This window comes from Leisingera sp. ANG49 (genome assembly GCF_059694505.1).
This window is the reverse complement of the sequence record NZ_JCATZN010000001.1, coordinates 1-56,160: the sequence shown is the minus strand read 5'-3', so window position 1 is coordinate 56,160 and position 56,160 is coordinate 1. Positions and strand designations below refer to the sequence as shown.

The following is a 56,160-nucleotide window of genomic DNA, read 5'->3' as shown; positions in this document are numbered from 1 at the left end:
AGGCCAGATCATCCGCCAGCCCCAGCGCCTTCAGCACCTGAACGCCGTTGGGGGTGATCTGCAGCCCCGCGCCGACCTCCGAGATCGCCTGGGCCTGCTCCAGCACGGTGACGGATGCCCCGAAGCGGCGCAGCGCCAGCGCTGCGGCCAGGCCGCCGATGCCGGCGCCGATGACGGTTATTTTCAGGCCTTTGAGGTCCATGGGGCTCCTGCAGATTCTCCGCCTGCCCCCAATGAAACAAAAAACGCCGGAGCAAAAGGCCCCGGCGTTAATGTTTCTTGCGTTTTTACCGCCAAAATCAGCGGTTAATCGTCACGGTGGACTTTTTCACGGCGCTCGTGGCGTTCCTGCGCTTCCAGGCTCATGGTCGCGATCGGACGCGCATCCAGGCGCTTCAGCGAGATCGGGTCGCCGGTCACTTCGCAGTAGCCGTATTCACCCTCGTCGATGCGGCGCAGCGCCGAGTCGATCTTGGCGACCAGCTTGCGCTGGCGGTCGCGGGTGCGCAGCTCCAGCGCGCGGTCGGTCTCTTCGCTGGCACGGTCGGCGACATCGGGAATATTGCGGGTGCTGTCCTGCAGCCCCTCAATGGTGTCGCGGCTGTCTGCCAGCAGGTCCTGCTTCCATTCCAATAGTTTGCGTCGGAAATACTCAAGCTGCCGTTCGTTCATGAACGGCTCATCTTCGGCCGGTCGGTAGTCGTCCGGCAGAAACACTTCTTGCTTCATTTCGGCTCCTTCGGTCTGGCCCATCATGCTGGTCATAAACAATACCTCAACACTTTGGATCCCCCTCTGCCGCAGCGTTTATCCCTATCGGACAGGAATGTCACTACACAATAGTGGCGCTGTTTGGTTAAAAGCGTGATAACAAGACGGCAACCACGGCTGAAACGGGAAAGATATGCGATTTCAGGGCACTAAGGAATATGTTGCAACCGATGACCTGAAGGTTGCGGTGAACGCGGCGGTGACGCTGGAGCGGCCGCTGCTGGTCAAGGGCGAACCCGGCACCGGCAAGACCGAGCTGGCAAAGCAGGTTGCCAGCTCGCTGGGGCTGCGGATGATCGAGTGGAACGTGAAATCCACCACCCGCGCCCAGCAGGGCCTTTATGAATATGACGCCGTGAGCCGCCTGCGCGACAGCCAGCTGGGCGAGGAGCGCGTGCATGATGTGAAGAACTACATCCGCAAGGGCAAGCTGTGGGAAGCGTTCGAGGCGGACGAGAAGGTCGTGCTGCTGATCGACGAGATCGACAAGGCCGACATCGAGTTCCCCAACGACCTCTTGCAGGAGCTCGACAAGATGGAGTTCCACGTCTACGAGACCGGCGAGACCATCAAGGCGAAGCACCGCCCGGTGATGATCATCACCTCCAACAACGAAAAGGAACTGCCGGACGCTTTCCTGCGCCGCTGCTTCTTCCACTACATCCGCTTCCCGGACGCGGAGACGATGAAGAAGATCGTCGAGGTGCATCACCCGGGAATCAAGGAGGCGCTGCTGACCGCCGCGCTGACCCAGTTCTACGAGATCCGCGACACGCAGGGGCTGAAGAAAAAGCCTTCGACCTCGGAGGTGATCGACTGGCTGAAACTGCTGCTGGCCGAGGATCTGAGCCCGGAGGATCTTGCCCGCGACGGCGCCAATGCGCTGCCCAAGCTGCACGGGGCGCTGCTGAAGAACGAGCAGGACGTGCATCTGTTCGAACGCCTGGCCTTCATGGCGCGCGGGCGGCGCTGACCGCGCGGGCAGAGGACACAGGCGGCAGGCGCTTTCCCGCCGCCTGACTGTTTCGCTTCAAATTGCTGCCGCATTCCCCTATCAGAGGAAACAGGGCCGGGCTGAGGCAGCCGGGCCGCTAGGGAGACACCTGAGTGCCCGCGGACGCAGCAATGGACCCGGAAATGACACCCCGCCGCAGCGGGAAGCGCCTGCTGAAGGCTGCCGCCGGCGTTCTGGCGGCGCTGGCGCTGGCCGCCTGCGCGGCCCCGGCGGCCCGTGTCGAGGCGCCGACCCGCGCCGCCGCCGCGCCGCTGGCGCTGCCGCCGGTCAAGGTGTTCACCACGCCCCGGCCGCAAGCCCCCCAGCGCTCCAACGCCGATATTGCCCGCGACTTCCTGGATTTGCATTTCCAGCTTGAGGGCGGCAGCACCCTGCCCCAGTTCACCCGTTTTGAGACGCCGATCACCCTGCGGGTCACCGGCGCCCCCGCCCCCGGCTTCAGCCGCGAGCTGAACGCGCTGCTGGCACGGCTGCGCGCGGAGGCCGGGATTTCCATCCGCCGGGTCACCGGCGGCGAGGCCAGCATCACCGTCCAGATGGTCTCCCGCAACGAGATCCGCCGGGCGCTGCCAAAGGCGGCCTGTTTCGTGGTGCCCAATGTCTCCTCGCTGGCGGAATACCGGCGCAACCGGCGCAGCCCGCGCACCAACTGGGCGCTGCTGCGCGAGCGGGACCGGCTGGCGGTCTTCCTGCCCAACGACACCAGCCCGCAGGAGGTGCGCGACTGCCTGCACGAAGAGCTGGCGCAGGCGATCGGTCCGCTGAATGACCTCTACCGGCTGCCGGATTCGGTCTTCAACGACGACAACATGCATGCGGTGCTGACCGGGTTCGACATGCTGATCCTGCGCGCGACCTACGCGCCGGAGCTGAGGACCGGCATGAGCCGCGATCAGGTCGCCGCCCGCCTGCCCGCCATCCTCGCCCGGCTGAACCCGCGCGGTGCAGGCGCCGCAGCCCCGGGGCTCCCGGACACGCCGCGGGCCTGGGCGGCGGCCTACGAACAGGCGCTGGGGCCGCAGGCCTCGCTGCGGGAGCGGCTGCGCGCCGCCAACAGGGCGGCAGAGATTGCCCGCGACCTGGGCTGGATCGACCACCGCCGGGCGCTGAGCCACTATACGCTGGGGCGGATGCTGCACATCCGCGAGCCGGAGCTGGCACTGCAGCATTTCCTGACCGCGCAGGACTTCCTGCAGGGGCTGCCCGGCACCGGCATCCATCAGGCCAAGGTCGCGGTGCAGCTGGCCGCCTATGACATTGCCACCGGCAACGGCGCATCGGCCCTGGCCCGGCTGAAGCCGGCGGCTGATGCCGCTGCGGCCCATGAGAATGCCGCCCTGCTGTCCACCCTGCTGATGCTGCAGGCGGAGGCGCTGGAGCTGGAGGGCCGCATGGTGGAGGCGCGCCGCGTCAGGCTGGACAGCCTGGGATGGGCGCGTTACGGCTTTGGCCCGGATTGGGTGGTGGAGGCCCGGCTGGAGGAAGTCGCCGCGCTGCGCCCCTCCGGCTCCTGATACGGCCCACAAGAGACAAATCCTGAAAGACAAGAGACGGATAGAACCATGATCGTAATCATCGGCGTTCTGCTGGGCGGCCTGATCGGCGCCCTGAAGGCCCGCAAACGTGGCGGCAACACCCTGGACATGCTGCAATACGGGGCTGTCTATGCCATCATCTTTGGTATTGTCGGACTGCTGGCAACCATCCTGACCCACCGGGTGCTGGCGTAACTGCTGACAGAGGCCCGCGATGTTCCAGCCCTTCTTTGAAAACCTGCGCAAGGCGGCGGTTCCGGTCTCGTTGCGCGAATACCTCACCTTCCTTGAAGGGATGAAGGCGGGGCTGGCGACCTATGACATCGAGGCGTTCTATTTCCTCGCCCGTGCCGCGATGGTGAAGGATGAGCGCAACATCGATAAGTTCGACCGCGCCTTTGCCACCACCTTCGAGGGGCTGGAGGCGATTCCGGCGGACGCGGTGATGGAGGCCGTCGACATTCCCGAGGAATGGCTGCGCAAGATGGCGGAAAAGCACCTGAGCGCAGAAGAAAAGGCCGAGATCGAGGCGCTTGGCGGCTTCGACAAGCTGATGGAAACCCTGAAGGAGCGGCTGAAGGAACAGCAGGGCCGCCACCAGGGCGGCAACAAGTGGATCGGGACAGCGGGCACCTCGCCCTTTGGCGCCTATGGCTACAATCCCGAGGGCGTGCGCATCGGCCAGGACAAGAGCCGCCACCAGCGCGCGGTCAAGGTCTGGGACAAGCGCGAATTCAAGAACTTCGACGGTGATGTCGAGCTCGGCACCCGCAACATCAAGGTGGCGCTGAAGCGCCTGCGCCGCTGGGTCCGCGAGGGCGCGCAGGAGGAGCTGGATCTGGATGGCACCATCCGCTCCACCGCCGAGCACGGCTATCTGGACGTGAAGACGCGGCCGGAGCGGCACAACGCGGTGAAGGTGCTGCTGTTCCTGGATGTGGGCGGCTCGATGGATCCGCATATCCAGGTGGTGGAGGAACTGTTCTCTGCCGCCCGCGCCGAGTTCAAGCATCTGGAATATTACTACTTCCACAATTGCCTCTATGAGGGCGTGTGGCGCGACAACCGGCGGCGCTGGAACGAGAAGACCCCGACCCATGAGGTGCTGCGCACCTACGGGCCGGATTACAAGTGCATCTTTGTCGGCGATGCCTCGATGTCGCCTTACGAGATCGCTTATCCGGGCGGCGCCAATGAGCACTGGAACGAGGAAGCGGGCCAGGTCTGGCTGCAGCGCGCGCGCGAAGCCTGGGCCTCGAACCTGTGGATCAACCCGGTGCCGGAGAAATACTGGGACTATACCCATTCGATCGGCATGATCCGGGAGATCTTCGAAAACCGGATGGTGCCGATGACGCTGGACGGGCTGGAACGCGGCATGCGGGAGCTGAGCCGTTAATCCACTGTAAATTCGGGAAATTTTCCTCATGACTATGATCCATGTGGTCGATGCTTTCACCCGAACGCCCGGGCAGGGCAACCGCGCCGGTGTCGTGCTGGAGGCGGAAGGCCTCAGCAGCGGCGACATGCAGGCGATTGCGGCCTTTGCGGGCTTTTCCGAGACCGCCTTTGTGCTGCCTGCGCAGGCCGCGGATCACGACCTGCAGGTCCGCTACTTCACCCCCAGCGCCGAGGTTCCGATCTGCGGCCATGCAACCGTGGCCACCCATTTTCTGCGGGCGCGGATGCTGGGGCAGGCGGACTATCGCGTGCGCGCGCTGACCGGTGCCGGGGTGCTGCCTGTGCGGACCTGCGGCAGCGGCGCGGAAGCGCGGGTGGAGATGACCCAGGGCGAAGTGGCCCATGGCCATGTTCTGGATGCCGAAGAGCGCGCGGAGCTGCTGGCGGCGCTGGAGATATCTGAGGCGGATCTGGCAGAGGGGCTGCCGGTGCAGGTGGTCTCCACCGGCCATTCCAAGGTGATGGTGCCGCTGCGGCGCCGGGAAACGGTGGACCGGCTGCAGCCGTCCCTGCCCCGGCTGGCGGCACTGAGCAAGCGGATCGGCTGCAACGGTTATTTTCCCTTTGCCGCGGAACCGGCGGACGGCGGGCTGGAAACCCACGGCCGCATGTTCGCCCCGGCCATCGGCATTGCCGAGGACCCGGTGACCGGCAACGCCAACGGCCCGGCCGGCGCCTATCTGCTGGCTCAGGGGCTGCTGCCGGATATGCCGCTGCAGACCTACGCCGGGCACCAGGGCCGCGCCCTGGGCCGGCCTGGCACGGTCTTTGTGACGCTGGACCAGACCGGCGGCGGCCTAACGGTCAGGATTTCGGGCCACGCGGTGGAGGCCGGCACGCTCACCTTCACGCCGGGCCGGCCGGACAGCCGCTAGCCCCGGCCGGCGGTGCGCGTCCGGACGGACGGCATTTGCAATGCAGGCCGGACGGGCGGGAGGTCTGCCGCCGGCGCTTTGCCCCGGCTTCAGCCGCCCCACAGCCCCCACGCGCCCAGTGCCGCCACGGGCACAAACAGCCAGCCCTGCGGCAGCAGCCCGTACCCCGCCCGGCGCAGCGGCGGCAGCAGCAGGCCAACCGCCGCCGTCACCGCGGCCATTGCGGTCCCCGCCAGCGCCATCCCTTCCGTTCCGCGGGCGCCGAGAAACAGGAACAGTGCCATCAGCCCCAGAAAGCCGGTCACCATGTGCCAGCACAACAGCGTGGTTTCGCGCACCGCATCCGGCAGCTGCCGGTCCCGCGCCAGGGGCCGGGCGCACTCGCGGCCTCCCGCCAAGGCGTGCACCAGCATCCACAGGGCCGCCAGCGCCGCAGCGGCCAGAAAACTCCATTGCATCTCAAATCTCCTGAACTGTGAAATCCGCGCCTGCGGGCAAACCGGAGGCGGAAAAGGCAATATGCGGGCGCAGTCTGACCACGCCCGCCGCCGCGGCGCCACCGGTAATTCTGCCGCAGCACCGCAGACGCTGCGCAGCACCGCTGCCAGCGGTTGATTGCGCCGCTGCCCGCACCTAGGTGATGAGGCGGTATGAGCAGCAGCACCCGGACAACAGGCCCCGTCAGCGGACCAGCCGCAGACCCCGTCACCGGCCCCATCCTGATCCTTGATGATCTGCGGGATGGCCGGATGCATCTGGCTGCCCTGTTCATTGCACCGAAGGGCACCGCGGTGCCGCCGGTGCGGCTGGAGAGCGGCACGGTGCAGCCCGAACCGCTGGCAGAGTATGAAACCCGCCAGGTGCTGCGGGCGCGGTTCGCGCTGCCCGCGGACCGTCCCTCCGCCTATCAATGGAACGGCACGCGCTATGACCTGGCGGGCGGCTTCGGCGGCGACATGCGGATCGCCTATGCCTCCTGCAACGGCGAGGAGCACGGCGACCTGGACCGCGACGGCGGCGAGCGCAACGCGATGTGGGCGCGGATGGGCGCGGAGCACCGCGCGCACCCGTTCTCGCTGCTTTTGCATGGCGGCGACCAGGTCTATGCGGATGAGGTGACGGACGGCCATCGCTTGAGCCAGGACTGGCCGGACCGCATCCCCCGCGATCCCGCGCGCGAGGATCTGGCCGGTCTGCGCCGCCATCTGCGCGAGCGGTTCCTGCAGCGCTACCTGGCGGTCTACAGCGCGCCGGAGCTTGCCTGGATCGCCGCCCGGGTGCCCTCGCTGATGCAATGGGACGATCATGATATCTGCGACGGCTGGGGCAGTTTGCGCCGCTCGCGCACCTATTCCCCGGTCGGCCAGACCCTGTTTGCCGCCGCGCGGGAGGCGGCGCTGCTGTTCCAGCACGGCTGCTGCGACAGCGGCCTGCCTGCGCGGTTCACCGATCCCGAAGGCACCCATCTGGGCTGGCGCATCGAGGCACCGGGGCTGCGGCTGCTGGCACCTGATCTGCGGTCCGAGCGCAGCCGGCGGCGGGTGATGGCGCGGGGCGGCTGGCGGATGATGAAGGCAGCAGCGGAGCAGCGCTTTGCCGGGCGCAGCCTGATCCTGTCCAGCGTGCCCCTGCTGGGGCCGCGGCTGTCGCTGCTGGAAGTCCTGATGGTGCTGACGCCCCGGATGCAGAAATACGAGGATGACCTGCGCGACCAGTGGCAAAGCCGGGCGCACCGGGCCTCCTGGCGGCGGATGTTGCGGCTGCTGCGGGACATGGCGGCGCAGGACGGCCAGCAGGTCACCGCCATCTCGGGTGAGATCCACCTGGCCGCGCGCGGCGAGATGGCGCTTGGCGGCAGCAAGGTGCTGCATCAGCTGGTCGCCTCCGGCATTTCCCACCGGGCGCCGCCCCGGGCCTGGGCCAAGGTGCTGGGGATGCTCTCGTGGCTGGGCGATGCGCCCCTGCCCGGCCACCCGATCCGCATCCGCCGGATCCCCGGCCAGGCCGGGCGCTACGCGGCGGAGCGGAATTATCTGGTCCTGGAGCGGCAAGGCGCGGACTGGTCCGCCAGCTGGGAGCTGGAAACCTCGGGCCGGTCGGCGCCGCTGGCGCTGTAGCCGCGGGCGGGCGGCGGAAACGGCAACCTTTTTCTGCTCAACCGCAGGCGGATCATCTGCGGAAATCCGCCGCCGGGCAAAGCCGCCGGCGCTTGTCCGCCGAAGCCCTGCCAGCGCGGTTGAACCATCGCCCTTCAGACGGCTACGCAAGGGGAAAAGACGCGGCGGAACAAACCCGCCACCCCCGAGCAGGAGCATCGCGTGAGCGTGCCGCATCAAGACATAAAACCCCGTGGCAGTGCGCCTGCCGCCAGCGTGAAGCCGTTCCAGATCCGGGGGCGCTACTTCACCGCAGTTGCCCTGCGGCCCGAGGACGGTCCGCTGGACCAGGCGTTTTACGCCGCCCTGGACGCGCAGCTGCGCTGGAGCCCGCAGTTCTTTGACGGCGCGCCGCTGATTCTGGATCTGGCGCAGGCGCCGGGGTTGAACCGGCCTGCCGAGATCCGCGCCCTGACGGACAGCCTGCGAAGCCGGGACCTGGCGGTCTTCGGGGTGCAGAACGCCACCCCCGAACAGGCCGCCGCGGCAGAGGACGCCGGGCTGATCAACCTGTCCAGCGGCAAGGACGCGCCGCTGAACACGGGCCCCGGCACCCGCCGGGAAATCCCCAAGAAACTGCGGCCGCCGGAGAATGTGCTGATCACCCGGCCGGTGCGCTCCGGCCAGACGGTGGTTGCCGAGGGCGGCGACCTGGTGGTGGTCGGGCCGGTCAGCTCCGGCGCCGAGCTGATCGCGCGGGGCAGCATCCATGTCTACGGGCGCCTGCGCGGCCGGGCAATGGCCGGGGCCGAGGGCGACGAGAGCGCGCGCATCTTCTGCAACAGCCTGGATGCGGAGCTGCTGGCGGTGGCGGGCCTCTACCGGACCAGCGAGAATTTGGAGCCGGAGCTTTTGAACCGCCCGGTGCAGGTGTTCCTGCAGGACGGGCGGCTGTGCGTGGAAGCGCTGGGATAGGGCCGCAACACGGCCTGGGATAGGGAAGGCAGGACAATGAGCAAGGACCTGAAACTGGAAGAGCCGCTGGGCCGGGTGATCGTGGTCACCTCGGGCAAGGGCGGCGTCGGCAAGACCACAACCTCTGCCGCCGTCGGCGCCGAACTGGCGCGGCGCGGCCACAAGACGGTGGTGATCGATTTCGACGTGGGCCTGCGCAACCTGGACATGATCATGGGCTGCGAGCGCCGGGTGGTGTTCGACTTCATCAACGTCATTCAGGGCGACGCCAAGCTGAAGCAGGCGCTGATCCGCGACCGGCGGCTGGAGAAACTGGCGGTGCTGCCGACCTCGCAGACCCGCGACAAGGATGCGCTGACCAAGGACGGCGTCGAGAAGGTGCTTGACGAGCTGCGCCAGGAGTTCGATTACATCATCTGCGACAGCCCGGCCGGGATCGAGCGCGGCGCCCAGATGGCGATGCATTTTGCCGATGAGGCCATCGTTGTGACCAATCCCGAGGTGTCCTCGGTCCGTGACAGCGACCGGGTGCTGGGACTCTTGAACAGCATCACCGAACGGGCCAGCAAGGCCGGTGCGGAGCCGGTCAAGGCGCAGGTGCTGATCACCCGCCACGACAAGGCCCGCATCGACAGCGGCGAGATGATGACGGTGGAGGACGTGCTGGAGGTTCTGGCGGTGCCGCTGCTGGGCATCATTCCGGAAAGCGCCGCGGTGCTGCGCGCCTCCAACCTCGGCGTGCCGGTGGTGCTGGATGACCCGTCGGCCGCGGCGGCGGCCTATGAGGACGCGGTGGGGCGGCTGATCGGCGAGCAGATCGAGATGCGGATTGCCGCGGATCCCCGCCGCGGACTGCTGCAGCGGCTGTTCCGGCGGGCGGTGTAAGGGATGTTCGGCTTTTCCCTCCGCCCCCGCAAGGCCTCTGCCAGCACCGCCAAGGAGCGGCTGCAGATCCTGCTGGCGCATGAGCGCAGCGGCAATGGCAGCGCCCGTCCCGACTGCCTGCCGCAGCTGCAGCGCGAGATCCTGGACGTGATCCGCCGCCATATGCAGATCGGCGACGAGGCGATCGACATCCGCATGGAGCGCGGCGACGAGCTGTCGAGCCTGGAGATCAATATAGAGTTCCCGGAAAAACTGGGTGTGAACTAGGGCCGGGGCCCGCGGGGCGGCCCTGCCGCCCCGGAAGTTTTGGCATGGGGCGGCTCTGCCGGCCTCGAACATTTTAAGAAAACCCGGCGCGGAATCCCCACCCCTACCCTGCGCCGGGTCAGGGCAGGTTCATCCTGCCCGTGTTGTCATGGGCCTTCCGCACTTGCCCTGCAGAAGGCCCATGACACATTCCGATTCCCCTTCAATCCCGGGCAGCCCGGCGGCGGCGCACCGCAGGACACCCTGCGGACGGGCGGCCTGCCGGGCGCGCTCAGCCGTGCGCTGGACCTGACGGAGGGCCAGCCCGAGGGACACAGTGTGCGCTGCTGCCGGAGCGGCATGCAGGCAGCGGTGTGCCTAGCTGGCGAGGTTGCGGTTCTTCTGCGAATAGAGCGCCAGCGCCGTCACCTGCCCCGCCACGATGGCCGAGAACATCAAGAGCGCCGACAGGCCGATGCTGGCATCCGCCATCAGGGTCTCGTTGAACAGCGACTGGGTGGCGCTCATCAGCACCCGGCTGCCGGGGACCAGGATCAGGATACCCTGCACGATATAGATGGCGCCGGTGAGGTTCAGCGTCTTGGCGAGCCAGGTGCCGTAAAGGGTGATGCACATGGCAGTGACCCAGGTGCCGACGATCCAGCCGCCGCCGAAGCCCAGGTAAAGCGGCCCCCACATGCCCAACACGGTGACCGGCAGCGCCCGCAGGATGTCGACCATGCGGGCGTTGAAGATCACCCCGATCGAGAATGACAGCGCCGGCAGCGCCAGATAGGGCATCCACCACAAGACGCCGTTCACATTCTCCACCTGCGGCGTTGCCCCCCACAGCGCGGCACCGATGCTGACACCGATGTAAATGCCGATGAACAGTTTCATCAGCACGAAGATCGACTGGGCAAACAGGCTGGAGCCGGAAATCACGTCATTGAAAGCGAGGCATTCCAGCGAGTTGGCAATCGACAGCCCCGGCACGAACAGCACGATTGCGGCAATGCAGGTGCCCCAGACCGGCACCTCCACGCCCATGCTGCTGACCAGCGAGACCGCCAGCCCCGCGACCAGCGCCGACAGGAACTCAACCAGAATCACCCGGTCGCCGCGGCAGAACAGCTGGCAGAGCCAGACCAGGAACCCCAGCACCGCCGACAGCGCAATGGTGGTCAGGGCGCTGCCAATGAGGGTCAGGAAGGCGGGCGGGATGGCGATATTGGCCAGCATGATCAGCCAGCCAGGATAGCGGCCTGGTTCCTCGATCCCCGGATCCTCCACCGCGTTGATGCGGATGATGGTGCGGGCCAGCAGGCTGAGGTTGATCTGCGCGGGCTCCAGCCTGCGGATGATGAACTGGTTGTCCTCGTCCGGGAACTGGCAGGAGATCGACGTGGGGGTGGCCTGCACGATCACGTTGATGCCCTGCTTGCGGGCATAGAACTGCAAGTATTTCTCGATCTTGTAGGGCGCACAGCCGCTGCGGTGCAGGGTCTCGCCGGTGTCGGCGATATTGCGGAGCTGTGAGAGCGGAGCCATGTGCCGGAAGCCGTTGTTATCTGGTGCCTTTGGGAACGCTCCCCATACTGGATGCGGCGCGGTGCGGCGAGTGCGGTTTTTGCATGGCCGCTATCACTGGCCGTCAGGGCTGGCGGCGGGGTCTGCCTCCCGTATGTTCAGGCCGAAGCCGCGCGCCACATCCAGCAGCGCGGCGCTGACAAAGGCGGTGCCGGTCTGGCTCTCCTCCCCGGCCCGCTGCAGCAGCGCGATGTCGCGGCTGGCGCCCTCGGCCGCGAGCGGGCGGAAGATCACCTCGCTGTGGCCCTGCGGCTGGCGCAGGGTGTAGAGCTCCGGCAGAACCGCGACGCCTGCGCCCGAGGCTGCCATCAGGCGGATCGAATCGAGGCTGGTGCCCTCGTAGTCATCTGCCACCACACCGCCGAACCCCGACGCCAGCGCATAGACGATGCGCGACAGCCGGTGGCCGCTGTCCAGGGTCAGGAAATTGCGGCCGCGCAACGACGCGCCGTCCACCGGACCGCTCTCTGCCGCCAGCGGATCGTCCAGCGCCGCGGCGATCCACAGCCGTTCGCTGAACAGCCGCACCTGGTGAGTGTTCGGGTGGTCCTCGGGCGTGGAGATGATCATGTCGAACCGCCCGGCCTTCAGCCCCTGCTCCAGGTCGCGGGTGTTTTCCTCGCGAACGATGACGCGCAGGCTGGGCTGGGTGCGGTGGATGGCGCTGACCGCCTTGGGCAAGAGGTAAGGCCCGATCGAGGGCAAGACCCCCAGCCGCAGCCGCCCGCCGAAGGGCACGCCGCCGGTGACGGCAGCGCGCAGGTCATCGACCTCCCCCAGTATCCGCTGGGCGCGGCGGATCACCTCGGCCCCCATGGCGGTGGGCTGGGCGCCGGCGCGGCCGCGTTTGAACAGGCGGGTGCCAAGGTCCTCCTCCACCGCGGAAATCTGCGCCGACAGGCTGGGCTGGCTGACATTCAGCGCGTCGGCTGCCAGGCCGAACTGGCCCAGCCGGGCCACGGCGACGATGTATTCGAGCTGACGCAGGGTTGGACGCATTTCATAACCTGAAACTATGTGAAGATTAGATACAATATATTGGAACTATGCTGCAGTGCAATTCATGAGGGCAAAAACCGGAATGGAGAGACAGATGCCTACCGCCCTCGAAACCCTGGCCAGCAGTTTGCTGGTGCCCACGATCCTGTTCTTTGCCCTTGGCCTGATTGCCGCCTTTGCCCGCAGCGACCTGTCGATCCCGGAAGGCGCGGCCAAGTTCATGTCGCTGTATCTGCTGCTGGCGATCGGCTTCAAGGGTGGTGCCAGCCTGGCGGAGCACGGGCTGAGCCCGGATCTGTTTGCCACTATCCTGGCGGGGGTGGCGCTGTCGTTCCTGCTGCCCTTCATCGCCTTTGCGCTGCTTAAGGTCTTGACGCGGCTTGATCCCCTGAACGCGGCGGCGGTGGCCGGCCATTACGGCTCGATCTCCATCGTGACCTTTGTCACCGCGACCAGCCTCTTGGAGCTGACCGGGGTGGTCTATGACGGCTACATGGTGGCGGTGGCCGCGGCGATGGAGGTGCCTGCGATCCTGTCGGCGCTGTGGCTGGCGCACAGCACCGGCAGCAACGGCGAACGGCCGGAAGGGTTCTGGCGCGAGCTGCTGGCCAACGGCTCGGTTGTGCTGCTCTTGGGCGCCTTTGCAATCGGTGCGATCACCGGCGGCAAGGGGATGGAGCTGATCGCCCCCTTCATCGTCACCCCCTTTACCGGCATCTTGTGCCTGTTCCTGTTGGACATGGGCCTGTCGGCGGGCCGCAGCCTGATCAAGAACCGGGAGATGCTGTCGCCGGGGCTGTTTGTCTTCGGCGCCGCGATGCCGGTGATCGGCGCGCTGCTGGCCTATGGCGCGGGCTGGGCCGTCGGGCTGGGCAGCGGCAGCCTGTTCCTGTTGATGGTGCTGGCGGCCTCGGCCTCCTACATCGCGGTACCGGCGGCGATGAAGATCGCCCTGCCCAAGGCGGAATCGGGCATTTACCTGACGCTGTCGCTGGGGGTGACCTTCCCGTTCAACATCACCGTCGGGCTGCCGCTCTACTACTGGCTGGCATCCTGAAGCTTCGGGCGGGCGGCACGCCTTGCGCTGCCGCCCGTTCCGGCCCATATCTGAGGCATGCTGCGCCTCTTGCCCATTCTGCTGGCCGTTGCCTATGGCCTTGTGATGTACCGGATTTCGATCTGGCGCACCCACCGGGAACTTGACCAGCGCTCGACCGAGCTGGCCGACCCCAGGCTGAAGCAGCTGACCGACCGGCTGGCGGCAGCGCTGAACGTGGCCCGCATCCCGGTGCATATCTACGAAGTCGACCCGGTGAACGGGCTGGCGGCGCCGGACGGGCGGATCTTCATCACCCGCGGGTTTTACCGCAAATACCAGAACGGCGAGGTCAGCGCCGAGGAGATGGCCTCCGTCATCGCCCATGAGCTGGGCCATGTGGCGCTGGGGCACGCGCGGAAACGGATGATCGATTTTTCCGGCCAGAACGCGCTGCGCACCGCGCTGATGATGATCCTGGGCCGCTATATCCCCTTTATCGGGCCGTGGATTGCCGGGGTTCTGACCTCGCTGCTGGCGGCACGGCTGTCGCGCGGCGATGAATACGAAGCCGACGAATATGCCGCCGCGCTGCTGACCAAGGCAGGGATCGGCCTGGCACCGCAGAAAAGCCTGTTTGCCAAGCTTGAGGAACTGACCCAGGCGCGCGCGGGCATGGCGCCGGCCTGGCTGATGAGCCATCCAAAAACCGAAGAGCGCATCGCCGCGCTGGAGCGGCTGGAAGACAAATGGGCCAAGGGCTGAAGCCGCGGCAAAGGCGCAATTGAGGGGCCGGCCCCTCAAACTCCCCGGAGTATTTTCACAAAGAAGAAGAGAGGGCCTTGGCGAGCCGCGGCAGGCGGGCTTTCTTCAGCAGCGGGCGGATTTCCCAGCTGCCGCCCGACAGGCGGTTGGCTTCGGCCAGAACCTCTGCCCCCAGCGCCTCCATGCCGGTGCTGTCCTGCAGCCAGATCCCGTAGAGCAGCTCATCCGGGCCCACGCGATCCAGACCTTCCTCGGCCAGGGTGTGGCGCGGAAAGTCCTTGTTGTTGACGGTGACGATGGCATCGGCGTGGCCTGCGATGGCGGCGGCCAGCACATGGGTGTCGGCGCTGTCGGGCAGCCAGAGGCGCGCCTCGACCCCTGGTGCCGGGGCGACCTCCGCCTTGGGCCAGCCCGCGCGGATCAGGGCGATCTCGGCTTTGGCCTGCGCCGCGCCTGCGGGGCCGAGTTTCAGCGCCGCACGCTCCCATTCGCCAAGGATCCGCGTCGACCACAGCGGGGTGAAATGGCCAAGGCGCGCTGCACCCAGCAGCATCTCCCGCATCACCGTCGGGTAGAGGACGCAAGTGTCGAGGAGCAGCTTCACCCGCGTCAGTCCAGCCGGAAGAACACGGCCTTGAGATAGCCGCTTTCGGCCAGCTGCGGCAGTTGCGGGTGGTCGGGGCCTGCGTATCCGGTGTGGATCAGCGCGCCGCGGCGGCCCGCTTTGCCGATGCCGCGGGCCGAAGCGTTGCGGAACCTGGCGAGGTCGGCAGCATGCGAGCAGGAGCAGAGGCCCAGGTAGCCGCCGGGTTTCACCAGCGGGGCGGCCAGTTTGGCAACGCGTTCATAGGCGCGCAGGCCGGCCTCCAGCGCCTGTTTCGAGGGCGCAAAGGCAGGCGGGTCGCAGATCACGACATCGAAGCTTTCGCCTTCCTCCCCCAGGGCGGTCAGCACATCGAAGGCGTCGCCCTGACGGGCGGTGAACTTATCCTGGTGGCCGCTGGCTGCCGCGCCCTGGGCGGCCAGGTCCAGCGCCGCAGCGGAGCCGTCGACGCAGGTGGCGTGCCCTGCCCCGCCTGCCAGCATCGCCAGGCCAAAGCCGCCAACGTGCGAAAACACGTCCAGCACCTTGGCGCCGGGCGCGGTCAGGCGCGCGGCAAAGGTATGGTTTTCGCGCTGGTCGAAGAACAGCCCTGTTTTCTGGCCGCCGGTGAGGTCGGCCATATAGGTGGCGCCGTTCATCTGCACCGGCACCGGCGCAGCGGGGGCCGCGCCCAGCAGGGTCTGGTTCACGTCATCCAGACCTTCCAGCCCGCGGGTGCGGCCTGAGGCGTTTTTCAGGATCACTTCGGCGCCGGTTACCTCGGCCAAAGCGGCGGCGAGCATGTCCAGATGCGCCTCGGCCCAGGCGGCGTTAGGCTGCACCACGCAAGTACCGCCGAAGCGGTCGATCACCACGCCGGGCAGACCGTCGGATTCGGCATGGACCAGCCGGTAGAAAGGCGCGTCATACAAGCGTTCGCGCATTTCCAGCGCGCGCGAAAGGCGGGCCGCGAACCAGGTCTGATCGATCTGTGCCTCCGGGTCGCGGTCCAGCATCCGGGCGATGATCTTGCTGTCCGGGTTGACCGAGACCAGCCCCAGCGGGCGCTGTGCCTCGTCCTCCAGCACCGCCAGGGTGCCGGGTGCCAGCTTGCGGGTGCGGCGGTCAGTCACCAGTTCGTTGGCATAAACCCAGGGAAACCCGTGCCGGATGGCGCGGGCGTTGGACTTGGGTTTCATTTTCACGCGGGGGCGCTGGAGCGCATCTGGGGAGGCTGTCATGGAGTTCTCTTAGCGGTAAGCCCGGGACAGGAAAAGGGGCCGTTTGGCCCGGCCCGCACAACCTTGGTGCCTGGCAGCCTCCTGCTGACTGCCCCCTGCCGATGCGACATTGGCAAGAACCTGTGGTAACCTTACGGCTGGAGGATCCGCCATGAGCACAACCGCAAGAGTTCTTCTTGGCACCACCAAAGGCGCCTTTGTCCTGACCCCGGACGGCGGCAGCTGGTCGGTCTCAGGCCCGCACTGCGGCGGCTGGTGCATCAACCATGTGATCGGTGATCCGGACAGCGGCATGATGTGGGCCGGCGGCGGCGGCGACTGGCCCGGCGCCGGGGTCTGGCGTTCTGCCGATGGCGAGACCTGGGAGCTTTGCAAGCTGTCAAACGGGCAGATCGATGAATGGGCGGCCGCGGACCCGGAAACGGCGGCGTTCTTCGATTGGGAGCCCACCGAGGTCCCCTTCGAGGATCTCAAGGCCGTGTGGTCGCTGCACAGCGCCCATGGTGTTCTTTTTGCGGGCACCAATCCTGCAGCGCTTTTGTCCAGCAGGGATGGCGGCAGGACGTGGGAGAGGAATGCCGCGCTCGACAGCCATCCATCGCGCGAAAGCTGGAACCCCGGCGCGGCCGGGCTGGTTCTGCACACGATGCTGAGCGACCCGGAAAACGCGGACAAACTGTGGCTGGGCATATCCGCGGCGGGGGTTTTTGCCTCGGAGGATGGCGGGAAAAGCTGGGAGCGCCGCAACCGCCTGTCCAATGACACGATCTGCACCGAGCACCATCACCCCGCGGCGCCGCGCAACGGCGAAACCGGCCACTGCGTGCACAACATGCAGCGCGGCCCCGGTGATCTGCTCTATCAGCAGAACCACCACGGCACCTACCGCAGCACCGACGGCGGGCGCACCTGGAGCGATATCACCGCCGGGCTGCCCTCCACCTTCGGCTTTCCGATTGCCGTGCATCCCCGGGATCCGGATACGATCTGGGTGCTGCCGCTGAACGGCGATGCGGCCGGGCGGTTTCCGCCGGACGCCTCGGCGGCGGTCTGGAAGTCCGCCGATGGCGGCGGGACCTGGCAGGCCAAACGCGACGGGCTGCCGCAGGGCGCGTGTTTCTTCACCGTGCTGCGCCAGGCCATGGCCACAGATGCTGCGGCGGGTGTCTATTTCGGCACCAACTCGGGCTCAGTCTTCGCAAGCTTCGACGAAGGCGAAAGCTGGAGCGAAATCGCCCGGCACCTGCCGACGATCCTTTCTGTTGAGACCCTGAGCCGCTGAAATCCGAAAGGGCGCCCGGGGCCGGCCCCGGTGCGGTTTCAGCGCTCGCGCGAGCGCCAGCCGCCGCGGCGGCGGGGTTTTTCCGCGCCCTGCAGCCCGTCACGCAGCACCGCAGTCATCGGATGCTCCGGCTGGCCGTTGCCGTACAATTCCAGCAGCGTCTGGATATCGGTGCGGCTGTCGCGGGCCGCATCCATGCCCAGGGCCCAGTCAAAAAAGATGCTTCGGCACTGGGCATCGGTGATGCCTTCGATCCGGTAGGCCTCGTAGATCAGACCGCGCGGGTCCTGTTCAGTGCTGCCCTTCTTCATCCGCCGCTTCCCTTTCCAAGGTTTCGCTAATCAGCGCTGCGCAGCGGCTGTAGCGGTCCTGCAGCTCCTGCTCCAGCGTTTCCAGCCGGGCATAGCCGGTGGTGCGGCAAAGGAACTGCGCTCCGCCCTCGCCCATGGTTTCGGCCTCGATGGCCTTGGCGGAGAGCAGCCGTGCTGCGCATTGCACGGACCAGAATAGCCGGTATCCGGCGGCGAGGTATTCTGCATCCGCGTCATTCAGCCACCCGGCAGCGACAGCGCCCGCAAGTCCGGAGGCCACATCGCGGGAAGCTGAGCCGGAGGTGAGCGCGCCGGCCTGCGACAGCAGCTCGATGTCCATCATCCGGCCCGCGCCGTTCTTGGCGTCCCAGACGCCCGCCGGCGTCTTGGCGGCGGCCAGCCGCTCGCGCATCTGGGCCACCTCGCGCAGAACCTTGCCGCGCTCGCGCGGCTCCGACAGGAAGCCTGCACGGAAATCCTCGATCTCGGCGGTCAGGCTGGCATCGCCTGCAATGGTGCGGGCGCGGGTCAGGGCCAGGTGCTCCCACACCCAGGCCTCGTTCTGCTGGTAGAGCGTGAAGCCGGCCAGGCTGACCGCCACCGGGCCCTGGGTGCCCGACGGGCGCAGCCGCATGTCGACCTCATAAAGGCGGCCCTGTGCCATCGGTGCCGACAGCGCGGTAACAAAGGCCTGCGTCAGGCGCGCGAAATAGGGGCGTGTGGCCAGCGGGCGCTTGCCCTCCGACATTTCCACCCCTTCGGGGTCGTAGATCACGATCAGGTCGAGGTCGGACTGCGAGTTGATCTGCCCCGCCCCCATCGAGCCCATGGCCAGCACCGCGGCGCCGCGGCCCGGCGGGGGCCCGTGTTTCCCGGAGAAATGCGCCACCACCTCCGGCGCGATGCCGGCGATCACCACCTCTGCCAGCTCGGCATACTGGGCACCGGCCTGGTGGCCGTCGATCAGCCCGCGCAGATGGTGCACGCCGATGCGGAAATGCCATTCCTTGCACCAGCGGCGGGTGGCGTCGAGCCGGGTTTCATAGTCGCCCTCCTGCTGCAGCCGCGCCTTCAGCTCAGCCCGCAGCTTTGCCGCGCCCGGCCAGGGGTCGAAGAAGGACCCGCCGATCACCGCATCAAAGACGCCGGAGTTGCGTGACAAGAAGGCGGCCAGATCGCTGGAGGTGCCGGCGATGTCGATCAGCAGGTCGATCAGCTGCGGGTTGGCGCCGAACAGCGAGAACAGCTGCACGCCCGCGGGCAGCCCGGCCAGGAAGCCATCCAGCGCCAGCAGGGTTTCCGCCGGCTTGGCGGTTTTGGCAACGCGGGACAGCAGCTCCGGCTTCAGCCCTTCGAAGATCCGCGCCCCGCGCGACGAGCGCAGCGCCGGATAGGTGGGCCAGCGGGCGATGATGGCGCCGTCCAGCTCCGCGGTCTCCTCCGGCAGGTCTGCCGGGGGCGGCGACGCGCCGGGTGCGAAAAATCCCTCGGTCAGCTCGTGCACCTCTTCCAGGCGGGTTCTGATTTCGGCCTGCAGCTCTGCCGGGCCGCGGTCCATCAGGCAGGCGATACGGGCGATGCCATCCTCGGACTTGGGCATCTTGTGGGTCTGGGCGTCATGCACCATCTGGATGCGGTGCTCGACCTCGCGGTGGGCACGGTAATGGGCGCTGAGCGTACCGGCGACCTCCGCCGGCACCCAGCCCTTGCCGGCCAGCGCCGCCAGCCCCTCAACCGTGCCGCGCAGGCGCAAGTCCTCGTCGCGCCCGCCGGCGATCAGCTGGCGGGTCTGGGTGAAGAACTCGATCTCGCGTATGCCGCCGCGGCCCAGTTTCATGTCGTGGCCCGGCACGTTGAGCGCGCCGCCGGTGCCCTTGTTCTCGCGGATCCGCAAGCGGATGTCGTGGGCGTCCTGGATCGCGGCAAAGTCCAGATGCCGCCGCCAGACGAAGGGGCGCAGGGTGTTGAGGAACCGCTCCCCCGCGGCAATGTCGCCGGCGCAGGCGCGCGCCTTGATATAGGCGGCGCGTTCCCAGGTGCGGCCCAGGCTTTCGTAATACCGCTCCGCCGCTTCCATCGCCAGGCAAACGGGGGTCACTGCCGGGTCCGGGCGCAGCCGCAGATCGGTGCGGAACACATAGCCGTCGCCGGTGCGGTCGCTGAGCGCGGCGCACATGTTCTTGGTCGCGCGCACCATGCCCTGACGCGCCTCGTAGAAGTCATCCGGGTCGAAACGGGTTTCGTCGAACAGGCAGATGAGGTCGATGTCGGAGCTGTAGTTCAGCTCATGCGCGCCCATCTTGCCCATCGCCAGGATGGTCAGGCCGCCCGCCGTCTCCGCGTCGTCCTCTGTCAGGCCGGGCAGCTTCTTGCGGCGGATCAGGTTGGCGATTTCCGCCTTGGCCGCCACATCCGCGCAAAGCGCCCCGAAATCCGTCAGCGCACCGGTCACCTGCTCCAGGCTCCAGCCGCCGCTGAGGTCGCACAGCGCGGTCAGGAGCGCCAGCCGCCGCTTGGCCTGGCGCAACCCGGGCTTCAACTGCGCCGCCTCCAGCGCGCGGCAGTCCGCAAAAACCTGCTGCAGCGCGCCATCCGGATCATGCAGCGCCTCCGGCAGCCAGTCCGCCTCGCGGTCTGTCAGCTCTTTCAGATAGGGGCTGGACCCGCAGGCCCCCGCCACCAGTTCCGCCAGATCGCCGGACAAGGCCGGCACCAGCGCACGCGCCTCGGCGCCAAGCTCCGGGTCGTAGGGGCGGGGAATGCGGGAAATCGTCAGTCCAGATGTCATGACCCCGAGACTGTGCCGCAGGCCGGGGCGCGTCAATGGCAGAATTGCCGCGCTGCCGCATAGGTTTACCCCGGGTCAGGAATACCCGAATAGGTAAAGATCCAATTTTAAAGTATCTTTAACGTTACGGTTATGCTCCCGTTTCGGAGCCGTTTCGAAGTAAAGAGTGTTTTTGTTACCAGGGCCTGCCTGGATCGGCCTGTGCTTTGCTGGCCGGGTCCAAGCGGCGGCGATGTTGCTGCCACAGCCCCTCATCCGGCTACGCAACCGGAGCATAACCGACCATCCTCCCCTGCTGATTTCCCGGCGCAACACAGCGTGAAGACCGTTGTTTACTGCCGGTTTCCGCGCCTTTCTCCCTCAGCCGCCGTAAAAATGTGAAAAAGATTTACATGAGGGCTTGAAAGCCCCCGGGCGGCTTCCGATATGCAGTCATGTGAAAGAGATTTACATTCACCCGCAACCTGGAGGACCCCGATGACGAGTTTCACCCCGACCGCCCCTGCCGCCCCGGTGCAGGGCTGGTTTTCCCGCAGCGAAGCCTGGCTGGACAGCAAGGGCAAGGGCGCCTGGATCGCCGTCATGGTGCTGGGCTTCGTGTTTTTCTGGCCGGTTGGCCTCGCCCTTCTCTTCTACATGATCTGGAGCAAACGCATGTTCAGCAAATCCTCCTGCCGCCACCGCAAGTCCTGGGCCCGGCATGGCTACTCGGCGATGAAACCCTCCGGCAACAGCGCCTTTGACGCCTACAAGGCCGACACCCTGCGCCGCCTGGAACAGGAACAGAACGATTTCGAGGCCTTCCTGAACCGCCTGCGCGAAGCCAAGGACAAGGCCGAGTTCGACCAGTTCATGGATGAGCGCGCCCATGCGGCCGCCAGCGAAGACCTGGAGGGCGAAGACGGGGACCAGGACGAACCCAAGCGCCACTGACCCCTGCCCCTCCGGCTGCCCCGCCTGCCCGTCCGGGCGGGGCAACCCCCATGCCTCTCGCAGCAAAGGACCCCTTGATGACTGCCCTGCCCGATCCCGACTACCAGGCAGAATTCTATGCGTCTGTCCCCGCCAAGCGGCTGATCGCCTGGATCATCGACAGCATCCTGATCTTCGGCCTCAGCGCCGGCGCGGTGGTGCTGACCGCCTTCACCGGCCTGTTGATCTGGCCGCTGCTGTATCTGGCGGTCGGCTTTGCCTACCGCACCGTGACCATCGCCAACGGCTCCGCCACCTGGGGCATGCGCTTTGCGGGTATCGAGCTGCGCGACGGATCCGGCCAGCGGCTCGACAGCGGCATGGCTGCGCTGCACACCGCAGGCTACACCCTGTCGCTGGTGCTGCCGGTCTTGCAGGTGATCTCGGTGATCCTGATGCTGACCTCCTCGCGCGGACAGGGGCTGACCGACCATTTCCTGGGCACGGTGATGCTGAACCGTCGGGTTTGAATGAAACCGGCAAGACAGCGTTAAACCATTTTCCACAAGACCGCTTGGCGCACCGGAACCGCGTTGCTATCATCCTCGGGACCGCAGGCGATCTGTTCCGCCTGTTCCGCGAAACTGCCGACGGGTTCCGATGCGCCATACTCTTCCGATTGCCCCGCAGTTTTATGTGACTGCGCCGCAGCCCTGCCCCTATCTGGAGGGCCGGATGGAGCGCAAGCTGTTCACCGCGCTGCAGGGTGACGGGGTCGATCAGCTCAACAACAGCCTCAGCCAGCAGGGCTTCCGGCGCTCGCAAAACGTGCTCTACCGCCCCTCCTGCTCGGAATGTTCCGCCTGCCTGTCGGCGCGGATCGACGTGGCGGCCTTCCGCCCCAGCCGCAGCCAGAAACGCACCCTGAAGCGCAACGCGCATCTGGAGCGGCGGGCCACCTCGCCCTGGGCGACCGAGGATCAGTTTTCCCTGTTCCGCAGCTATCTGGACAGCCGCCACGCCGACGGCGGCATGGCCGATATGGACGTGTTCGAATACGCCGCGATGATCGAGGAAACCCCGGTGCGCAGCCGGGTGGTGGAATATGCGTTGCCGGGCAGCAGCGAGCTGACCGCGGTGTCGCTGACCGATGTGCTGGAGGACGGGCTGAGCATGGTCTACTCCTTCTATGCCCCGGACCGGCCGCAGGACTCGCTCGGCACCTTCATGATCCTAGATCACATCAAGATCGCGCAGGAGGCAGGCCTGCCGTATGTCTACCTCGGCTACTGGGTGCCCGGCAGCCAGAAGATGGGCTATAAGGCCAAGTTTTCCGGCCTGGAGATCTATCACCAGAGCGAATGGAAGAAGATGACCGACCCGTCGCAGTTCGAGGCCGCCAGCCACCCGCTGTCGACCGATCCGATTGCCGAGCAGGTCGCCAATATCCAGCTGCCCGAGCAGCCGATTCACAAGAAACGCTGATGCAATACATCCATGCCGTCTCGCTGGTGGTGCCGGACTACGACGCCGCCATCGCCTTTTACTGCGGCCAGCTGGGCTGGCAGCTGGCCGAGGACGTGGACCAGGGCCGCAAGCGCTGGGTCCGCATCCTGCCGCCCGGCGCGCAACAGGGCAGCCTGATTCTGGCCCGCGCTGAAGGGGCTGAACAGGAGGCCGTGATCGGCAACCAGTTCGGCGGCCGCGTCGGGCTGTTCCTGGCGACCGATGATTTTGCCCGCGACCATGCCGCGATGCTGGCCACAGGGGTGATCTTCGAGGAAGAGCCGCGGCATGAGCCCTATGGCACCGTCGCCGTGTGGCGCGATCCCTTCGGCAACCGCTGGGACCTGCTGCAGTTCACCTGAGGCCTGCGCCGCTTCGCTTCATCTTTCTGAAAATACTCCGGGGTGAATGCGCGCGCCGCGCGCAGAGGGGCAGCGCCCCTCCTTCATCGCGACCTGCGGGGCAGAACCCCTGCCAGGTTCAGACATGCAAAGGGGCCCGCTCGGGGCCCCTCTTCGTTTCTTATCCTGCTGTCCAGATCAGTTCGGGATCAGCGCCGGCACGATGGTCACGATCGACGGGAACGCCCAGAGGATGCCGATGCCTACCACCTGGATCAGCACGAAAGGCACGATCCCGCGGTAGATATGGGCCGTCGTGACCTCCTTCGGCGCCACCCCGCGCAGGTAGAACAGCGCGAAGCCGAAGGGCGGCGTCAGGAACGAGGTCTGCAGGTTCACCGCCACCATGATGGTCACCCACTTGGGGTCGAACGACCCGCCGTAGATCACCGGGCCGACAATCGGGATCACGATGTAGATGATCTCCAGGAAGTCGAGGACAAAGCCCAGGAAGAACAGCACCAGCATCACGATCAGGAAGACCGTCATCTCGTTGTCGAAGCTCTTCAGGAACTGCTGGATGTAGTGCTCGCCGCCGAAGGAGATCACCACCAGATTGAGCAGCTGCGAGCCGATCAGGATGGTGAAGACCATCGAGGTCACCTTGGCGGTTTCCCGCACCACCGGGGTCAGCACGCCGGAGCGGAACAGCACCCAGCAGCCATAGAGCAGCCCGAACAGCGCATAGAGGTACATCGTATAGGCGGCAAAGAAGGCGATCCAGCTTTCCACCGACACGCCACCCTGGTTCACCCGCAGGTCGAAGTTCATGCCGATCAGGATGCAGATCATCACCGCGAAGGTGGACCAGATGATGATCCTGCCCGACTTGCCCTCGTCCTGCAGCTTGCGGTAGGCCGCCAGCATGATGGCGCCGCCTGCCCCCAGCGCCGCAGCCGGCGTCGGGTTGGTGATGCCGCCCAGGATCGAGCCGAGCACCGCAACGATCAGCACCAGCGGCGGGAACACCACCCGGATCAGATCGTTTTTGGCGCAGCGGGCGGCGGCCTCGCGGCAGCCCCAGAGCGCCAGCAGGAGCGGCAAGGCAATCCACAGCACGGTGACACCGGCGGAGGTGGTCGGCGTAATCGCCACCAGATCCACCAGCGCGATCAGCAGGATGCCGATGGCGCCCAGGATCAGCGGCTTGGCATCGCGCGAAGGCGCCACGCCGCGGCCGAAGGCCAGCACCAGGCCCAGCAGCACCATGATCACGGTGATGCCGGTGCCGATCGGCGCGGCGGAAGCGATCTTGGCCTCGCGGGCGGCGGTGATTTCCTCATCGCTCAGCCGCTTGGCCAGGGTCACACCGCCTGCCTCGTTGATGGCCTTCTGCTCTTCCACCGCGGCATCCCAGGCTTCCTGCCCGTGCAGCTCGATCATCGAAGCCTTGCATTCTGCGCCGACACTGGTGCGCAGGGATGCGGTCTCACCGGCGTCCGAGAAGGTGGAGACGGTGATGTTCTGGCTGCCGATCACGTTGAAGCTGTTCAGCAGGATCGCGCCGCCGATCAGCGCCGCCGGCACGCCCAGGAACCAGATCAGCCCTTCGTTGCGGGTGATCACCTCGCCGGTGCCGCCGTCCAGCGTCACGGCAGGCGCCTTGTGCGGGTTCAAGAGCGCATAGCCGAAGGCATAGGTGGCATAGAGCAGCGCCAGCAGGATGCCCGGCAGCAGCGCCGCCTGGAACAGTGTGCCGACCGAGACCACCGCCGGTTCGCCCAGGTAGGTGAGCGCATCGGAGCAGCCGGCCTCCATCGCGCGGGTTTCCTGCGCGGTGGAATAAAGGTCGCCCGCCAGGGTGCCGAGAAGAACGATCACGATGGAGGGCGGGATGATCTGACCCAGGGTGCCCGAAGCCGCGATCACGCCGGTCGCCAGCTCCGGCGAGTAGTTGTTGCGAAGCATGGTGGGCAGGGCCAAGAGGCCCATGGTCACCACGGTGGCGCCAACAATGCCGGTGGAGGCCGCCAGGAACGCGCCCACAACCACAATCGACACCGCCAGGCCGCCGGGCAGCGGCCCGAAGACGCGCGCCATGGTGGTCAGCAGGTCGTTGGCGATCTTGGAGCGCTCCAGGGTGATGCCCATCAGCACGAACATCAGCACCGCCAGCAGGGTCTCGATCGACGCCCCCGCCAGCACCCGCTCGTTCATCCGGTTGACGATGAAGGAGACGTTGCGGTCCAGCGCCACTTCCCAGCCCTGGGTGAACACCGGTTCGGCCAGCCTGGGCAAATCCGGGTAGCGGAAAACGGATATCTTATCGGGCCTGATGCCCGATCCCACCAGATCCCGGTAGGCCTGCGACGAGGTGTCGATGGCCTGGTGGATCAGGATGCCCGCGCTGTCCAGCGCGGCGATGATCCCGAAGGAGATGATCCCGGCGCCGCCGATGGCAAAGGCCACCGGAAAGCCCGAGAGAATGCCCCCGAAGAGGCAGAAGAATACGATGAGCAGGCCGATCTCGACGCCATCAAGTCCAAATAGCATTTTCCGACGTCCCCTTAGTGCGTGCCTTCGTAGGCTTCTTCACCCTCTCCAAGGCTGTCCTTGTCGAGGTATTTGTTTTCACTGCCCTGGCCTTCGACGAACTCCAGGAAGGAGCGGTAGAAGAAGGCGATGGCGTGCAGGAACACCAGGCCTGCAAAGGCAATCAGCAAGATCTTGAACAGGAAATAGGCGTTGAACCCGTTGGGACTGAAGCCGATGGTTTCCACGTTCCAGCGCAGGGCGCGGGATTTCATCACCAGCCGGTCGAGCGTGTCCGAGGCCGAGGGTTTCGGCACGATCAGGTGCCGCCACAGGAAGAACCAGCCGTACATCCAGGTCAGCACCGCGGCGGGCATCATGAACAGCAAGGAGCCGAGCATGTCGACGACCTTCTTGGCCCGGAAGCTGATGCCGGAATAGATCAGGTCCACCCGCACATGGCCGCCCTGCACGAAGGTGTAGGTCACGCAAAGGCAGACCACCAAGGCATTGTAGAACTTCAGTTCTTCGGCAAACCAGCTGATGTCCTGGCTGAACGGAATGCCAAAGCCGAAACTGATGTCTGGCCGCGCGAACACCCGCTGCATGAAGACGATGATGATCTGCTGCAAAACCATCAGCAGGCCCGCCCAGGCAAAGAAGCGGCCGACGGTGTTGGCCATTCCCTCCAGCCCGCGGACCATGCCCCACATGAAGCCGCGGAAGTAGATGCCGATGGCGGTCAGCACCAGGAAGGCGGTGAAGACGACGAAGAAGAACTCGACCGAGCCGCCATAGTAGACAAAGCGCATGATCGAGGTCTTGTCGGACCAGTCGAGCCAGAGCTGCGGGTGGGTGACGGCATAGCCGAAGTTATAGAAGGCGCCGGCGATGTTCTGGACCAGCCAGAGCAATCCGCCCGCTATGGCGCCGAAGAAGGTGAGGCCACTCTCTTCCTGCATGTTTCCCCCGGGGGTCTTTGCTGCGGCGGGTCCGGAACGCGGCCCGGTGGCCGTCCGTTGCCCGCGTCATGCAACTGGAAAAGGATCCCCCGCCCGCTGGCGGAGGATCCGGTTGATGCCGGTCAGGCGGATCAGCCCAGGACGCGGTCGCGCTGAACGCGGTAGGCGCCTTCGGATTTGGTGATCCAGCCGGAGGAGGCTTTCATCGAGGATTCGACGCTGTTGCGGATTTTCGCGAACAGCTCGTCGCCCATGAACTCGTCCAGGGTTTCCTTGGTGGCCTGGCCGAAGGCGCTCCAGACGCTTTCCGGGAATTCCAGGGTCTTCACGCCGCCGGACTGCAGGCGCTGCAGCGCTGCACCGTTGTTGTTCATGAACTGCGCCAGGCTCCACTGGTGGCCGGCGGCCGATGCCATCTCAATGATCTTCTGATGCGCAGGCGACAGGCCTTCGAAGACCTCGCGGTTGGTGGCAACCGACAGCGCCGCGCCCGGCTCGTGGAAGCCCGCGGTGTAGTAGGTCTTGGTGATTTCCTGGAATCCGGCCTTCTCGTCCGCCCAGGGGCCGATCCACTCGGTGCCGTCGATCGCGCCGGAGGACAGCGCCTGATACACTTCGGAGCCCGGGATGTTCTGCACCGAGGCGCCCAGCTTGCCCAGCGCCTTGCCGCCCAGGCCCGGCATCCGGAACTTGAGGCCGTTGAAGTCCTCGGGGCCTTTGATTTCCTTGTTGAACCAGCCGCCGGCCTGCGGGCCGGTGTTGCCGCCGATGAAGGATTTCAGGCCGAAGATCTGGCCCAGCTCGTCATGCAGCGCGTGGCCTTCGCCGTGGTAGTACCAGTTCACCAGTTCCTGCGGCGTCATGCCGAAGGGCACGGCGGTGAAATAGGCATAGCCCGGGTGCTGGCTGACGAAATAATAGTCAGCGGCGTGGTACATGTCGGCCTGGCCTGCGGTCACGGCGTCGAACACTTCGAACGCGCCGACCAGCTCGCCTGCGGCCTTGACGTCGATGGTCAGGGTGCCGTCGGACATGGCGGTGATGGCGTCGGCGACATACTGTGCGGAGTCATGCACGCCAGCCAGACCGCGGCCCCAGGTGGTGACCATGGTCAGGGTGCGGTTGCCCTGGGCATAGGCCGGCGCCGCCAGGGTGCTGGCTGCTGCTGCGGTCCCGCCCAGCGCGGATGTTTTCAAGAAAGAACGGCGATCCATTAATTATTCCTCCCATTATCAATTGGATTGCCCCAGGTCCCCCCAAGGCGGATCGGTTCGAGTGCGGTCAGCCTAGCGGCAGCGCAATTTATGTGAATACCTACTACTGCGTAGAACGGAACGTTTTTGCCGGGTTTGACGGGAAATGTTGCGCATTTCAGACGGGTGACGGAATCAGGAAACACCCGCCACAGGTGCAATCCATTCCTGCCCCTTTGATTCCGCTGGGCGGCTGGGCAATGATTCGGTACACGATTCTGACCAATTCCGACGGAGTGCCGATGCGCCTGTTCCGCTCCCTGCTGCGCCCTGACTACGCGCAGAAATTGTCGCTCTTGATGACCCTGCCGCTGATCGTGGCGGGCACCGCGATTGCGCTGGTGGTGGGCTACCAGTCGCGCGCCCTGGCCGAACGCGAGATCCAGGCGCTGGAGATGCAGCTCTTGGAGGCCAAGAAGGCCGAGCTTCGCAACTACGTGACTCAGGCGCGCAACGGCTTTGCCCATATCTATGGCCTGGCGGCGCCTGATGATGCGGCGGCCAAGGAGCAGGTCACCCAGATCCTCAGCGCGATGATCTATGGCAAGGACGGGTTCTTCTTTGTCTATGACTATGATGGCACCAACCTGGTGAGCCCGCGGCAGACCGAGTTCATCAACCGCAACTGGGCGGGGCTGACCGACAGCGCCGGGGTGCCGGTGGTGGATGAGTTTATCCGCCTCGCCCGTGACGGGGCGGGCTGGCACAGTTTCACCTGGGAAAAGCCCTCCACCGGCGAGGAGGCGCAGATGATCGCCTATGTGCTGGGGCTGCAGGACTGGCAATGGGCGATCGGCACCGGCGTCTTCATCGACGATGTGCTGGCCACGGTGGCCGCCTCGCGCGCGGAGGTGGAGGCGCGGGTGCGGCGCACGTTCCTGTACATCGGGGCAATCACGCTGATTTCGCTGGCGCTGGTGTTTGCCTCCGGCATGTTCCTCAACATCCGCGAGCGGCGGCTGGCGGATGCCAAGCTGAAGGAGCTGACCCAGCGGGTGTTCGACGCCCAGGAGGAAGAGCGCGGCCGGGTGGCGCGGGAGCTGCATGACGGCATCAGCCAGCTCCTGGTCGGGGTGCGCTATGCGCTGGACAACACCCGCCGCCGCCTGTCGCGCGGCGATGGCGAGGGCGCGGCGGCACCGCTTGAGAAAGGCACCGAGAACCTGCTGACCGCGATAACCGAGGTGCGCCGGATCAGCCGCGACCTGCGCCCGGGCGTGCTGGATGACCTCGGGCTAGGGCCGGCGCTGAAGGCGCTGACCGATGATTTCGCCGCCCGCACCGGCATCGCGACCGAGTTTTCCACCGTGGTGTTCCGCAACCGGCTGGACCAGGATTCCAAGATCGCGCTTTACCGCATTGCGCAGGAGGCGCTGACCAATATCGAGCGCCACGCGGAGGCCACCAAGGTGAGCATCGATCTGCGCGGCCACACCCGCGGCGCCACCATGCGGATCTCCGACAACGGCCGCGGGCTGCCGCCGCGCGACGCCCGCACCGGGCCGGGGATCGGGTTGCGCAACATGCAGGAGCGGATCGAGCAGCTTGACGGCACCTTGCGCATTCTGTCATCACGGGGCACCCAGAGCGGCACCGTGATCGAGGCCAGCCTGCCGCTGAGCCACCTGCTGCCGCCGGGAGAGGAAGGCGCATCTGCGCAATTGCCGTAGATCCCGGGGAGGATGCGGCTGAGAGGCCTCTTGCGTTGTCGACAACTGCCGTTGGGGGGATGATGGCGGATCCGGTGAAAGTTCTGATCGTGGATGACCACCCGATGGTGGCCGAAGGCATCCAGTCGATCCTGGAAAGCTATGGCGATATCGAAGTTGTCGGCTCCCTGACCGACGGGCGCGATGCGGTCGACCAGATGGGCCGCCTGGCGCCGGACGTGGTGCTGATGGACCTCAACATGCCCAAACTCGGCGGCCTCAGCGCCACCGAGATCATCCTGGAACAGCACCCCGGCACCCGCATCCTGATCCTGTCGATGCATGACAGCGCAGAATATATCTCCACCGCGCTCAGCCACGGCGCCATGGGATATGTGCTGAAGGACGTACCGACGGACGAGATCAAACAGGCTATCGACGCTGTGATGCAGGGCAAGACCTATCTGTGCACCGGCGCGGCCGGCTCTCTGAAGCCCAAGGACGGCGACATCCGCGAAGCGCTCACGGGGCGCGAGCAGACGATCCTGCTGGAGCTGGCGCAGGGCAAATCCAACAAGGAAGTCGCGCAAACGCTTGATATCTCTGTCAGGACCGTCGAGACCCACCGCAAGAACATCAAGCGCAAGCTGGGCATTTCCTCCACCGCCGGCCTCACCCGCTATGCGCTGGAGCATGGCGTGCTGCAGGGCACCGGCGCCGGGTTCTGACACCCCCTTCAGAATTGTCTTTGTGATCCCTGGCCCCTGCCCTAGCCTTGCGCGTCAAGGAGCTGCGCCATGACCACAGACAAGCCGCCGATCCCGCCACAGACCCAGGCCAAATGGCAGCGGGTCGTGGACCTGGTGGCGGAACTGACCGATGTGCCGGCCGCGCTGATCATGGCGACGGTGGATCTGGACCACTGGGTCAAGGTCTCCAACACCGCAGAGAACAATCCCTATTACCCGGGCCGCAAGTACCGGCTGAACGACAAGCTCTACTGCTTCGGCGTCTTTGAAAACGACGGCGAACTGGTGGTCGAGGACGCCCAGTGCGAACCGCGCTGGCAAGACAATGAAGACATGGAGCACGCCATGTCCTTCTATATCGGCTACCCGATCAAATGGCCCGATGGCGAGGTTTACGGCACCATCTGCGTGCTCGACACACGCCGCAACAAGCGCGCCCTGATGTTCCGCAAGGGATTGCAGGAGTTCTGCCGGGTGGTCGAAGGCGACCTGGCGCTGCTGCTGGAGGTTGCCCAGCGCAAGCAGGCCCAGGCGGAGCTGCGCGAGACGGTGCGGGCGCGGGAAGACACCATCAAGCGCCGCACCAAGGCGCTGGAGGAAGCCAACACCGCGCTGCGGGTGCTGATCGACAACGTGGAGGCGTCGCGTCACGAGAGCGAGCAGCAGATCGTGCAGCAGATCAAGGGAATGGTGCTGCCCTATGTGGCCAAGCTCAGGCATCTGGATGCGGGCCGCGAGCCGCAGAGCGCCTATCTGATGATGATCGAGGACAATCTGAAGAACATCACCTCTGCGCTCTCGTCCAAGCTGGCACAGACGCTGGAGCAGCTGACGCCAGCGGAGACAGAGATCATGCAGCTGATCATGATGGGCCGCACCACCAAGGAGATCGCCGCCACCCTGGGGCGCGAAACCAGCACCATCGATTTCCACCGCAACAACATCCGCCAGAAACTGGGCCTCAGCCGGCGCGAGAACCTGCGCCAGCATCTGATTGCGCTGAGTTCGGCGGAGTAGCCGCTAGTTCAGGCTGTTCAGAAGCGCCTGCGACGGGTCGCCGGTTGCGGGCAGGCCGCGGCTGGACTGGTAGGTGCTGATCGCTGCACGGCTTTTCGGCCCCAGCACCCCATCGGCGCCGCCGGTGTCAAAACCGCGCGCGGTCAGGCGTTTCTGCAGCAGGATGCGGTCATCCTTGGTCAGCCCGTATTTGTCCGGCGGGAAACTGGCGCGCAGCGGGGCGCCGCCGGCAATGCGGTCGGCCAGGTGGCCCACCCCGATCGCATAGGCATCCGAATTGTTGTAGCGCTTGATGGCGTTGAAGTTGCTGGTGACGAAGAACACCGGCCCGCCCGGCTGCGGCTGCAGGCTGCGCCCCGAAGGCGTGCCCGGCGCCCCGGCCTCGCCGCCCCACTTCAGGCCACGGGTCCAGCCGTTCCGTTGCAGGTAAGCCGCGGTGGAGGCCAGCGCATCGGTCGGATCCTCCGACCAGATATCGCGGCGGCCGTCGCCGGTGAAATCCACCGCAAAGGCCTGGTAGGACGTCGGGATAAACTGGGTATGCCCCATGGCGCCTGCCCAGCTGCCGGTCATGCGGGCAGGCGTGATGTCGCCGTTCTGCAGGATCTTCAGCGCCGCCAGCAATTGCTTTTCGAAAAACGACCCGCGGCGCCCGTCATAGGCCAGCGTCGAGGTGGCGGAGATCACCGGCACGTTGCCGCGGCGCTCGCCAAAGAAGCTCTCCAGCCCCCAGATCGCGCAGATGATTTCCGCATCGACGCCATAGCTGCGCTCCAGCGTGCGCAGGGTGGACTGATGGCGGGCAAAGGCGGCGCGGCCCTTGCTGAGACGTTCGTCCGAGACGGCGATGGAGAGATAATCCTCAAGCGAGCGTTTGAATTCAGTCTGATTGCGGTCGCGCTTGACGACGCCGGGCAGATAACCCGTACCGCGGAATGCCGCACGCAGGGTGGATGGGGAGATGCCCCGGGCCTCTGCCCGGCTGCGGAAGGAGGCAACCCAGGCGTCATAGCCCGCGTTCGGCACTGGCCGCAGGTCCGCAGGCAGGCCGGAGGCGCCGCTGGGACCGCTGCCGGATGGCACCGTGCTGCTGCAAGCGGTCAGCCCCAGGGCTGCCAGGCCAAATCCGAAATGACGCCGTGTGATGCTCATGCTCTCTGCCCGCTCCAATGGGTGTTTTGCTGCCCGGCTTAGGCCGGATCCTTTGCCGGACAGGCTGCCAGAATCCGGCCATGCCGCCAAGGCCCGGAATTCCCCGCAGCAAAGACCCGCCGCCCGCCTTCACGCTCTGATTATGGGGGTTGCCCCCATAATTCCCCCATAATCTTCCGGGGCACCCCTAGGAGCATTACGTGCCTAGCCTTTTTGCATCGCTGCACCAAAGCGGCGGCCAGACAACAACAGGGAGACGGAACCAATGGATGGGCAGAAGAAGGACTTGAAACCGGCCAGGCTCGATGGGCGCAAGGATGATCTGGCCCCCGGCCTGTCACGTCGCAGTTTCTTTGCGGCGGCAGGTGCTGCGGGTGTCGGAACCGCCGCCAGCCTGCTGGGCAGCAGCAGTGTGCAAGCACAATCCACCGACTGGCTGCAGCCGGGCAACAATAACCATGTGATTGATCTGCAGAACATGTCCGCCTTCGCCGATGGCGAAGTGAAGATTGATTTCTACGGCCATTGCGCCCTCAAGATCACCTCGCCCGGCGGGGCCTCGATCCTGTTCGACCCGTGGCGCGACGATCCCTCCGGCGCCTGGGGGCTGTGGTTCAAGCAGAAGTTCCCGGAAACGCTGGTGGATATCACCATGTCCACCCATACCCATTTCGATCATGACGCCATCGACCGGCCGCAATCGACCATGGTGCTGGACCGGATGGCGGGCACGTTTGAATTCGCGGACCTCAGGATCACCGGCTATGCCGACAAGCATGCCTGCGTGGCGCCGGGCTGGTATCCCTGGACCGATGCGCTGGCCGAATTCGGGGTTGAGGCCTGCCCGCCCAACAACCCCGGCCACATGGATATGGTGACCTATGTGGTGGAGACCGGCGGCATCCGCACCCTGATCTGGGGCGACAACCGGCCTGATCCGGCGGACGGGTTCTGGGAGGCCATCGGGCGCATCGACGTGCTGACCCTGCCGGTCGACGGCTCCGAGCACATCCTGTCCTATGTGCAGGCCAACGCGCTGGTGGAGCGGATCCAGCCCAAGGTGGTGATTCCCACCCATTACCTGTCGGAGACCACCACCTACACGCTGTCGACGCTGCAGCCTGCCGACACATGGGTGAAGGAGCAGAAAAGCTTCAGGATGCTGGAGGGCGCATCGCTGTCACTGGCGGCAGCGGATGTGCAGGGGATGAACAAGGAGTTCCTGTACTTCGGGCATAACGCACTGACGGAGTAACCGCCGGTATTGCCGCAACACTGTTGTGCCCGACCGGGCGCCCCCTCCCCCGGGGCGCCCGGTATTGCGGCCGCGGCCCGGCTACGCGGCAGCAAACTTCGCGCGCGAGAAGGCAGCTTCGGCGAAAATCTCCCAGATCTTCTGCTCCAGGCCCGGCGCGCCTATCTCCAAGCAGTTTTTGCGGAAATACCAGGTCATGAATTGCGCATACCCGCCGGTGCGGGCCTGTGCGCGTTCCAGCGCGCCGGCAAACTGCCCCGGCCCGGTGATGGTTTCCGCCATGAGGTGCAGATCCGACGCGCGGTCAAGCGGATTTCAGTCCCGCAGCGCGTCGGCGCGCAGACCCTCGCGCTCGTAGTGGCGGGGCAACACCCGGCCGTAGAGCTGCTTGGTGCGTTCCACCCCGCCGCACATGCCCTCGGTCTCGACAAAGGAGAAAATGCCGACATAGCGTCTGCGCGGGCCTGTCACCGGGGCCACCCGGTGCAGGGAATACCGGCCGCGGAAAATCTGCAGGTCGCCCGGCTGCAGCACCAGCTTGCGCACCAGCGGCGAACCGCCCGCCAGCACCCGCGCCACGCCATCGTAATTCTCATCCGTGGGGGTGCGCAGCATCGGCGCATATTCAAACTCGCCGCCTGCCTCGCCGTTCTGGATTGCCAGCGTCACCGTGTAGTTGTTGGTGTCGAAATGCCAGGGGAAGCCGTCGCCCTCCTCCACCATATTGATGATCACGTCCGCCAGCGGATCGTCATAGCGGAAGAAGCGGCCCTCCGGCTCGCCCAATGCCTCGCGGATGAAGGGCATGAAACCGGGAAATTCGTAGATCGTCCGCAGCGGACTGCCGGCGCCGAAATTGTCCGCCGGGATGAAGGCGTTGGAACGGTCGTAGAACTTGCGCACCGGGTGGCTTTCCGGCAGCGTCGGATCGTCCTTAGAGAAATAGGCATTGGTGCGGCTGAACGACTTATGCCCCTGATCCGCCACGGAATCGGCCTCCGCCGCCAGCCTGGCAATGCCGTCCGCATGCACAAAGCCGGGCAGCACCGCGCAGCCGTCGGTCTCCAGCTCGCTTTGCAGATCCGACATCATCCGCGCATAGGCCGGAGAGCCGGGCCTGTCGATCGGATAGCGCCCCAGATCCACCAGTTCCGCAAGTTCAACCATATCCATGCCCTTCCCTGTCGCCTCTTTTCAGGAAAACTTGCCTGCTGGTGAAGAGCTGATCTGGCACAAACGGGACACGGGCATGCCGGTTTTGAACGAATCCGCACTGGTACGCGCCGTCACTTTCGCGGAAATTTCGCCACACCCCGGGTTGTGAGCAAGAAAATGTCCCTGAACAGGTGTTTTTTGACAGCTTTCGCGGTTGACGCCCCTGTCCGGCAGACATAATGTCGCCCGCAACGCAAGAAGGAGCCTGTGGCAGTGACCACCCTAGTCGTAATCGTAGGAACCAAGCGCATGGGCCGGTAACGGTAGACCATAATCGAACCCATGCGCCTCCGAATGAAAATCGGGGGCTTTTTTTATGCGTAACGGACGATGCCGCCAATTGGAGCAAAAAGCAGATGACACGTGAAATGACCGGCGCAAAGATGGTTGTCCAAGCCCTGAAGGATCAGGGTGTGGACGTAGTCTTCGGATACCCAGGCGGCGCCGTGCTGCCGATCTATGACGAGATCTTTCTGCAGAATGACATCCGCCATGTTCTGGTTCGGCACGAACAGGGCGCGGTGCACGCCGCCGAGGGCTATGCCCGCTCCACCGGCAAGCCCGGCGTTGTCCTGGTGACCTCAGGTCCCGGTGCCACCAATGCGGTGACGGGCCTCACCGACGCGCTCTTGGACTCGATCCCGATCGTGGTTCTGACCGGCCAGGTGCCGACCTTCATGATCGGCTCGGACGCCTTCCAGGAGGCCGACACTGTCGGCATCACCCGCCCCTGCACCAAGCACAACTGGCTGGTCAAGGATACCGATGCGCTGGCCGGCACCCTGCATGAAGCCTTCCATGTCGCCAAATCCGGCCGCCCCGGCCCGGTTCTGGTCGACATTCCCAAGGACGTTCAGTTCGCCAACGGCAAGTATCAGGGGCCGAAGCCGTCGGCCTCGCATTACCAGCCGCAGCTCAAAGGCGACATGGAAGAGATCACCGAGCTGGTCGAGGCCATCGAGAAGGCCAAGCGCCCGGTCTTCTATACCGGCGGCGGCGTCATCAACTCCGGCACCGCAGCCAGCCAGCTGCTGCGTGAGCTGGTGGACGCCACCGGCATTCCGGTCACCTCGACCCTGATGGGGCTTGGCGCCTATCCGGCCTCCGGCAAGAACTGGCTGGGGATGCTGGGCATGCACGGGCTTTACGAGGCCAACATGGCGATGCACGGCTGCGACTTGATGATCAACATCGGCGCCCGCTTCGATGACCGGATCACCGGCCGCATCGACGCCTTCAGCCCGAAGTCGAAGAAAGCCCATATCGACATCGACCCCTCCTCGATCAACAAGGTGATCCGGGTCGACATCCCGATTGTCGGCGATGTGGCCCATGTGCTGGAGGACCTGCTGAAGGTCTGGAAGGCGCGCGGCCGCAAGGTGAACCGCGAGGCGCTGGAGAAGTGGCACAAGCAGATCAACGAATGGCGCGCGGTGAATTGCTTGTCGTTCAAGAACTCGGAAAAGACTATCAAGCCGCAATATGCGCTGCAGCGCCTGGAGGAGCTGACCAAGGGCCGCGACCGCTATGTCACTACCGAGGTCGGCCAGCACCAGATGTGGGCGGCGCAGTACCTGGGCTTTGAGGATCCGAACCGCTGGATGACCTCCGGCGGGCTTGGCACCATGGGCTATGGCTTCCCGGCCTCGATCGGCGCCCAGATGGCGCATCCGGACGCGCTGGTGATCAACGTCGCGGGCGAGGCGTCGTGGCTGATGAACATGCAGGAAATGGGCACCGCGGTGCAGTTCCGCCTGCCGGTGAAGCAGTTCATCCTCAACAACGAGCGCCTGGGCATGGTGCGCCAGTGGCAGGAGCTGCTGCACGGCGAGCGCTACAGCCACAGCTGGTCCGAGGCGCTGCCTGATTTCGTGAAGCTCGCCGAGGCCTTCGGCTGCAAGGGCATCTGCGTCAGCGATCCGGCCGACCTGGACGATGCGATCATGGAAATGATCGACTACGACGGGCCGGTGATCTTCGACTGCCTGGTAGAGAAGCACGAGAACTGCTTCCCGATGATCCCGTCGGGCAAGGCGCACAACGAGATGCTGCTGGGCGAGGCCGAGACGCAGGGCGTCATCCAGGCCGGCGGCGCAGTGCTGGTCTAAGTCGGAACAGGAACAGGATTTTGCAGGGCGGCACCGCCCTGCCCCGATTTCAGGAAAGGGACTTGAATGTCTGCCCTACACATCAAAAAAGGCTCTACCCGCCATTCCGCCTACAACCTGCGCCCAACCTTTTCGGACGTGCAGGAAAAACACACCATTGCGGTGCTGGTGGAAAACGAACCCGGTGTTCTGGCCCGTGTCATCGGCCTGTTCTCCGGCCGCGGCTACAACATCGAAAGCCTGACCGTGGCCGAGGTGGACCACACCGGCCACCTGAGCCGCATCACCATCGTCACCACCGGCACCCCGCAGGTGATCGAGCAGATCAAGGCGCAGCTGGGCCGCATCGTTTCGGTCCGCGACGTGCATGACCTGACCGTCGAGGGCGCCGCGGTGGAGCGCGAGCTTGGCATTCTCAAGGTGGTGGGCGAAGGCGAAAAGCGCGTCGAGGCGCTGCGGCTGGCGGATATCTTCCGCGCCAACGTGGTCGACAGCACCCTGAACAGCTTTGTCTTTGAAATCACCGGTGCGCCGGAAAAGATCGATGCCTTTGCCGATCTGATGCGCCCGCTCGGCCTGGCCGAAATCGCCCGCACCGGTGTTGCCGCCCTTCTGCGCGGCAACTGACCCTGCTGCCAGCCCCGACCGGGCTGGCGCTACCCTTGAACGATCTGAAGCGGCGCGGAAACGCGCCGCTTTTCTGCTACCTGGAGCGGGAACGGAATAACTTTCGGCTCCGGGCTTTTGGCTTCGGCCTCCCCGTGGTTGCCCGCAGTGGCGCACAGCCGGTCTGCCAGGTCCGGGCTGCCCTGCTCCATCAGAACAGCCAGGTTCTCTGCAATCCGGATATTACCACTCAAGGTTATATCAAACTCAACCCAGTCACCCGGATGCAGATCCTGAAAATCCGCGCCAGTCTTGTGTGTGAAGAAAGCAAGGTCCCCCTGGTCATCGCACCAGATCACGGCTTTGGTCAGGGGGGCGTCACTCCATAAAATGACTCCAATCATACCAGTCCTCGTATTGCCGCATTTCAATTCTGAAGCAATTGAGCTGACGCTAACACGACAAAAAACGGGTCGTGCTATTGCATTTTGTGTCAGTTCGACTAGCCTTCTGACGTGAATTAGCGACACCCCTGACGCAAGACAGCCGCACAGCCTGCTGCTCTGATGCAAAGAATGGCGTAAACCGCGGGCAAAAGGGGCAAATTTTAAGTTAAAGCCGAACCATCGGGACCCGGAATGCACAGCCAGAACCGCTCTCCAGCTGACTTGAGGAACATGTTTGGCGCGAACTTGCGTCAACTGGCGCGGCAATATCCGTCCATTTCGGAACTGTCGCGCCAGCTGGGCATCAACCGCACCCAATTCAACCGCTACCTGTCCGGCGAGAGTTTCCCGCGCCCGGACGTTCTGGACCGTATCTGCCGTTTCTTTGAGGTCGACGCCCGAATTCTGCTGGACCCTGTCGAATCCCTTTCAAAGGCGGGCCAGGTTGTAAACGGCGCCTTTCTGGCTGATTTTCTGGGCCACGGCGTGCAGCAGCTGACAGAGGAGTTTTTCCCTTCCGGTTTTTACCGCTTCACCCGCCGCAGTTTCATCAACGAAGAGAAGTTCGTGATCGGGCTCGTCTATGTGTTCCGCGCGGCAGGCGTCACCTATATCAAGGGGTTCGAGGCCAAGGAGGCAATGCTGAGCCAGGGCCTGCCGGCCAGCCCCGGGGTGCGGGAGTTCCGCGGCTACATTAGCGGCCACGAGGATGGCGTCGCCTTCGTGATCGCCCGGCGCAAGGCAATGACCTACTCGTTCAACTACCTGGCCCGGGTGGCGTCTCTGCAAAACAACTTCTGGTCAGGCTACGTCGCCCGCACCGTCCGCGATAGCAGCACCGGCGAACGGGTGACGCGGATGGTCTATGAGCATCTTGGCCGCGACACCGGGCAGGTTCTGGCGGCTGCCCGCAGCGCCGGTTTTGCCGATGAGGCCGACCTGCTGCCGTTCCACCGGCGCCTGCTGAACACCAGCCAGCCGTTTCGCTGACGCTAACTGGCGTCAGCCAGCCGGTAGATGTGCCAGGTGGCGTGGCCCAACAGCGGCAGCACCAGGAACAGCCCCAGGAACCACGGCAGAAGCGCCGCAAAGGTCAGCGCCGCGATCATTCCGGCCCAGATCATCATCACCACGAAGTTCTGCTGCACATACTGGAAGCTGGTGATCATCGCGGTGACGAAATCCACTTCGCGGTCCAGCAGCAGCGGCAGCGCAATCACCGTGATCATGTACAGCAGCAGCGCAAACAGCGCCCCGACAACCGTGCCGACCGCCAGCATGGCCAGCCCGTTGGCGGTCAGGAAGACCTCGGCTGAAGTGGAGATATTGGTCATGGTGGCGTGGCCCATGAACAGGGCAAAGATCATGTGGCCCAGGAAGAACCAGAACAGGAACACCACAACGATGATGGCGCAGATCGACGGCAGCTGGCGGCGGCTTTGCTGCGCCACCACCCCCAGGATGCGGCCGATGGCAATCCCCCTGCCCTGTTCCAGCCGGTGCGAGACCTCGTAGAGGCCGACCGCGGCAAAGGGGCCGATCAGCGGAAACCCTATGGCCGCCAGCACCAGCCAGTAGGTGGTGCCGGTGCGGACGGTGACCCAGGCCATCATCCAGCCTGCCAGCACATAAACCGCAGCAAAGAACAGCCCGTAGAGCGGCTTCTTGCGGAAGTCCTCCCAGCCCCGGCGCAGCGCCTCGAACAGCATCTGCGTCGTGACGGGCTGCAGCGGCGGCACGCCAAAGGGCTTTTCAGGTGTCATTGCGGTACTCCTCCCCTCCGGCAGGCCCTGTTTTCTGTCCGGTTGCGGATGGCCTGCGTCCTTGTCAAAAGCAGCATCAAATATGCTTCATTTGAGCCTAGCCGCGAATTCCGCAGAATAAAATGCCTTGCAGATGCATGATTTAACCGCCGCGCCGCCCGTAGCGCCGCGCCGAAAGAAAAGGGGCGGCCCGCGCAGGCCGCCCCTAAAGAAACCATCCGTTTCCCTGCCCGGAAGCCAGCCGGATCAGTCCTCGGCCTGCGCGTCGGCGCGGCTCTTGCCGGAGACATTGAGCGCCAGCGTGGCGGCCATGAAGCCGTCCAGATCGCCATCCAGCACCCCCTTGGTGTCCGAGGTTTCATGCTGGGTGCGCAGGTCCTTCACCATCTGGTAGGGCTGCAGCACATAGGAGCGGATCTGGTTGCCCCAGCCGGCATCGCCCTTGGCCTCATGCGCCTCGTTGATGGCGGCGTTGCGGCGGTCCAGCTCCTGCTGGTACAGGCGCGATTTCAGCGCCTTCATGGCAATGTCGCGGTTCTGGTGCTGCGATTTCTCCGACGACGTCACCACGATGCCGGTCGGAATGTGGGTGATCCGCACCGCCGAGTCGGTGGTGTTGACGTGCTGGCCGCCCGCGCCGGAGGAGCGGTAGGTGTCTACCCGGATATCGGCCGGGTTCACTTCGATCTCGATGTTGTCGTCAACCACCGGGTAGACCCAGACCGAGCTGAACGACGTGTGCCGCTTGGCCGCCGAATCATATGGTGAGATCCGCACCAGCCGGTGCACGCCGCTTTCGGACTTCAGCCAGCCATAGGCGTTATGGCCGGAAATCTTGTAGGCTGCGGATTTGATGCCCGCCTCGTCGCCCGCGCTTTCGGACTGCAGCTCGACCTTGTAACCCTTCTTCTCGGCCCAGCGCACATACATCCGCGCCAGCATCGAGGCCCAGTCGCAGCTTTCGGTGCCGCCGGCGCCTGCGTTGATCTCCAGGAAGGTGTCATTGGCATCGGCCTCGCCGTCCAGCAGGGCTTCCAGCTCCTTCTCGGCCGCTTTCTTTTTCAGCGCCGCCAGTGACGCCTCGGCGTCCTTGATGACCTCGGCGTCGTCTTCCATCTCGCCCAGCTCGATAAGCTCGATATTGTCGGACAGGTCCTGCTGGATGCCCTTGTAGGTGTCGATGGAATCCACCAGCGCCTGGCGCTCGCGCATCAGCTTCTGCGCCGCCTCCGGGTCGTCCCACAGGTTCGGATCCTCAACCCGCGCGTTGAACTCCTCCAGCCGGTATTCGGCGGTTTCCCAGTTCATCCGCTGGGCCAGCAGCTCCAGCGATTTCTCGATGTCTGCGACGATATTCTGGGTTTCCGCGCGCATTTCAGTTCCTTGAAATCTCTTGTCCGGCTTGCGTGATAAACCACCCGCGCGCCGCGGGCAAGCGGCGCTCGGGTACCTTGGCAGCGGCGGATCAGTAAAGCCCGCCGGAGCTGACCGTGCCGAAAGTGGCCTTGGGCCCCAGCACTGCGGTGCCGCCGCTGGAGGTGGTGACCTGGCGGCCCGACTGCTGCACTTCCTCGACCAGAGGCAGGTTCGAACCCATCGCGAAGCCGCCGTCATAGGTCAGGCCGAAGATCGGCTCCGCCCCGTCGCGGAAGTATTCCGCCACCACATAGGCGCCGGAGGCGCTGTCGGGCAGCCGCGCGCCGGTGTAGCGGTCGATCTTGATGAAATGGCCGCCTTCCGGCACCTCGAACGGGCCGCCGCCGAATTTCTCGGTCGCCTTCTTCATGAACTGCTGGAACACCGGCCCGCACATGGTGCCGCCATAGGCGCCGCGGCCCATCGGGCGGGGCTGGTCAAAGCCCATGTAGCAGCCCGCCACGATGTTGGAGGTGAAGCCGACAAACCAGACATCGCGGGAATCGTTGGTGGTGCCGGTCTTGCCCGCGGTGGGCACCGGCAGGTTGATCACGCTCGACGCGGTGCCGCGGTCAACCACGCCCTTCATCATCGAGGTCAGCTGATAGGCGGTGATCGGGTCCATCACCTGTTCGCGGTCGGTGACAATGCGCGGCGCCTGACCGGGCGCCAGCGTCGGGTCCGAGCAATCGACGCAATCGCGGTCGTCGTGGCGGTAGATGGTCTTTCCGAAGCGGTCCTGCACCCGGTCCACCAGCGTCGGCTGCACCCGCTCGCCGCCGTTGGCGAACATCGCATAGGCCGCCACCATCTTGTAGAGCGTGGTTTCCTCCGATCCCAGCGAGTTGGCCAGGAACGGCCCCATGTTGTCATAGACGCCAAAGCGCTCGGCGTAGCCCGCCACCACTGGCATCCCGACCTCCTGCGCCAGGCGGATGGTCATCAGGTTCCGGCTCATCTCGATACCGGTGCGCAGCGGCGTCGGCCCGTAGAACTTGTTGGTGGAGTTCTTGGGCCGCCACAGGCCCTGCGGCGTGTTGATCTCGATCGGGGCATCGACCACGATGGTCGCCGGGCTGTAACCGCTGTCCAGCGCTGCCGCATAGACAAACGGCTTGAAGCTGGAGCCCGGCTGCCGCATCGCCTGGGTCGCACGGTTGAACACCGAATGCTGGTAGGAGAAGCCGCCCTGCATCGCCAGAACCCGGCCGGAGTTCACGTCCATCGCGACAAAGCCGCCCTGCACTTCCGGCACCTGCCGCAGCGACCAGTGGCTGAAGGCATCGTCCTTTGTCTCGGCCCGGACTAGCACCACGTCGCCGCGGGTGAAGTTGTCGGCAAAGCTGCCCTTCATCCATTTGATGTCGGAGCGCGGCACCGAGCCGGTGCCCTCGCTCTGCTCGACGCCGACGGTCAGGCTCTCGCTGCCGACCTCCAGCACCACCGCCGGATACCAGCGGCCGCCCAGCACGATGTCGCGGGACACCTCAGCGTTTGCCAGCGCTGCCCGCCAGGTGGGCTCATCCTTCAGCTGTTCCTCTTCCAGCTTGACGCCGGTGCCGCGCCAGATGCCGCGGGAGCGGTCGTATTTCTCCAGGCCGCCGCGCATCGCCAGCGCCGCCTCGGCCTGCATGTCATGGTCAATGGTCGCGCGCACGGTAAAGCCGCCGGTGAAGAATTCGCCCTCACCGAAATCTTCGGTCAGCTGGCGGCGGATTTCATCGGTGAAATAGTCGCGCGGCGGCAGCGTGGTGCGGAAGCCCTCGAAATCGCCGTTCTGGACCGAGCGCAGCGGCTGCGCCACCTCGACCTCATAAACGTCCTTGGAGATATAGCCGTTCTCGCGCATCTCCCGCAGCACATAGTTGCGCCGGGCCAGCAGGCGCTCCTTCTGGCGCACCGGGTGGTAATCCGACGGCGCCTTGGGCATCGAGGCGAGCGTCGCCGCCTCATGCGGCTCCAGCTCGCCCAGGGTCTTGTTGAAATAGGTCTGCGCCGCCGCGGTCACGCCATAGGAGTTCTGGCCCAGGAAAATCTCGTTCAGGTACAGCTCCAGGATCCGTTCCTTGTCGAGCGTTTCCTCCAGCCGGGTGGCGAGGATGATCTCCTTGATCTTGCGCTCGGCCCGGCGGTCGCCGGACAAGAGGAAGTTTTTCATCACCTGCTGGGTGATGGTGGAGGCGCCGCGCACGTTCTGCCCGCGCGAGCGCACCGCCTCGATCGCCGCCGCCGCAATGCCGCGGGCGTCATAGCCTGAATGGCTGTAGAAGTTCTTGTCCTCAGCCGAGATGAAGGCCTGCTTCACCAGGTCCGGGATCTCATGCGACGGGGTGAACAGGCGGCGTTCCTTGGCGAATTCGTCGATCAGATGCCCCTCGCCCGAATAGATCCGGCTGATCGTCGGCGGCTGGTACTGGGCCAGCGATTCATGGCTCGGCAGGTCGCGCCCGTAGATCCAGAACACCGCCCCGATGGTCAGCGCCACCATCGCCACGCCAAGGGTGATGGTGCTGAAGATGGAGCCGAAGAAAGAGAATATGAACCTGAGCACGGGTGTGGGCCTTTCACGCGGGGTGCCGCCTATATAGGCGCGGCGGCTGCCGGGGTCAAAGCATGCAGCGGCGAATTAGCGCTGCCGTGAATCCTGCTGCCTGGAGAATTGGTTTTGAGCCGCCTCTGATGTATCCTGTTCGGACAATACTAACAGCGGCTGCCCCATTTTCCCAATGCTTGCCGCGGTTCGGCGCAAGCGGCGGGCAGGCTGAACGCATGTGCACGCATTCGCCGTCCTGGCCTGCCTCCCGATACCCCGCCCACCAGCCGCGGCGCGTACCCGAAACATGTTTCACCCGGCAGTCCGAAAGGTGGAGGAGACTGCTATGGCCAAGCTCGGAGCCCCGGTAGGCGGCGGCAAAACAGCCGTGAACGACCCCAAAGATGTGGTTCTGGTCCAGAAGATGCTCAATGAACACGCGAAGACCGTCGGCTACAAGCGGGTGCCCACCAACGGCAAGGTGGGCCAGCCGACGATTCTCGCCATCGGCCAGTTCCAGCAGCAGGTGGTGAAGACCAAGGTGACTAGCCTGGTCGAGCCCGGCTCCAAGACCTTCAAGATGCTGGACAGCTCTCCGGTCAAGGTCGCCGAAAAATTCGCCAAGGCGCAGGGCGGCAGGCCGCTGCCCGCCAAGGGCAAGGTCTATGAGGTGAAATGGCGGGGCAAGACCCACTGGTTCACCGAGGACGACATGGGCACCGCCATGGAGGCGATCCAAAGCCGCCTGCATGTCGAGACCATGGCCTTCATGAGCACGCTCAACAACTACCGCGACCAGTACCGCGAAATGCAAAAGGGGTTCTGGACCTTCTTCGTGAAGATGGTGACCCCCAATGCCGACATCGAACGCCCGGCAAAGTCGCTGAAGAAGGCCGACGCCGCGGTGGGCAAGCTGGTGAACATGACCTACGGCAAAAACAAGAAGAGCCTGCTGGCCTCCTTCAAGCAGATGAAACAGACCAAGATCCTGCTCGATGCGGTGGCGATGGACCTGAACATGCTGTCCAAGGAGCTGGGGCAAAGCGCCAAGATCTGCGAGGAGATCTCGGTCGACCTGCGCGACGGTTCGGCCGACATCGTGCAGCTGATCCTGGTCACAAACGGGGTAAACCCCGCAACCGCCGGTGCCGTGGTCGCCGCAAGCAAGAACACCGTCCAGGAGATCGCCAACGGCTGGATTCTCAAAGGGCAATGGGTCAAGGAAGGCGGTGTGGCCGGCTCCTTCAAACGGGTTGTCTTCGCCGGGATAGCAGGCGGGTTTTCCGGCTGGATCGGCGCCAAGGCCGGCCAGTTCATCATGAAAGGGGTCGGTGAAAGACTCGCCACCCGCATGGTCACCAACCGCTGGATCGGCAAGCACCTGTGGAGCACGGCAGCCCGTTGGGGCGGCAATGAAATCGGGGCGATTATCGGGCGTTACCCGAGCCTGACCCGCAAGGTGGGCGGGGAGATTGCCATCCAGACCGTCGTGCGGATGGCGCATAAATTCTTCACCGGACGCGCTCTTTCCAAGGCATTGACCGATCGCATGAACGCTTTGGAGAAAATCGTCAGCTCCTGCATGGAAAAGAGCAAGGCTGAAGGGCAGCTCATGGACTGCATCGCTGCCAAAGTGGAAAAGCAGGGGCTGATGGCGAAAATCGCCGATGACATCCTGGCCCCGAACAAACAGGCGCTCGAGCGCGAGATCGACAAGGCACTGGCCAAGGCAGAAGCAAAGGCTGGCTGACAGGGACCCCGTTGAGGGCCGGGCGTCCGCGCCGGGCCCCTATTTGGCGCCGCCCGGCGCTACTGCCGCACCAGCGCGCGGCGGGCATCATCCTGGGCGCGCCAGGCGATCAGGCCATTGAGGATGCCGCGCGCGGCCTTGGCGCGCCACTCCGCGTCCACCAGATTCTTCAGGTCGCGCTTGCTGGACAGAAACCCGAGCTCCACCAGCACTGAGGGGATATCGGCAGATTTCAGCACCGAAAACCCGGCAGAGCGCAGCGGCCGGTTGTTGATCGGCCGCCCCTGCGCGCGCAGGCCGTCGATCAGCGCGGCCGCCAGCGCGTCGCTGCGCGGCTGGGTTTCCTGCCGGGCCAGGTCCAGCATAATGCTGGTCACCCGGTCATCCGCCTGGCTGAGGTCGGTGCCGGACAAAAGGTCGGCCCGCAGGTGCCGCTCCGCCAGCTTGGCGGAGGCCGCATCCGAGGCCTCCCTGGACAGGGTGTAAACGGTGGAGCCATGCGCGCGGCCCTCGCTGATGGTATCGGCATGCAGCGAAATGAACACATCCGCCCCTGCTTGATGCGCCATCGCGATGCGCCGCTCCAGCGAGACGAAGTAGTCATTATCGCGGGTCATCCGCACGGTGAACTGGCCGGAGCGCACCAGCACCTCGCTCAGTTCCCGGGCGAACTGCAGCATCAGGTGTTTTTCGATGACATGCTCCGTCTCCGCCCCCGGATCGATGCCGCCATGGCCCGGATCCAGCATCACCAGAAGCGGCGCGTTTTCGTCCCGCGCGGCCCTGGTGCCGACCGCTTCCGGTGCGGGCAAATCCCAGCGCGGGTCCCGCGGCGCGCCGGCGGCTGCGGCAAATTCCTTTGCCGTGACGGGCTCCAGCGAAACCGAGAGCTTCGCCGCCGCCGTCACCTGGTCCACGGACATCGCGGCTGCGGCCACCTTCATCGGCTCTGCCAGCTGCAGCACCAGCCGCGACCATCCGGGCACATAGGTGCCGAATTGCGCCGCGGTGACCTGATCCCCCTGCAGCAGCTTTTCGGCCGTCAGCCCGGTCCAGTCGACCTCCTGGAAATCCAGCACCAGACGCGGCGGTTCGGTCAAGGTGAACAGCCGGTACGGCACCCCTTGGCTGAGGCCCAGGGAAATCTCCGCCCCCTGCCCGGCGTCCCGCACCCGGGCAGCGCCTGCATCAATGCGCGCCAGGCCGCTGAAGCTGCTGCTGCCGGACTGCGCCCAAGCGCCTGCCGCCAGGATCCAGATCAATGCCGTGAGTGTGATCAGTCTGCCCATATCCGCCTCTTGCCCGGCCTGCTGGCCTTTTGGCCGGCAGACTAGGCAATTTGCGCGGGCTTGGAAATCCGCCTTCTGCGGTTATCCCCGGCTTACGCGCGGATCACCCCCGGGAGGCCATGAACAGCGCCAGCCGCGCCAGGCCCTCCTCGATATCCATGGTGGAGCGCGCATAGGAGAACCGCAGTGTGGTGGCGCCGCGGACGGGGTCGAAATCCAGCCCCGGCGTCACCGCAACGCCCGCCTTTTCAAGGATTTCCGCGGCAAAGCTGCGGCTGTCATCTGTCAGGTCCGACACATCCGCATAGACATAGAACGCCCCGTCCGGCGGCGCGATCCTGGTGAAACCGGCCTTGGGCAGACCTTCCAGCATCAGCTGGCGGTTCTTTGCGTAGACAGCCAGATTCTCCCGCATCTCGTCCTCGCAATCCAGCGCCGCCAGCGCTGCCACCTGGCTGGCGTGCGGCGCGCAGATGAACATGTTCTGGGCGATCCGCTCCACCACCCGCACATGATCCTCCGGCACCACCATCCAGCCGACCCGCCAGCCGGTCATCGAGAAGAACTTGGAGAAGGAGTTGATGACGTAGCATTCATCCGTCAGCTCCAGCGCGGTGACCGCTTTCGCCTCATATTCCAGCCCGTGGTAGATTTCGTCCGAAATGAAGCTGGCGCCCTCGGCCTGTGCAGCATCGATCAGAGACCCCATTGCCGCGCGATCCAGCATGGTGCCGGTCGGGTTGGCAGGCGAGGCCACCATCAGCCCTGACAGTTTCTGTCCTGCGAGGTCCGCCGCCACCGGCTGCAGCCGGTTTTCCGGTGCGGTCTGGATGTCCACCGGGGTCAGCCCCAGCGCCTTCAGGATCTGCCGGTAAGAGGGATAGCCCGGCGCGCCGATGCCGACCCGGTCGCCGCTGTCGAACAGGGCGGTGAAGCTGAGCAGAAAAGCGCCGGAGGAGCCTGGCGTCACGATCACCCGCTCCGGGTTCAGATCGACGTTGTACCAGTCGCCGTACAGCTGGGCGATACGCTTGCGCAGGGCTGGCAGACCCAGGGCAACCGTATAGCCCAAGGCGTTGTTTTCCAGCGCATTTCCCAGCGCCTTCAACGCCCCCGATGGCGCCCCGGTCGACGGCTGGCCGACCTCCATGTGGATGATGTGGCGGCCTGCCTCCTCAGCCTTGCGGGCAGCCTCCATCACATCCATCACAATGAAGGGATCGACCTCGGACCGGGTTGAGTTTCGCATGCTTATCTCCCAATGTGCGCGCATGAGTTTTGACCGTTTCTTCCGGCTGGCGTCAATCCCGGCTCTTGTGCTTTGCGCGCTGGTCCAATTATCGGCGGCGGCGCATGCAGCGTCAATTTCGCTGCTGCGGGACCCGGATATCGAACACGGGCTGAACCGGCTGGCGGCCCCGGTGCTGCGCGCCGCGGGGCTCAATGCGAACCGGGTTCGCATCCTCATGGTCAATGACAGCTCCTTCAACGCCTTCGTCCTGGATTCCCGAACGATTTTCGTGAATTACGGGCTGATCCTCAAGGTCACCTCGCCGGAAATGCTGCAGGCCGTGCTGGCCCATGAGGCCGCCCATATCACCAATGGCCACCTGTCGCGGCGGATGCAGAACCTGCGTTCCGCCAACAGTGCTGCCGGGCTTGGCCTGGCCTTGGCCGCTCTGGCCGCGGCCGCCGGCGGCGGGGATGCGGCGGCCGGGATCGCCATCGGCACGCAAAGCTCCGCCTTCCGCAGCTTTCTGGCCCATACCCGCGCCGAGGAAAGCAGCGCCGACCGGTCCGCCGCTGATTACCTGAACCGCGCCGGCATCAGCCCGCAGGGGCTGGTCGATCTGCACCGCGCCTTTGCCGGCCAGGAAGTGCTCAGCGCCGGCACCCAGGACCCCTACACCCGCTCGCATCCCCTGAGCCGCGACCGCATCCGCGCCGCGCAGGCCTATCTGGCGGCCTATGGCGACAAGGGGCAGACCAGCCCGGAGGCGCAGTACTGGTTTGCCCGCGTCCGCGGCAAGCTGTCAGCCTTCACCCGCGCCCCGAAATGGACCCTGCGCCGGGTGCGAGAGGAACAGTACAAGGACGTCCGCCTGATGCGCGAGGCCGCTGCCTATCACCGGCAGAACAGCCTCAAGAAGGCACTGAAAGCGATCAATGGCGCACTGGCGGCGCGCCCTTCCGACCCCTTCTACCACGAATTGAAGGGCCAGATCCTGATCGAGAACCGCCAGTGGTCCGCGGCACTTGCCGCCTATGGCAAGGCCGTCAGCCTCGCCCCCAAGGACCCGCTGATCCTGACCGGCTACGGCCGCGCCCAGCTGGCGGCGGGCCAGCCCAAGGCGGCGCTCAAGTCCATGGAACGCGCCCGCAGCATCGACTTCCGCAATACGGTGCTGCTGCGCGACATGTCGCTGGCCTATGCCAAGTCCGGACAAACCGGCATGGCCGCCCTGGTCACTGCCGAACGCTATGCCTTGCAAGGGCGTCTGAACGACGCCGGCATTCACGCCAAACGGGCCGTCGCCCAGCTGCCAGCAGGATCCCCCGCCGCCCGGCGGGCGCAGGATGTGCTGGTGGCCTATGAACAAGCTCAGAAGAGAAAGAGACGCAAATGACCCTTTTCACCCGCACCGCCACCGCCGCGGCTACCGCCCTCGCCCTCATGGGCGCTCCGGTGCAGGCCTTTGACATCAGTGCGATGTCCGAGGCTGAGCGCGAGGCCTTCGGCAAAGAGGTGCGCGAGTACATCCTGGCCAACCCGGAGCTGATCCTGGAAGCGGTCGACCTGCTGGAGCAGCAGCAGCAGCAGGCCGAAGCCGCCCGCGATGACGTGCTGGTGGCCGAGAACCTGGAAGAGCTGCGGAACGACGGCTATTCCTGGGTCGGCGGCAACCCTGATGGCGACATCACCCTGGTCGAATTCATGGACTACCGCTGCGGCTACTGCCGCAAGGCCGCGCCGGAGGTTGCCAAGCTGCTGGAAAGCGACGGCAACATCCGCCTGGTGATCAAGGAACTGCCGATCCTGGGCGACGCCTCGGTGCTGTCGGCGCGCTTTGCCGTCGCCGCCAAGCATGTGGCGGGCGACGATGCCTACAAGGACGTGCATGACGCGCTGATCGAGTTCGGCGGCGAGCCGAACGAGGTCGCCCTGCGCCGCCTGGCCGAAGGCCTGTCGCTGGATGCCGAGGCCATCTTTGCCAAGATGGACAGCGAGGAAGTGACCGCCGAACTGCGCCAGACCCGCGCGCTGGCGCAGAAGATGGCAATCTCCGGCACCCCGACATTTGTGCTGGGCAATGAACTGCTGCGCGGCTACCTGCCTGCCGACCAGATGGAAATCATGGTGGCGGAGATCCGCGAGCAGCAAAGCTGATCAGTTGAGCCTTACCGGCAGGACCGGGGCTCTACCCGCCGCCATTGGGCTTGAACCAATGGCGGACCAATGGCAGCCCCGGAGTATTTTTGCAAAGAAGAAGCTGGGATGGCGTTTGAGGCGCCTTACTCCGCCGCTTCCTGGGCCGCCTCGATCTGGGCGGCCTTTTTCTCGACCTCTTCAACGATGTGGTCGACCATCTGCTCGTTGGACATCTTGTGGCTGGCCTTGCCCGCCAGATAGACCATGCCGGAGCCCGCGCCGCCGCCGGTGAAGCCGACATCGGTCATCAGCGCTTCGCCGGGGCCGTTCACCACGCAGCCGATGATCGACAGGCTCATCGGCGTGTGAATGTGGGCCAGCCGTTCCTCCAGCGTTTCCACCGTCCTGATCACGTCGAACCCCTGCCGCGCGCAACTGGGGCAGGAGATGATGTTGACGCCGCGGTGGCGCAGGCCGAGGGATTTGAGGATCTCAAAGCCCACTTTCACCTCCTCCACCGGATCGGCGGAGAGGCTGACGCGCAGGGTGTCGCCGATGCCCATCCACAGCAGCTGGCCGAGGCCGATCGCCGATTTGATGGTGCCGGAAACAAAACCGCCCGCCTCGGTGATGCCGAGGTGGATCGGCGCGTCGGTGGCCTCTGCCAGCTGCTGGTAGGCCGCGGCGGACATGAAGACGTCGGAGGCCTTCACCGAAATTTTGAACTCGTGGAAGTCGTGGTCCTGCAGGATGCGGATATGATCGAGGCCGGACTCCACCATCGCTTCCGGGCAGGGCTCGCCGTATTTGTCCAGCAGGTGCTTCTCCAGGGAACCGGCATTCACCCCGATGCGGATCGAGCAATTGTGGTCGCGGGCGGCCTTGATCACCTCGGCCACGCGCTTCTCGTCGCCGATATTGCCCGGGTTGATGCGCAGGCAGGCGGCGCCCGCCTCCGCCGCCTCGATGCCGCGCTTGTAGTGGAAATGGATGTCGGCGACGATCGGCACCGGGCTTTCGCGGACGATCTCCTTCAGCGCCTTGGAGGATGCCTCATCCGGCACCGAAACCCGTACCAGATCGGCCCCCGCCTCTGCTGCGGCCTGCACCTGTGCGACGGTTGCCGCCACATCGGTGGTCAGCGTGTTGGTCATGGTCTGCACCGCAATCGGGGCGTCGCCGCCGACGGGCACGTTGCCCACCTGGATCTGGCGGCTCTTGCGGCGCTCGATATGGCGCCAGGGGCGGATGTGGTTCATCGACATGCAGTTCGTGTCCCGGCTGGATCCTGTTAGCGCCTAGATACGTGCAGACGCCCGGCGCTGCAATGGCAGCACCGGGCGTCTTGTGCGAATTCCTGCGAAAGGATTACTCCGCGGGCTGCGGTTCGGCCTGAAGCTGCGCAACCAAAGTCGCCAGCGCCTCGTTCTTGCCATCCTGCAGATCGGCGAGTTCAAACCGGCCGACGATCGCATCCATCGACAACTCGACATTCTTGGTGACCTGGCCGCGTTCGCCGACCGGGCCGAAATGCTCGCCGTTGACAGCGAAATAGATGGCGCTGCTTTCCCCGGTGCGCAGCTTTGGCGCATCCTCGGTCATCGGCACCTGGAACCGCTGGCCCGCATCCATGATGGTTTCCAGGATCACGCTGCCATCAGCCGCGGTGACCTGCACCCAGGAGGGGCGCACCGCAACCATTTCGACACCCGGCGTAACTTCAGCCACAACCTGCGGCACCTGCGGTCCCTGCTCACCCGCCTGCAGCGGGCCGATACCGTCAAACGGCAGGCTGGCCTCTGCCAGACTCACCGTGGGCACATCCGGCGCTGCAAAGTTACCCAGCGTGGACGGATCAATGGTGGAAATCGGCGCGTCGCGCGCCACCAGCACCGGCACATCCAGTGCCTGCGGGCGGTACAGCCGGTCCAGCGCCTCAGCCGCGGGGTCCTGGGCGCCTTCGGCCACCTCCAGCACCGCACTGCTGAGCGGGTCGAGATCAGCCAGCACCGCCGGGGTCTGGTCCACCGGCGCAAACTGCACCTGCTGCACCTCTTTCAGCACGGCCCAGCCGCCATAGGTGATGCCGCCGATCAGCCCCGCCAGCACCATCAGCGAACCGACAGCGCGCAGTTCAATCTTGCTCAGGATGCTGCTGGGAGCGGGAATGAACGGAGTATTCGGAGAGGCAAAGGCATCACCGCCCAGCCCCTTGGACGAGGCAGCCGGCACGCTGCCGGATTTGCTGCGGCTGGAGGCCTCGGCCGACATGCCGTGGGCCACGGAGAAGCCGCTTTCCTTGCAGAAGTCCTGGAACGCCTGTTCGGCATCCATGTTCAGATAGCGCGCATAAGACCGCACGTAGCCGGCGATAAAGCCGGGCGTGTCAAACGCGGAAGGATCGGAGTTTTCGATGGCAGCGATGTAGGAGGCTTTGATCCGCAGCTCGCGCTGGACGTCAAGCAGCGATTTGCCCATCGTCGCCCGCTCGCCGCGCATCACGTCGCCAAGCTTCAGCTCGAAATCGTCAAAACCCTTCGGCTCTGGCGTTCCGCCATGGTCATCTTGCTTGCGCTGGGTGAAGCGCCCGATCATGCCTGCCGTCCCATAATTTGCCTGCCGCCATCGTTCCAGAGCGGTGAAAGAATCGCACTTGCGACTCAGATCCGCTCATTGATTGACAACAGCGTAACACACTCAGCGTTAATTTACACTGATCAGTAAGTTACCCGGCAAGTTCGGCACGATTCAGCGCACAATGCGACCACAATGCGTCCATTGCGTGGACCAGTGCGTCGATCTCCTTGGGACCGTGCACCGGCGACGGCGTGAAGCGCAGGCGCTCGGTGCCGCGCGGCACTGTGGGGAAGTTGATCGGCTGCACGTAGATGCCGTAATCCTCCAGCAGGTGGTCGGACAGCACCTTGGTGTGGACCGGGTTGCCGACGATCACCGGCACGATGTGGCTGCCATGGTCAATAATCGGCAGGCCCAGCCCCTTCAGCCGCAGCTTCAGCACCTTGGCCTGGTCCTGATGCTTGTCGCGCAGGTCCTGCGCCCCCTTCAGATAGGCGACAGAGGCCGCGGCCCCGGCAGCCACCGCCGGCGCCAGCGAGGTGGTGAAGATGAAGCCCGGCGCATAGGAGCGGATGGCGTCGCACATCTTGGCAGAGGCCGCGATATAGCCGCCCATCACGCCATAGGCCTTGGCCAGGGTGCCATTGATGATGTCGATGCGGTGGGCCAGGCGGTCACGCTCGGTGACGCCGCCGCCGCGGGGGCCGTACATGCCGACCGCGTGCACCTCGTCGATATAGGTCAGGGCACCGAATTCGTCGGCCAGGTCGCAGATTTCCGCGATCGGGCCAAAGTCGCCGTCCATCGAATAAACCGATTCGAAGGCGATAAGCTTGGGCGCTTCGGGGTCGTCGGCTTCCAGCAGCTCGCGCAGATGGGCGACGTCATTGTGGCGGAAAATGCGCTTGGCACCGCCGTTGCGGCGCACGCCTTCGATCATCGAGGCATGGTTCAGCGCGTCGGAATAGATGATCAGCCCCGGGAACAGCTTGGGCAGCGTGCTCAGCGTCGCGTCATTGGCGATATAGGCGGAGGTGAACAGAAGCGAAGCTTCCTTGCCGTGCAGGTCGGCCAGCTCGGCCTCCAGCAGCTTGTGGTACACCGTGGTGCCGGAGATGTTGCGGGTGCCGCCGGAGCCGGCGCCAGTGGAGTCGATGGCGTCATGCATCGCGTCCAGAACCACCGGATTCTGGCCCATGCCGAGGTAATCGTTGCCGCACCAGACGGTGATGTCCTGCTTGGTGCCGTCGGGCCGGGTCCAGACCGCGTGCGGGTAGTGGCCCTTCTTGCGCTCGATGTCGATGAAGGTCCGGTACCGGCCCTCTTCGTGAAGGCTGGCAATCGCTGCATCCAGTTTCGCGGTATAGTCCACCGGCATCTCCATAGCTAATAGTGCTCCTGCGGAGCACGCGGGCTGTGTAAAGGGCACGGGTCTTCTGACGATTAGGCCGCAATCACGTTTACGATTGGTTACCTTAGGCGTCCCCTTCGATCAACTGCATACGCGCCGCCAGGGGTGCGCAACATTGATGCAGGTCAAATAAAACTTAAACAGCGGCCGGGCAAGGACAGCTGCGGCCAACCCGTGGCCGTTTGCGTCGTAACTGTTTCCCTTTTTTCCATATAGTGTGCAGGATCGGAAACCCCAGCGGCCGAAAATGCCGGGAAAATCCGGCGTTGAGACCACTGGCCCCTCCCCAGCCGCGCTGCTAGGGTCCGCGGCAAATCGGCCCTTATCCCGGGCCTCCCCCGGACAAACAGGAGAGCAAGAGATGGCACTGAATGACGTTCTGGACCGGATCGACGCAGAGCTGGACGCCGCCACCGAACGGCTGATGGAGCTGTTGCGGATCCAGTCGATTTCCACCGACCCGGCCTATAAGGCAGACTGCGACAAGGCTGCCGACTGGCTGGTGGCGGACCTCAACAGCATCGGCATCAAGGCAGAGAAACGCGCAACTCCAGGCCACCCGATGGTGGTCGGCCATGTGGGCGGGGAAAACACCGATGCCCCACACGTGCTGTTCTACGGCCATTATGATGTGCAGCCGGTCGACCCGCTGAACCTCTGGAACACGCCGCCGTTTGAGCCGCAGCTGGAGGAAACCCCCAACGGCACCGTGATCCGCGGCCGCGGGTCGTCGGACGACAAGGGCCAGCTGATGACCTTTGTCGAGGCCTGCCGCGCCTGGAAGGCCGTCAACGGCTCCCTGCCCTGCCGCATCACCTTCTTCTTCGAAGGCGAAGAGGAAAGCGGCTCACCCTCGCTGATCCCCTTCATGGAAGCAAACGCCGAAGAACTGAAGGCCGACATCGCGCTGATCTGCGACACCTCGATGGTGTCGCGCGGGGTGCCGTCGATCTCCTCGCAGCTGCGCGGCATGCTGAAGGATGAGTTCACCGTGATCGGCCCGCGCATCGACCTGCACTCCGGCCACTACGGCGGCCCCGGCCTGAACCCGCTGCGAGAGCTCAGCCGCATCGTCGCCTCCTTCTATGACGAGGAGACCGGCAAGGTCGCCGTAGAAGGCTTCTATGAAGGCGTGCACGAGGTGCCCGAGGACCAGCTTCGCCAGTGGGAAGGCTGCGGCTTTGACGAGAAGGACTACCTCGCCAACGCAGGCTACACTCAGGCGCATGGCGAAAAGGACCGCTCGGTGCTGGAACAGCAGTGGGCGCGCCCGACGCTGGAGGTGAACGGCCTCTGGGGCGGCTATAACGGCGCTGGCTCCAAGACCGTGATCCCGTCGGAGGCACATTGCAAGATCACCTGCCGCCTGGTCGGCGACATGGACCCGGACGCGCTGCGGGTGAAGATCCGCAAGCATGTGGAGGCGCAGCTGAAACCCGACTGCAAGGTGGTCTGGGACAACGATCTCGAAGGCTCCAAGGCTTCTGTCATGGACATAACCCGCCCCGAATTCGCCGCCGCCCGCGCTGCGCTCTCGGACGAATGGCAGCGCGAGGCGGTGTTCTGCGGCATGGGCGGTTCGATCCCGATCGCGGGCTTCTTCAAGTCGATCCTGGGCATGGAGTCGATGCTGGCGGGCTTTGCCAACGAGGACGACGCGATCCATTCGCCGAACGAGAAATACGACCTGAAGAGCTTCCACAAGGGCATCCGGTCCTGGGCGCGGATCCTGGACGCGCTGACACAGAAGTAATTGATTGGCGAGGCGGGTAAATTGCCCGCCCCGCCACCGCCTTCCCCGAAAGACAGGGCACTCTCCCGCCCGTCATCAGCGCTCTGACGAGCGCCTCTTCCCATTGGGCTCGGGGGAGACAAAAGAGGAGCCGGGAACAAA

The 56,160-nt window shown here is 65.2% G+C and carries 51 protein-coding genes (1 of these 51 only partly in view); 27 read left to right on the top strand and 24 right to left on the bottom strand.

Annotated features, from left to right (window positions below; all coding sequences use genetic code 11):
* Together AC58NV_RS00255 and dksA are read right to left on the bottom strand one after the other, a co-directional pair.
* Positions 1-202: the beginning of an FAD-dependent monooxygenase gene (locus tag AC58NV_RS00255; protein WP_497225374.1), read on the bottom strand. Its footprint begins 965 nt before the window's first position; only the first 202 of its 1,167 coding nucleotides appear in the window; the start codon lies at positions 200-202; its stop codon lies beyond the left edge, outside the window.
* Positions 203-306: 104 nt separating this feature from the next.
* Positions 307-729, bottom strand: a complete 423-nt coding sequence (gene dksA / locus AC58NV_RS00250; protein WP_036762180.1) for an RNA polymerase-binding protein DksA — start codon at positions 727-729, stop codon at positions 307-309.
* A gap of 175 nt (positions 730-904) precedes the next feature.
* Between dksA and AC58NV_RS00245 the strand changes: the two genes are divergently transcribed.
* The 5 genes from AC58NV_RS00245 (at position 905) to AC58NV_RS00225 (ending at position 5,657) form a co-directional block, all read left to right on the top strand.
* Positions 905-1,744: an AAA family ATPase gene (locus tag AC58NV_RS00245; RefSeq protein WP_497225373.1), complete on the top strand. Its 840-nt coding sequence runs from the start codon at positions 905-907 to the stop codon at positions 1,742-1,744.
* Between the two features lie 164 nt (positions 1,745-1,908).
* Positions 1,909-3,300: a DUF2927 domain-containing protein gene (locus AC58NV_RS00240; RefSeq protein WP_497226371.1), complete on the top strand. Its 1,392-nt coding sequence runs from the start codon at positions 1,909-1,911 to the stop codon at positions 3,298-3,300.
* Between the two features lie 48 nt (positions 3,301-3,348).
* Entirely contained in the window at positions 3,349-3,516 is a 168-nt protein-coding gene (locus AC58NV_RS00235) for a hypothetical protein (RefSeq protein WP_366659731.1), read from the top strand.
* A 19-nt stretch (positions 3,517-3,535) separates the two neighbouring features.
* Positions 3,536-4,720: a vWA domain-containing protein gene (locus AC58NV_RS00230; protein WP_497225372.1), complete on the top strand. Its 1,185-nt coding sequence runs from the start codon at positions 3,536-3,538 to the stop codon at positions 4,718-4,720.
* Between the two features lie 28 nt (positions 4,721-4,748).
* A complete protein-coding gene (locus AC58NV_RS00225) occupies positions 4,749-5,657 on the top strand; it encodes a PhzF family phenazine biosynthesis isomerase (RefSeq protein WP_497225371.1) in 909 nt (302 codons plus the stop codon).
* An 89-nt stretch (positions 5,658-5,746) separates the two neighbouring features.
* Here AC58NV_RS00225 and AC58NV_RS00220 read toward each other — a convergent pair whose 3' ends face one another.
* The gene (locus tag AC58NV_RS00220; RefSeq protein WP_497225370.1) at positions 5,747-6,115 is read right to left on the bottom strand and encodes a hypothetical protein; all 369 of its coding nucleotides are present in this window, start codon (positions 6,113-6,115) and stop codon (positions 5,747-5,749) included.
* Positions 6,116-6,307: 192 nt separating this feature from the next.
* Between AC58NV_RS00220 and AC58NV_RS00215 the strand changes: the two genes are divergently transcribed.
* From AC58NV_RS00215 to minE, 4 genes are all read left to right on the top strand, one after another.
* On the top strand, positions 6,308-7,774 hold the full coding sequence (locus AC58NV_RS00215; RefSeq protein ID WP_497225369.1) for an alkaline phosphatase D family protein: 1,467 nt from the start codon (positions 6,308-6,310) through the stop codon (positions 7,772-7,774).
* A 201-nt stretch (positions 7,775-7,975) separates the two neighbouring features.
* Positions 7,976-8,728 (top strand): septum site-determining protein MinC, encoded by a 753-nt coding sequence (gene minC, locus AC58NV_RS00210; protein WP_497225368.1) that lies wholly within the window; start codon positions 7,976-7,978, stop codon positions 8,726-8,728.
* Between the two features lie 36 nt (positions 8,729-8,764).
* Positions 8,765-9,613: a septum site-determining protein MinD gene (gene minD / locus AC58NV_RS00205; RefSeq protein WP_497225367.1), complete on the top strand. Its 849-nt coding sequence runs from the start codon at positions 8,765-8,767 to the stop codon at positions 9,611-9,613.
* A 3-nt stretch (positions 9,614-9,616) separates the two neighbouring features.
* On the top strand, positions 9,617-9,880 hold the full coding sequence (minE, locus tag AC58NV_RS00200) for a cell division topological specificity factor MinE (RefSeq protein ID WP_497225366.1): 264 nt from the start codon (positions 9,617-9,619) through the stop codon (positions 9,878-9,880).
* 357 nt (positions 9,881-10,237) lie between these two features.
* On the opposite strand, the gene AC58NV_RS00195 is transcribed toward minE, so the two are convergent.
* Both AC58NV_RS00195 and AC58NV_RS00190 read right to left on the bottom strand, forming a co-directional pair.
* Positions 10,238-11,410, bottom strand: a complete 1,173-nt coding sequence (locus AC58NV_RS00195; protein WP_497225365.1) for a threonine/serine exporter family protein — start codon at positions 11,408-11,410, stop codon at positions 10,238-10,240.
* A gap of 93 nt (positions 11,411-11,503) precedes the next feature.
* Positions 11,504-12,448 (bottom strand): LysR substrate-binding domain-containing protein, encoded by a 945-nt coding sequence (locus AC58NV_RS00190; protein WP_497225364.1) that lies wholly within the window; start codon positions 12,446-12,448, stop codon positions 11,504-11,506.
* A 94-nt stretch (positions 12,449-12,542) separates the two neighbouring features.
* Here AC58NV_RS00190 and AC58NV_RS00185 point away from each other — a divergent pair, with 94 nt between their 5' ends.
* Complete coding sequence (locus AC58NV_RS00185; RefSeq protein ID WP_497225363.1) at positions 12,543-13,505, top strand: sodium-dependent bicarbonate transport family permease; 963 nt, start codon at positions 12,543-12,545, stop codon at positions 13,503-13,505.
* A 57-nt stretch (positions 13,506-13,562) separates the two neighbouring features.
* Positions 13,563-14,249, top strand: a complete 687-nt coding sequence (locus AC58NV_RS00180; RefSeq protein WP_366659748.1) for a M48 family metallopeptidase — start codon at positions 13,563-13,565, stop codon at positions 14,247-14,249.
* Between the two features lie 55 nt (positions 14,250-14,304).
* On the opposite strand, the gene AC58NV_RS00175 is transcribed toward AC58NV_RS00180, so the two are convergent.
* Together AC58NV_RS00175 and AC58NV_RS00170 are read right to left on the bottom strand one after the other, a co-directional pair.
* Entirely contained in the window at positions 14,305-14,853 is a 549-nt protein-coding gene (locus tag AC58NV_RS00175) for an RSP_2648 family PIN domain-containing protein (protein WP_497225362.1), read from the bottom strand.
* Between the two features lie 5 nt (positions 14,854-14,858).
* Positions 14,859-16,073, bottom strand: coding sequence for an RSP_2647 family RNA methyltransferase (locus tag AC58NV_RS00170; protein ID WP_497225361.1), 1,215 nt, complete (start codon positions 16,071-16,073; stop codon positions 14,859-14,861).
* Positions 16,074-16,224: 151 nt separating this feature from the next.
* Between AC58NV_RS00170 and AC58NV_RS00165 the strand changes: the two genes are divergently transcribed.
* A complete protein-coding gene (locus AC58NV_RS00165; protein ID WP_497225360.1) occupies positions 16,225-17,355 on the top strand; it encodes a WD40/YVTN/BNR-like repeat-containing protein in 1,131 nt (376 codons plus the stop codon).
* A gap of 38 nt (positions 17,356-17,393) precedes the next feature.
* Here AC58NV_RS00165 and AC58NV_RS00160 read toward each other — a convergent pair whose 3' ends face one another.
* Both AC58NV_RS00160 and AC58NV_RS00155 read right to left on the bottom strand, forming a co-directional pair.
* A complete protein-coding gene (locus tag AC58NV_RS00160; RefSeq protein WP_497225359.1) occupies positions 17,394-17,666 on the bottom strand; it encodes a hypothetical protein in 273 nt (90 codons plus the stop codon).
* The gene (locus tag AC58NV_RS00155) at positions 17,647-20,454 is read right to left on the bottom strand and encodes a [protein-PII] uridylyltransferase family protein (protein ID WP_497225358.1); all 2,808 of its coding nucleotides are present in this window, start codon (positions 20,452-20,454) and stop codon (positions 17,647-17,649) included. The genes AC58NV_RS00160 and AC58NV_RS00155 overlap by 20 nt, the downstream gene beginning before the upstream one ends.
* 477 nt (positions 20,455-20,931) lie before the next feature.
* Between AC58NV_RS00155 and AC58NV_RS00150 the strand changes: the two genes are divergently transcribed.
* The 4 genes from AC58NV_RS00150 (at position 20,932) to AC58NV_RS00135 (ending at position 23,234) form a co-directional block, all read left to right on the top strand.
* Positions 20,932-21,387 carry a DUF2852 domain-containing protein gene (locus AC58NV_RS00150; RefSeq protein ID WP_497225357.1) on the top strand — a complete coding sequence of 152 codons (456 nt, stop codon included), beginning with the start codon at positions 20,932-20,934 and terminating at the stop codon, positions 21,385-21,387.
* A gap of 77 nt (positions 21,388-21,464) precedes the next feature.
* A complete protein-coding gene (locus tag AC58NV_RS00145) occupies positions 21,465-21,896 on the top strand; it encodes an RDD family protein (protein WP_497225356.1) in 432 nt (143 codons plus the stop codon).
* A 130-nt stretch (positions 21,897-22,026) separates the two neighbouring features.
* The gene (locus AC58NV_RS00140) at positions 22,027-22,851 is read left to right on the top strand and encodes an arginyltransferase (RefSeq protein ID WP_497225355.1); all 825 of its coding nucleotides are present in this window, start codon (positions 22,027-22,029) and stop codon (positions 22,849-22,851) included.
* Positions 22,851-23,234: a VOC family protein gene (locus AC58NV_RS00135; RefSeq protein ID WP_497225354.1), complete on the top strand. Its 384-nt coding sequence runs from the start codon at positions 22,851-22,853 to the stop codon at positions 23,232-23,234. Before AC58NV_RS00140 ends, AC58NV_RS00135 begins: the two co-directional genes overlap by 1 nt.
* 177 nt (positions 23,235-23,411) lie before the next feature.
* Here the strand turns inward: AC58NV_RS00135 and AC58NV_RS00130 are convergent, their stop codons facing one another.
* The 3 genes from AC58NV_RS00130 to AC58NV_RS00120 form a co-directional block, all read right to left on the bottom strand.
* Positions 23,412-25,766 carry a TRAP transporter large permease gene (locus AC58NV_RS00130; protein ID WP_497225353.1) on the bottom strand — a complete coding sequence of 785 codons (2,355 nt, stop codon included), beginning with the start codon at positions 25,764-25,766 and terminating at the stop codon, positions 23,412-23,414.
* Between the two features lie 14 nt (positions 25,767-25,780).
* Positions 25,781-26,707 (bottom strand): TRAP transporter small permease subunit, encoded by a 927-nt coding sequence (locus AC58NV_RS00125; RefSeq protein WP_497225352.1) that lies wholly within the window; start codon positions 26,705-26,707, stop codon positions 25,781-25,783.
* A gap of 131 nt (positions 26,708-26,838) precedes the next feature.
* Complete coding sequence (locus AC58NV_RS00120) at positions 26,839-27,921, bottom strand: TRAP transporter substrate-binding protein (protein WP_497225351.1); 1,083 nt, start codon at positions 27,919-27,921, stop codon at positions 26,839-26,841.
* 281 nt (positions 27,922-28,202) lie between these two features.
* On the opposite strand from AC58NV_RS00120, the gene AC58NV_RS00115 reads away from it, so the two are divergent.
* The 3 genes from AC58NV_RS00115 to AC58NV_RS00105 all read left to right on the top strand — a co-directional run bounded on the left by AC58NV_RS00115 (position 28,203) and on the right by AC58NV_RS00105 (position 31,375).
* Complete coding sequence (locus tag AC58NV_RS00115; RefSeq protein ID WP_497226370.1) at positions 28,203-29,630, top strand: cache domain-containing protein; 1,428 nt, start codon at positions 28,203-28,205, stop codon at positions 29,628-29,630.
* A gap of 62 nt (positions 29,631-29,692) precedes the next feature.
* A complete protein-coding gene (locus tag AC58NV_RS00110) occupies positions 29,693-30,337 on the top strand; it encodes a response regulator transcription factor (protein ID WP_497226369.1) in 645 nt (214 codons plus the stop codon).
* A 69-nt stretch (positions 30,338-30,406) separates the two neighbouring features.
* Positions 30,407-31,375: a LuxR C-terminal-related transcriptional regulator gene (locus AC58NV_RS00105; protein WP_497225350.1), complete on the top strand. Its 969-nt coding sequence runs from the start codon at positions 30,407-30,409 to the stop codon at positions 31,373-31,375.
* Positions 31,376-31,378: 3 nt separating this feature from the next.
* On the opposite strand, the gene AC58NV_RS00100 is transcribed toward AC58NV_RS00105, so the two are convergent.
* Positions 31,379-32,527 carry a lytic murein transglycosylase gene (locus AC58NV_RS00100; RefSeq protein ID WP_497225349.1) on the bottom strand — a complete coding sequence of 383 codons (1,149 nt, stop codon included), beginning with the start codon at positions 32,525-32,527 and terminating at the stop codon, positions 31,379-31,381.
* Between the two features lie 265 nt (positions 32,528-32,792).
* Between AC58NV_RS00100 and AC58NV_RS00095 the strand changes: the two genes are divergently transcribed.
* Positions 32,793-33,782, top strand: a complete 990-nt coding sequence (locus AC58NV_RS00095; protein WP_497225348.1) for an MBL fold metallo-hydrolase — start codon at positions 32,793-32,795, stop codon at positions 33,780-33,782.
* An 81-nt stretch (positions 33,783-33,863) separates the two neighbouring features.
* Here AC58NV_RS00095 and AC58NV_RS00090 read toward each other — a convergent pair whose 3' ends face one another.
* The gene (locus tag AC58NV_RS00090) at positions 33,864-34,064 is read right to left on the bottom strand and encodes a hypothetical protein (RefSeq protein WP_497225347.1); all 201 of its coding nucleotides are present in this window, start codon (positions 34,062-34,064) and stop codon (positions 33,864-33,866) included.
* 33 nt (positions 34,065-34,097) lie between these two features.
* The gene (locus AC58NV_RS00085; RefSeq protein WP_497226368.1) at positions 34,098-34,949 is read right to left on the bottom strand and encodes a HalD/BesD family halogenase; all 852 of its coding nucleotides are present in this window, start codon (positions 34,947-34,949) and stop codon (positions 34,098-34,100) included.
* A 404-nt stretch (positions 34,950-35,353) separates the two neighbouring features.
* Here AC58NV_RS00085 and AC58NV_RS00080 point away from each other — a divergent pair, with 404 nt between their 5' ends.
* Together AC58NV_RS00080 and ilvN are read left to right on the top strand one after the other, a co-directional pair.
* A complete protein-coding gene (locus AC58NV_RS00080) occupies positions 35,354-37,105 on the top strand; it encodes an acetolactate synthase 3 large subunit (RefSeq protein WP_497225346.1) in 1,752 nt (583 codons plus the stop codon).
* A gap of 66 nt (positions 37,106-37,171) precedes the next feature.
* Positions 37,172-37,732 (top strand): acetolactate synthase small subunit, encoded by a 561-nt coding sequence (ilvN, locus tag AC58NV_RS00075; RefSeq protein ID WP_366659774.1) that lies wholly within the window; start codon positions 37,172-37,174, stop codon positions 37,730-37,732.
* Positions 37,733-37,761: 29 nt separating this feature from the next.
* On the opposite strand, the gene AC58NV_RS00070 is transcribed toward ilvN, so the two are convergent.
* A complete protein-coding gene (locus tag AC58NV_RS00070) occupies positions 37,762-38,115 on the bottom strand; it encodes a S1 domain-containing protein (RefSeq protein WP_497225345.1) in 354 nt (117 codons plus the stop codon).
* A 273-nt stretch (positions 38,116-38,388) separates the two neighbouring features.
* Between AC58NV_RS00070 and AC58NV_RS00065 the strand changes: the two genes are divergently transcribed.
* Entirely contained in the window at positions 38,389-39,147 is a 759-nt protein-coding gene (locus AC58NV_RS00065) for a helix-turn-helix domain-containing protein (RefSeq protein ID WP_497225344.1), read from the top strand.
* A gap of 2 nt (positions 39,148-39,149) precedes the next feature.
* On the opposite strand, the gene AC58NV_RS00060 is transcribed toward AC58NV_RS00065, so the two are convergent.
* The 3 genes from AC58NV_RS00060 to AC58NV_RS00050 form a co-directional block, all read right to left on the bottom strand.
* Positions 39,150-39,920 carry a DUF2189 domain-containing protein gene (locus AC58NV_RS00060; protein WP_497225343.1) on the bottom strand — a complete coding sequence of 257 codons (771 nt, stop codon included), beginning with the start codon at positions 39,918-39,920 and terminating at the stop codon, positions 39,150-39,152.
* Positions 39,921-40,166: 246 nt separating this feature from the next.
* Complete coding sequence (prfB, locus tag AC58NV_RS00055) at positions 40,167-41,294, bottom strand: peptide chain release factor 2 (protein WP_497225342.1); 1,128 nt, start codon at positions 41,292-41,294, stop codon at positions 40,167-40,169.
* A 91-nt stretch (positions 41,295-41,385) separates the two neighbouring features.
* Positions 41,386-43,887 carry a penicillin-binding protein 1A gene (locus AC58NV_RS00050; protein WP_497225341.1) on the bottom strand — a complete coding sequence of 834 codons (2,502 nt, stop codon included), beginning with the start codon at positions 43,885-43,887 and terminating at the stop codon, positions 41,386-41,388.
* A 328-nt stretch (positions 43,888-44,215) separates the two neighbouring features.
* On the opposite strand from AC58NV_RS00050, the gene AC58NV_RS00045 reads away from it, so the two are divergent.
* On the top strand, positions 44,216-45,619 hold the full coding sequence (locus tag AC58NV_RS00045) for a hypothetical protein (protein WP_497225340.1): 1,404 nt from the start codon (positions 44,216-44,218) through the stop codon (positions 45,617-45,619).
* Positions 45,620-45,678: 59 nt separating this feature from the next.
* Here the strand turns inward: AC58NV_RS00045 and AC58NV_RS00040 are convergent, their stop codons facing one another.
* Positions 45,679-46,908 (bottom strand): N-acetylmuramoyl-L-alanine amidase, encoded by a 1,230-nt coding sequence (locus AC58NV_RS00040; RefSeq protein WP_497225339.1) that lies wholly within the window; start codon positions 46,906-46,908, stop codon positions 45,679-45,681.
* Positions 46,909-47,011: 103 nt separating this feature from the next.
* A complete protein-coding gene (locus AC58NV_RS00035) occupies positions 47,012-48,157 on the bottom strand; it encodes a pyridoxal phosphate-dependent aminotransferase (protein ID WP_497225338.1) in 1,146 nt (381 codons plus the stop codon).
* Here AC58NV_RS00035 and AC58NV_RS00030 point away from each other — a divergent pair.
* Together AC58NV_RS00030 and AC58NV_RS00025 are read left to right on the top strand one after the other, a co-directional pair.
* Positions 48,156-49,535, top strand: a complete 1,380-nt coding sequence (locus AC58NV_RS00030; protein WP_497225337.1) for a M48 family metalloprotease — start codon at positions 48,156-48,158, stop codon at positions 49,533-49,535. The two genes, AC58NV_RS00035 and AC58NV_RS00030, sit on opposite strands and share 2 nt — an antisense overlap.
* The gene (locus tag AC58NV_RS00025) at positions 49,532-50,296 is read left to right on the top strand and encodes a DsbA family protein (protein WP_497225336.1); all 765 of its coding nucleotides are present in this window, start codon (positions 49,532-49,534) and stop codon (positions 50,294-50,296) included. Before AC58NV_RS00030 ends, AC58NV_RS00025 begins: the two co-directional genes overlap by 4 nt.
* A 125-nt stretch (positions 50,297-50,421) precedes the next feature.
* Here AC58NV_RS00025 and ispG read toward each other — a convergent pair whose 3' ends face one another.
* The 3 genes from ispG to hemA form a co-directional block, all read right to left on the bottom strand.
* A complete protein-coding gene (gene ispG, locus AC58NV_RS00020; protein WP_497225335.1) occupies positions 50,422-51,543 on the bottom strand; it encodes a flavodoxin-dependent (E)-4-hydroxy-3-methylbut-2-enyl-diphosphate synthase in 1,122 nt (373 codons plus the stop codon).
* 103 nt (positions 51,544-51,646) lie between these two features.
* On the bottom strand, positions 51,647-52,873 hold the full coding sequence (locus AC58NV_RS00015) for a helix-turn-helix domain-containing protein (protein ID WP_497225334.1): 1,227 nt from the start codon (positions 52,871-52,873) through the stop codon (positions 51,647-51,649).
* 130 nt (positions 52,874-53,003) lie between these two features.
* Positions 53,004-54,239 carry a 5-aminolevulinate synthase gene (gene hemA / locus AC58NV_RS00010; protein ID WP_497225333.1) on the bottom strand — a complete coding sequence of 412 codons (1,236 nt, stop codon included), beginning with the start codon at positions 54,237-54,239 and terminating at the stop codon, positions 53,004-53,006.
* A 388-nt stretch (positions 54,240-54,627) separates the two neighbouring features.
* Here hemA and AC58NV_RS00005 point away from each other — a divergent pair, with 388 nt between their 5' ends.
* Positions 54,628-56,019 (top strand): M20/M25/M40 family metallo-hydrolase, encoded by a 1,392-nt coding sequence (locus AC58NV_RS00005; RefSeq protein WP_497225332.1) that lies wholly within the window; start codon positions 54,628-54,630, stop codon positions 56,017-56,019.
* The last annotated feature ends 141 nt before the right edge of the window (positions 56,020-56,160 follow it).

Bases quoted from the DNA above. Each gene is read 5' to 3' on its own strand.
- dksA (WP_036762180.1), bottom strand. From the start codon at position 729: ATGAAGCAAGAAGTGTTTCTGCCGGACGACTACCGACCGGCCGAAGAT.
- AC58NV_RS00245 (WP_497225373.1), top strand. From the start codon at position 905: ATGCGATTTCAGGGCACTAAGGAATATGTTGCAACCGATGACCTGAAG.
- AC58NV_RS00240 (WP_497226371.1), top strand. From the start codon at position 1,909: ATGACACCCCGCCGCAGCGGGAAGCGCCTGCTGAAGGCTGCCGCCGGC.
- AC58NV_RS00235 (WP_366659731.1), top strand. From the start codon at position 3,349: ATGATCGTAATCATCGGCGTTCTGCTGGGCGGCCTGATCGGCGCCCTG.
- AC58NV_RS00230 (WP_497225372.1), top strand. From the start codon at position 3,536: ATGTTCCAGCCCTTCTTTGAAAACCTGCGCAAGGCGGCGGTTCCGGTC.
- AC58NV_RS00225 (WP_497225371.1), top strand. From the start codon at position 4,749: ATGACTATGATCCATGTGGTCGATGCTTTCACCCGAACGCCCGGGCAG.
- AC58NV_RS00220 (WP_497225370.1), bottom strand. From the start codon at position 6,115: ATGCAATGGAGTTTTCTGGCCGCTGCGGCGCTGGCGGCCCTGTGGATG.
- AC58NV_RS00215 (WP_497225369.1), top strand. From the start codon at position 6,308: ATGAGCAGCAGCACCCGGACAACAGGCCCCGTCAGCGGACCAGCCGCA.
- minD (WP_497225367.1), top strand. From the start codon at position 8,765: ATGAGCAAGGACCTGAAACTGGAAGAGCCGCTGGGCCGGGTGATCGTG.
- minE (WP_497225366.1), top strand. From the start codon at position 9,617: ATGTTCGGCTTTTCCCTCCGCCCCCGCAAGGCCTCTGCCAGCACCGCC.
- AC58NV_RS00195 (WP_497225365.1), bottom strand. From the start codon at position 11,410: ATGGCTCCGCTCTCACAGCTCCGCAATATCGCCGACACCGGCGAGACC.
- AC58NV_RS00190 (WP_497225364.1), bottom strand. From the start codon at position 12,448: ATGCGTCCAACCCTGCGTCAGCTCGAATACATCGTCGCCGTGGCCCGG.
- AC58NV_RS00185 (WP_497225363.1), top strand. From the start codon at position 12,543: ATGCCTACCGCCCTCGAAACCCTGGCCAGCAGTTTGCTGGTGCCCACG.
- AC58NV_RS00180 (WP_366659748.1), top strand. From the start codon at position 13,563: ATGCTGCGCCTCTTGCCCATTCTGCTGGCCGTTGCCTATGGCCTTGTG.
- AC58NV_RS00170 (WP_497225361.1), bottom strand. From the start codon at position 16,073: ATGACAGCCTCCCCAGATGCGCTCCAGCGCCCCCGCGTGAAAATGAAA.
- AC58NV_RS00165 (WP_497225360.1), top strand. From the start codon at position 16,225: ATGAGCACAACCGCAAGAGTTCTTCTTGGCACCACCAAAGGCGCCTTT.
- AC58NV_RS00160 (WP_497225359.1), bottom strand. From the start codon at position 17,666: ATGAAGAAGGGCAGCACTGAACAGGACCCGCGCGGTCTGATCTACGAG.
- AC58NV_RS00155 (WP_497225358.1), bottom strand. From the start codon at position 20,454: ATGACATCTGGACTGACGATTTCCCGCATTCCCCGCCCCTACGACCCG.
- AC58NV_RS00150 (WP_497225357.1), top strand. From the start codon at position 20,932: ATGACGAGTTTCACCCCGACCGCCCCTGCCGCCCCGGTGCAGGGCTGG.
- AC58NV_RS00145 (WP_497225356.1), top strand. From the start codon at position 21,465: ATGACTGCCCTGCCCGATCCCGACTACCAGGCAGAATTCTATGCGTCT.
- AC58NV_RS00140 (WP_497225355.1), top strand. From the start codon at position 22,027: ATGCGCCATACTCTTCCGATTGCCCCGCAGTTTTATGTGACTGCGCCG.
- AC58NV_RS00135 (WP_497225354.1), top strand. From the start codon at position 22,851: ATGCAATACATCCATGCCGTCTCGCTGGTGGTGCCGGACTACGACGCC.
- AC58NV_RS00130 (WP_497225353.1), bottom strand. From the start codon at position 25,766: ATGCTATTTGGACTTGATGGCGTCGAGATCGGCCTGCTCATCGTATTC.
- AC58NV_RS00125 (WP_497225352.1), bottom strand. From the start codon at position 26,707: ATGCAGGAAGAGAGTGGCCTCACCTTCTTCGGCGCCATAGCGGGCGGA.
- AC58NV_RS00120 (WP_497225351.1), bottom strand. From the start codon at position 27,921: ATGGATCGCCGTTCTTTCTTGAAAACATCCGCGCTGGGCGGGACCGCA.
- AC58NV_RS00115 (WP_497226370.1), top strand. From the start codon at position 28,203: ATGCGCCTGTTCCGCTCCCTGCTGCGCCCTGACTACGCGCAGAAATTG.
- AC58NV_RS00110 (WP_497226369.1), top strand. From the start codon at position 29,693: ATGGCGGATCCGGTGAAAGTTCTGATCGTGGATGACCACCCGATGGTG.
- AC58NV_RS00105 (WP_497225350.1), top strand. From the start codon at position 30,407: ATGACCACAGACAAGCCGCCGATCCCGCCACAGACCCAGGCCAAATGG.
- AC58NV_RS00100 (WP_497225349.1), bottom strand. From the start codon at position 32,527: ATGAGCATCACACGGCGTCATTTCGGATTTGGCCTGGCAGCCCTGGGG.
- AC58NV_RS00095 (WP_497225348.1), top strand. From the start codon at position 32,793: ATGGATGGGCAGAAGAAGGACTTGAAACCGGCCAGGCTCGATGGGCGC.
- AC58NV_RS00090 (WP_497225347.1), bottom strand. From the start codon at position 34,064: ATGGCGGAAACCATCACCGGGCCGGGGCAGTTTGCCGGCGCGCTGGAA.
- AC58NV_RS00085 (WP_497226368.1), bottom strand. From the start codon at position 34,949: ATGGTTGAACTTGCGGAACTGGTGGATCTGGGGCGCTATCCGATCGAC.
- AC58NV_RS00080 (WP_497225346.1), top strand. From the start codon at position 35,354: ATGACACGTGAAATGACCGGCGCAAAGATGGTTGTCCAAGCCCTGAAG.
- ilvN (WP_366659774.1), top strand. From the start codon at position 37,172: ATGTCTGCCCTACACATCAAAAAAGGCTCTACCCGCCATTCCGCCTAC.
- AC58NV_RS00070 (WP_497225345.1), bottom strand. From the start codon at position 38,115: ATGATTGGAGTCATTTTATGGAGTGACGCCCCCCTGACCAAAGCCGTG.
- AC58NV_RS00065 (WP_497225344.1), top strand. From the start codon at position 38,389: ATGTTTGGCGCGAACTTGCGTCAACTGGCGCGGCAATATCCGTCCATT.
- AC58NV_RS00060 (WP_497225343.1), bottom strand. From the start codon at position 39,920: ATGACACCTGAAAAGCCCTTTGGCGTGCCGCCGCTGCAGCCCGTCACG.
- prfB (WP_497225342.1), bottom strand. From the start codon at position 41,294: ATGCGCGCGGAAACCCAGAATATCGTCGCAGACATCGAGAAATCGCTG.
- AC58NV_RS00045 (WP_497225340.1), top strand. From the start codon at position 44,216: ATGGCCAAGCTCGGAGCCCCGGTAGGCGGCGGCAAAACAGCCGTGAAC.
- AC58NV_RS00040 (WP_497225339.1), bottom strand. From the start codon at position 46,908: ATGGGCAGACTGATCACACTCACGGCATTGATCTGGATCCTGGCGGCA.
- AC58NV_RS00030 (WP_497225337.1), top strand. From the start codon at position 48,156: ATGCTTATCTCCCAATGTGCGCGCATGAGTTTTGACCGTTTCTTCCGG.
- AC58NV_RS00035 (WP_497225338.1), bottom strand. From the start codon at position 48,157: ATGCGAAACTCAACCCGGTCCGAGGTCGATCCCTTCATTGTGATGGAT.
- AC58NV_RS00025 (WP_497225336.1), top strand. From the start codon at position 49,532: ATGACCCTTTTCACCCGCACCGCCACCGCCGCGGCTACCGCCCTCGCC.
- ispG (WP_497225335.1), bottom strand. From the start codon at position 51,543: ATGTCGATGAACCACATCCGCCCCTGGCGCCATATCGAGCGCCGCAAG.
- AC58NV_RS00015 (WP_497225334.1), bottom strand. From the start codon at position 52,873: ATGATCGGGCGCTTCACCCAGCGCAAGCAAGATGACCATGGCGGAACG.
- hemA (WP_497225333.1), bottom strand. From the start codon at position 54,239: ATGGAGATGCCGGTGGACTATACCGCGAAACTGGATGCAGCGATTGCC.
- AC58NV_RS00005 (WP_497225332.1), top strand. From the start codon at position 54,628: ATGGCACTGAATGACGTTCTGGACCGGATCGACGCAGAGCTGGACGCC.